The sequence below is a fragment of the Primorskyibacter aestuariivivens genome (assembly GCF_028023675.1).
Taxonomy (GTDB): Bacteria; Pseudomonadota; Alphaproteobacteria; order Rhodobacterales; family Rhodobacteraceae; genus Marinovum; species Marinovum aestuariivivens.
In genome coordinates this window covers 1-57,671 of record NZ_JAQIOZ010000016.1, presented here as the reverse complement: position 1 = coordinate 57,671, position 57,671 = coordinate 1, and the positions used below count along the sequence as shown (strand labels likewise).

Sequence of the window (57,671 nt, the reverse complement as noted above, 5' to 3'; positions counted from 1 at the left end):
GCGGCTGGCGCGTGGCCCTGCCGGGCTACGCGCTCTGCCCGGATGTCCGCATCCGCGACATTACCCGCCAGACCGCCGAAGCCATCACCGCCGTGGCGCAGGCGACCGATGGCCCCATCACGCTCACCGGGCATTCGGCCGGCGGGCATCTGGTGGCGCGGATGCTGGCACCGGGGATGCTTGCGCCAGAGGTTCTGGCGCGGATCACGCGGGTTGCCCCGATCTCCATGCTCAGCGATCTGCGCCCGCTGTTGCAGACCGCGATGAACGCCGATCTGCGGCTGGACGCGGAGGAGGCGGCAGAGGAAAGCCCGCTGCTGCAATCCAAGCCCGCAACCGAGGTGGCGCTTTGGGTCGGCGCGGAAGAGCGTCCCACCTTTCTCGACCAGACTCGCTGGCTTTCGGAAGCGTGGCGCGCGCCACAACATATCCTGCCCGGGCGGCACCATTTCGACGTGATCGAACCGCTGGAGGATGCGCAAAGCGGATTGGTGCGGTTTTTGACCGGGCACGCCGCGTAACCGGCGGTTTGCCCTGTTCCCACGGGTGAATTTGCGTATTTTCAAAGAGAAGAAGCATCAGGGAGCGCTGAAATGTCCACGCTGATCCTCACCCACGAGGCCTGTCTCAATCACGTCACGCCCGAGGGCCATCCCGAACGGGTGGCGCGGCTGGAACATGTGCTGCACGCGCTCCGGCAAGAGGGGATCGGCTTTGAAACCGCACCCATGGGCGCGCGCGAGGATGTGCTGCTCTGCCATCCCGAAAGCTATGTTGAAAGGTTGGAAACCGCCCTGCCGGATGAGGGATTCTTTCAGCTGGATGGCGACACATGGATGTCGCCCGGATCGCTCGGCGCGGCATGGCGCGGCGTTGGCGCGGTGCGCGAAGCGGTGGACCGGGTGATCGCGGGGGATGCGGGCAACGCGTTCTGCGCGACGCGGCCCCCGGGGCACCACGCGGAACAGGAAACGCCAATGGGGTTTTGCCTGTTCGGCAATGTGGCGATTGGTGCGAAACACGCGCTGGAACGCCACGGGCTGTCCCGCGTGGCGGTGGTGGATTTCGACGTGCATCACGGCAATGGCACGCAGGCGCTTTTGTGGGACGAGCCGCGCGCGCTGTTCTGCACCTCGCAACAGATGCCGCTCTGGCCCGGCAGCGGCCACCCGTCGGAAACCGGCGCGCATGACAATATCCTCAACGTGCCTCTGGACCCCGGCTCGCCGGGCGTTGAGATGCGCACGGCCTATGAGGCACAGATCTTCCCCCGCCTGCACGCGTTCAAACCCGAGATGCTGTTCATCTCCGCAGGTTTTGACGCCCACCGCGCCGATCCGCTGGCGCAGCTTAAATGGGTCGAGGATGATTTCGCCTGGCTCACCCAGGAGCTTTGCGCAATTGCGTCCGAGCATTGCGGCGGACGGGTGGTCTCGGTCATGGAAGGGGGTTATGATCTGGGCGCATTGGCGGCCTCGGTGGTCGTCCATGTCAAGGCACTTCAGGAGGCAGCAGCGTGAGCGACACACCCGTCGAGGAAATGACATTCGAACAGGCCATGGCCGAACTGGAACAGGTGGTCGGCCAGCTGGAGCGTGGCGACGTGGCGCTGGACGATTCGATCAAGCTTTATGAGCGCGGCGCGGCGCTGAAGAAGCGCTGCGAGAAAAAGCTGAAAGAGGCCGAGGAAAAGGTCGCCGCCATCACCACCGATGGGGATGGCAATGCCACGGGGACCAAGCCGGTTGAGGGGATGTGAGCCGCGCATTGACGACGCGCGCGGGGGCGATCCTGCATTGGAGTTAGGCATTTTATGTCTGCCACATCCGCATGAACCCAGAGCAATGCGCAAACGGAAACCAAATCGCCGCCGCGTAGGGGCGCGTCGGCGATGCGCGGCGGCTTCGCCTTGATTCCGCGCAGTCAAATCCCCGGTTTAAGGTGTATGTTCCAGACCACCCTGAAATCCGACGCCACCCGCGTCATCGCCCATCTCGACACGCAGATCGCCAGTATGGACGACCTGCCCGTGACCCGCGCCATGCGCTACGCCATCGCGGGCGGCAAGGGGCTGCGCGGTTTCCTCGTGATGGAAAGCGCCCGGTTGCATGACGTGAGTGAGGCGCAGGCGCTCTGGCCCGCCGCCGCGATCGAGGCGGTGCATGCCTATTCGCTCATCCATGACGACCTGCCCTGCATGGATGACGATGACCTGCGCCGGGGCCAGCCCACCGTGCATGTCAAATGGGATCAGGCCACCGCTGTTCTGGCGGGGGACGCGCTGCAGGCGCTGGCATTCGAGCTGGTCTCCGACCCGCGTTGCCATCCGGACGCCAGCCGCCGCGCCGACCTGACGCTATCGCTGGCCCGGGCCGCAGGCGCACGCGGCATGGTGCTGGGGCAGGCGCTGGATATCGCCGCTGAAACCGCCGACACGCCGCTCACGCTCACTGAAATCACCGCTCTGCAAAACGGCAAAACCGGGGCGTTGATCGGGTGGTCCGCCGAGGCGGGCGCGCGGCTGGCGGGCGCGGATATCACGCCCTTGCGGCACTATGCGCAGGCGCTTGGCCTTGCCTTCCAGATCGCCGACGACATCTTGGATGTGGAAGGGGACGCGCAAAAGGCGGGCAAACGTCTGCAAAAGGATGCCGAGGCAGGCAAAGCGACCTTTGTGTCGCTTCTGGGCTTGGATGGCGCAAAATCCCGCGCGGATGAGCTGGTCATGACCGCCTGCGACGCGCTTTCCCCCTTCGGCCCCCGGGCCGACACCTTGCGGGACGCGGCCCGGTTCGTTATCTCGCGCGACAGCTAAGCCATTGGAGGCGCGCATGTCCGACCGCCCAAAGACCCCGCTTCTGGACCGTGTCCAGTCCCCCGCCGACCTGAAACAGTTTTCTGATGCGGAACTGGTGCGCGTGGCCCATGAGCTGCGCGAAGAAACCATCAGCGCGGTGTCCGAGACCGGCGGCCATCTTGGCGCGGGGCTGGGCGTGGTGGAACTGACCGTGGCGCTGCATGCGGTCTTTGACGCGCCGCGCGACAAGATCATCTGGGATGTCTCGCACCAATGCTATCCGCACAAGATCCTCACCGGGCGGCGGGACCGCATCCGCACCTTGCGCATGAAAGACGGGCTGTCAGGTTTCACCAAACGCTCGGAGAGCCCCTATGACCCGTTTGGCGCGGCCCATAGCTCCACCTCAATCTCTGCCGCGCTGGGCTTTGCCGTGGCGCGTGATCTGGGCGGGGCCTGTGACACGGGGCATGGCGATGCAATCGCGGTGATCGGCGACGGCGCGATGAGTGCGGGCATGGCCTTTGAGGCGATGAACAACGCGGGTCATCTGAACAAGCGGCTGATCGTGATCCTGAATGACAACGAGATGTCGATTGCCCCGCCCGTGGGCGCGTTTTCGTCCTATCTGAGCCGGCTTTATGCCGAGGCCCCGTTTCAGGATTTCAAAGCCGCCGCCAAGGGCGCGGTCAGCCTTCTGCCCGAACCGTTCCGCGAAGGGGCCAAACGTGCCAAGGAGATGCTCAAGGGCATGGCGGTGGGCGGCACGCTGTTCGAGGAACTGGGCTTTTCCTATGTGGGCCCCATTGACGGCCATGATCTTGACCAGCTTCTGCCAGTGCTGCGCACCGTGCAGCAGCGCGCCACCGGCCCGATCCTGATCCATGTTCTGACCAAGAAGGGCAAAGGTTATCACCCGGCGGAAACCGCGGATGACAAGGGCCACGCCACCGCGAAATTCGACGTAGTCACCGGTAAGCAAAAGAAAGCCCCCTCCAATGCGCCGAGCTATACAAAGGTGTTCGGACAGGAGCTGATCAAGGCGGCGGAGAAAGACAGCCGCATCTGCGCCGTAACCGCCGCCATGCCGGACGGCACCGGTCTGGACCTGTTCCACGCGCGCTATCCCAGCCGCTGCTTCGATGTGGGCATCGCCGAGCAACATGGCGTGACGTTTTCAGCAGGGCTGGCCGCCGGGGGCATGCGCCCCTTCTGCGCGATTTACTCGACCTTCCTGCAGCGCGGCTATGACCAGGTGGTGCATGACGTGGCAATTCAGCGCCTGCCCGTGCGTTTCGCCATCGACCGCGCGGGCCTGGTGGGGGCCGATGGTGCGACCCATGCGGGATCGTTTGACATCGCCTTCATGGCCAACCTGCCCGGCATGGTGGTCATGGCCGCCGCGGATGAGGCAGAGCTGGTCCACATGGTCGCCACCGCCGCCGCGCATGACGAGGGACCCATCGCCTTCCGCTATCCGCGCGGCGAAGGTGTGGGCGTCGAGATGCCCGAGCGAGGTGAGGTGCTGGAGATCGGCAAGGGCCGGCTGATCCAACAGGGCAAGGGCGTGGCACTCTTGTCCTTTGGCGCGCGGCTCAAGGAAGTGATGGAGGCCGCCGAAGCGCTTCAGGCGCGCGGCATCACGCCCACGATTGCCGATGCGCGCTTTGCCAAACCGCTGGACCGTGACCTGATCCTGAAACTGGCCGCAGAGCATGACGCGCTGATCACCATCGAAGAGGGCGCGGTGGGCGGTTTCGGCAGTCACGTTGCGCAGCTTCTGGCGGATGAGGGCGTGTTTGACCACGGGCTGAAATACCGTTCCATGGTGCTGCCCGATACCTTCATAGATCAGGCCAGCCCGGCCGATATGTACGCCACCGCAGGTCTCAACGCCTCGGATATCGAAGCGAAAGTGCTGGACGTGCTGGGGATCGAGGTTCTGTCCAGCGCACGCTGAGGTGAGCCGCCGTAAACCATTTCACGGCATAACCGGTCCTGCGCGCACCGGTCCCCAGATGGGACCGAACAGCAATAGAGCCAGAGACAGCCCCCGCTGCCGGGTGGCCCAATGGGCCGAGGTTCGACTGCCTTTGACGGCGCCGTCATATCCTCTTCTCCCCTGACATGAGCGACAGACCCCGATTGCAAGCGCCACCGGGGCCAGAGCCATGCGCGAAATCTTGTAAAGATTTCGGACCGATTGCATTGAATGAAATCGTTACTGCCCCTCGCGCTGACGCAGCGCGCCCAACATCTGCCCGGGCAGGATCGCCATGCATTTCACATAGCGCAGTCCTAACCGCCTTGGGTTGCTCAACATCCGCCACAACCATTCCAGCGCCAGTTTGCGAAAGATCATCGGCGCGCGGGTTTGTGTGCCTGCCAGAAAATCCAGACCCGCACCGATGGAGGCAAATCCAATCTCGGGCGTGCCCACCCGTCCACGCGCGGCAAGGATTTCCTGTTTCGGGGAGCCCAGGGCCAGAAACACCATGCGCGCCCCGCTTTCGCGCAACTCTATCAGAACATCCTCGCCCCCCGGCCCTTCGGGATCGAACCCCATCGGCGGTGCGATCCGTGCAGCGACGCGGACCGGTCCGATCTTTTCGACAAGAGCGGCCTCGGCCCCCTTCAGCGCGGCGTCTGTACTGCCCACCAACGCCACCGGGACATCACACTCCGCCGCCAGACGGGCCAGCGGCACCACAAGGTCCGAACCGGGGATCAACTCGACCGGTTGAGCGGCCAGGCGCGACATCCAGACCAGCGGATTGCCATCCACCACCACGAGGTCCTGCGCATCATAAGCGGCGCGCAGCGGGCCGGGCTGGCGAAGCTTGACCAGATGATCGAGGTTCACGGTGGCCAGCGCAAAGCCCTCGCCACGCCGGAACCGTTGGGTGATCTCTTCCATCAAAGCGGCCCGCGTGGGCATGTTCACCGTGACGGTATGTCCGCCGGTATCGAATTTCACCTGAACGACTCCTTCAGATTGGCGGCAGTTTGCCCATCCGAATGCGGCGAAGATAAGGGGAAAGGCGGGAAATGCATTTGCAGGGATACCGCAGCGCGGCGTTTTCTGCTGCAATGCCGAAAATTTGCCACGTTTTCGTGGTGTCTCACGCGCACAAGAAGGATGAGCCGCCCATGCCTTTGACCCGGATGTTGCCACATCTCCGGCCCTGCCTCTTTGCGGAGTGCGGGGTATGAGGGCTGTGGGCATCATCGGTTGCGGTTTTGTGGCCGATCTCTACATGCGTTCGCTGGCGCTTTACCCAAACGTAAAGGTGGCCTGCGTCTTTGATCGCGATGCCGCGCGGCTTGCGGCTTTTGCCCGGCACTGGGGCGTGCCGACGGCGGAAAGCTTTGACGCCTGTCTCGCCGCACTGCCCGAGGGCGCGATCGTGCTCAACCTCACCAATCCGCATGCGCATTACGAGGTGAACAAGGCCTGCCTGGAGGCCGGGCGTCATGTCTGGTGCGAGAAACCTCTGGCCATGACAATGGATGAGGCGCGGGCATTGTACGCTTTGGCGCAAGAACACGAGTTAATGCTCATATCTGCTCCCTGTTCCGTTCTGGGCGAAGCCGCGCAAACGCTCCTGCGCGAGATTCGGCGCGGCACGGCAGGCGATATCCGCCTGGTCTATGCCGAACTGGACGACGGGTTCATCCCGCAGGCGGCCTATGACAAGTGGATCAGTGAAAGCGGCGCGCCATGGCCCGCCGAGGATGAGTTTCGCGTCGGCTGTACACTGGAACATGCGGGCTACTACCTGACATGGTTGATCGCGGCCTTTGGCCCTGTGCGTCGGGTCGTGGCCGCTTCAGCCGACGTGATCCCGGGCAAACCGGGGGGGGCCGCGACACCCGATTTCGCCACCGCGACTCTGTTGTTCCATTCCGGCGTTGTTGCGCGGTTGACCTGTTCCATCGCCGCGCCGCATGACCATCGCATCCGCGTGATCGGGGACAAGGGCGTGTTGCAGGTCAAGCAGGCCTGGGACAATGGCGCGCCGGTGCGGTATCATCGCCGTATGACCTTGCGTCGGCGGTTGATGGAATTGCCGTTCGGCAAACGCTGCCGCATCGGCGGTGACACACATCCCAAGGTGGGCCGCTTTGGTGCGGCGGCGATGAATTTCGCGCTGGGTCCGGTTGAGATGCTGGACGCGCTGTCAGAGGGGCGCAAACCCCGGCTGGACAATGATTTTGCCCTGCACATGACCGAGGTGACGCTGGCCATGCAGAACGCGGGCGACGACACGGGACCGCAGGATATGACAACCACATGCCAGAGACCGGAGCCGATGCCATGGGCGCGCTGACCCTCCTGATCACCGGGGCGGGCGGCTATATCGGCCGTCATGCGGTGGATGAGGCGCTGCACCAGGGGCATCGCGTGATAGCCGTTCTGCGACGGCCTGCGGATATGCCCGATGGAGTCGATGTGCTGCACTGCGATCTGGCAGAGGGGGGCGATGCGTTGGCCGCCGCCTGCGCGCGGGCCGATGTGGTGATCCATTGCGCGGCGTCGATGAGTGGCGATGCCGGGGAGCATGCGCGTGACACGCTGAAAGCGACCGAGACGCTCATGTCGTCGATGCCGCGGGGCGGCAGGATCGTTCTTTTGGGGTCCATCGCGGTCTATGATTATGAGGTGCTTGAGCCGGATGCGATGCTGACCGAGGCGGCTCCGCTGGAGGATCGCCCGGAACGCCGGGACGGATATGCCGCCGGAAAGCTTGGGCAGGAACATTTGGCTCTGCGGTTGGCTGCGGACCATGAGCATAAGCTCACAATTTTGCGGGCCGGGGCGGTGTTTGGCCCCGGACGATTGTGGAATGCCCATTTCGGCCCGATGATCGGCCCTCTCCTGATCCGTATGGAGAGCCGCGGGGAATTGCCGCTTTGCCACATCTCTACCTGCGTTCAGGCGTTGACTAATGCCGCCGAGCGGCCCGCGACCGGCCCGATCAATGTGCTGGACGAGGACCTTCCGCATCGCGACCGGTATCTGAATTGCCTGGCTAAGGGACCGAATCTGGTGCTGCCGCTGAACTGGCGCTGGCTGGTGCCGCTGGCGCATCTGCTGCGGCCCTTGGGACCACGCCGCCCGGGATTGCTGCGGCCAGCCGTTTTGCGTGCGCGGTTCCTGCCGCTCCGCTATGACAATTCCCGTATGCGAGAGGTGCTGGGCGTGCGGCAGGCGCATGGGTTTGAGCTTCTGATGCATGAGGCGCAGCAATGAGCCGCAAAATCGCCTATCTGACCGGTGAATACCCCCGCGCCACGGACACGTTCATCCAGCGCGAGGTTGCCGCGCTGCGCGATCTGGGCTGGGAGATCGAGACCTGCTCGATCCGCCGCACCGGGGCGGAGCATCTGGTGGGCGAGGAGCAACGCAGCGAACAGGCGCGAACTTTTCCCGTGCTCGACGCCGCGAAGAACCCACTACGCCTGACCCGTGCGAAACTGCGCGCCTTTCGCCATCCGGCGCGCTATTTTCGCGCCTTTGCGCTGGCGTGGCGGACTGCTCCAAAGGGGATCAAGGGGTGGCTCTGGCAGATGTTCTATTTCGCCGAGGCGCTGATGCTGGCCGAACATCTGGAGCGCCACGGCGTCACCCATCTGCACAACCATATCGCCAAGGCCAGTTGCACGGTTGCGATGCTGACCTCGGAACTCACGGGCATTCCTTATAGTTTCACGCTGCACGGGCCGGATATCTTCTTTGAGCCGCTGCATTGGCGGCTGGACGAGAAAATCGCCCGGGCGCGGTTTGTCGCCTGTATCTCGGAGTTCTGCCGCTCGCAGGCCATGGTGTTTTCCGACCGAGCGCATTGGGACAAGCTGCATATCGTGCATTGCGGGGTGGAGCCCACGCGCTATGACCCGGCCCCGCGCAGTGGCGCGCCGCATCTGCTCTTTGTCGGGCGGCTGGCGGCGGTCAAGGGCGTGCCGGTGCTGTTCGAGGCGCTGGAACGGCTGGATGTGCCCGGGCTGCGTGTGACCTTGATCGGCGACGGCCCGGAGCGTGCAGATCTAGAGCGCGAGGCGGCGGAGCGGGGCCTTGCGGATGTGGTGGAATTTGCGGGCTATCGCAGTCAGAGCGAGGTGGCCGAAGCGCTGCGCGAGACCGATGCGCTGGTCCTGCCCAGCTTTGCCGAAGGCGTGCCGGTGGTGCTGATGGAGGCCATGGCGGCCGCGCGGCCGGTGGTGACGACACGGATCGCCGGGGTGCCGGAATTGGTCGAGGACGGGGTGAGCGGACGGCTGGTGCCGCCGGGGGATGTGGACGCCTTGGTCGAGGCGTTGCGCGAGATTCTGAGTGATGCGGATCTGCGCGCACGTTTGGGCGCGGCTGGGCGTGAAAAGGTTTGCGCGGAGTTTGACATTGGCAAGGAAGCGGCGTGGCTGTCGCGCTTGCTTGAAAGCTATGTGAGTGAAAACTCATATTTGGGTAAACGCCCATGAGCGCGGTGGACCTGATCCTGATCGGGCGCAATGAGGGCGCGCGGTTGGAGCGCTGTCTGGCCTCGGCCAAGGGGGTGCGCCGGGTGATCTATGTTGACAGCGGGTCCAGTGATGGCAGCGTCGCGGCGGCAGAAGCGGCGGGGGCCGAGGTGGTGCATCTCGACCCATCATTGCCCTTCACGGCGGCCCGCGCGCGGCATGAGGGGGTCTTGCATCTGGAGGCCACGGGCGGCGCGGCGGAGATCGTGCAATTCATCGATGGCGATTGCGGGATTGTGCCGGGCTGGATCGACGCCGGACAGGTGGCGCTGGCTGAGGACGAGACGCTGGGCATGGTGACCGGATGGCGGGCCGAGATTGCGCCAGAAGCCAGCGTTTATAACGCGTTGGCGCATGTGGAATGGCGGCGCCCTGAGGGCGAGATCATGGCCTGTGGCGGCGATATGATGCTGCGCAAGGCGGCCTATCTGGCGGCGGGTGGGTTTGATCCAACGGTGATCGCCGCCGAGGATGACGAGCTGTGCTGCCGCTTGCGCAAGTCGGGGTGGCGGTTGAAGCGGCTGCCGGTGGAGATGACCCGGCATGACGCGGCGATGACGCGGTTTGGCCAGTGGTGGCGGCGCGCGGAACGCTCGGGCCATGGCTTTGCGCAGATCGGCTGGCTACATCCCGACTATTTCACCCGCGAACGCAAGCGCGTCTGGGTCTGGGGGCTTGTGATGCCGCTCATCGCATTGACCGGGCTTTTCACAACGCTCTGGCTGACGGCGTTTGTGGCTCTGGCATATCTGGCCTCCTGGCTGCGTTCGGCGCTGGGGCTGGTGCGGAATGACGGGCTGCCATGGGGACAGGCGCTGCATCATGGCGTGTTTCTGACAGTGTCCAAATTCCCCAACCTGATCGGTATGCTGCGGTTTCACCTGCGGCGGCTGCGCGGGCGGGATATGCGGATTATCGAGTATAAGTGAGGGTTTATGACACTTCGGACAGGGATCATCGGCGCGGGGTATATCGCCACATGGCATGGGGATGCGGTCCGCAATACCGGCGCGGCACGGGTCACGGCGGTCTGCGATGTGTCGCGCGGGGCGGCCGAGGGGCTGGCTGCCGCCCATGGCGCGCAGGTCTTCACGGATGTGCAGGAGATGATGGACGCGAAAGTGGTGGATGCGGTGCATATCACCACGCCGCCCCAGCTGCATTGCGACCTCGCCGTGCAATGCCTGAAGGCCGGGCTGCATGTGCTGGTGGAAAAGCCGGTTGCAGTGACTGTTGATGAGACCCGCGCGATGGCCGAGGCGGCGCAGGCCTCGGGCAAGGTGCTGGCAGCCGGGCATAATTTCATGGGCACGCCGGGGTATCGGCGGTTCAAGCGGCTGGTGGAGGAGGGGCGTCTGGGCCGTATCGCGCAGGCCGAGATCAACTGGCATTTCCCGCTGGCCCCTTTGCGCTCGGGGCCTTATGGGCTTTGGCTTTTGCGGGATACCCGCAACCTTTTGCTTGAGCTTGGCCCGCATCTTTATGCCTTTGCGGTGGACCTGTTCGGCCCGCTGGAGGTGGTGCATCTGGATGTGTCCAAGCCGGTGGAACTGCCCGGGATGGGCGCGCGTCCACAGGTCTGGCGCGTGCTGGCGCGGGCCGGAGAGGTTGAGATCGCGTTCAATATCTCACTTGTCGAGATCATGGATGACCGGTCGGTCACGCTGCGCGGCTCCACCGGGATGGCGCGGTTTGACTACGCCAATGACACGCTGATCACCCATGCCGAGAATGCCTCGGACATCGTGATGAACCCGTTCCGGCATCAGTTGGGGCTGGCGGCGCAGCACCTGCGTGAAGGGGTGGTGAATGGCGTTCGTCAGTTCACGTCGCTCAATCGGAAATCCGCCTATGGTCTGTCTTTTCAGGGCATGGTGCGGGCGTTTTATGACGCGGCAGAGCATGGTAAACCGCTGGACAAGCCGTTCAGCTTCGACACCGCCCTGCCGGTGATGGAGGCGCTGGAGGCGACGCTGGAGAAACTGCCGCCGCTGGCCGCGCCGGAGATCCTCGCGCAATCGCGGGAGCCAAAGCCCAAGGCGCTGGTCATTGGCGGCACGGGCTTCATCGGGCGGCATCTGACACGCGCGCTGGTGGCGCGCGGGACAGATGTGCGGGTTCTGTCGCGCGGCCGGACCGGGCCATTCGCCGACCTGCCCGATCAGGTGGAAACGGTGGGTGCATCCCTGCAAGACAAAGACGCGCTGATCGCCGCGATGGACGGCGTCGAGGTGGTTTATAACCTCGCCAAATCGCTCGATGACACCTGGGAGGCGGCGCTGCAGAACGATGTGGGCGTGGCCCTGCGCGTGGCCGAGGCCTGTCAGGCGGCGGGGGTGAAACGGCTGGTCTATACCGGGACAATAGCGTCCTATGACATGTCCGACCCGAATGTCACGATCACCGAGGACACCGGATTTGCCGGGGATATGAGCGACCGCAACCTCTATGCCCGGTCCAAGGCGGAATGTGAGCGAAAGCTCATGAATATGCATCGCGACACCAGCCTGCCGGTGACGATTGCCCGGCCCGGGATCGTGGTGGGCCAGGGCGGGCCGCTGCAGCATTGGGGGATCGGGCGCTGGCACGGGGCGGGCGCGGTCCGCATCTGGGGCAAGGGGCGCAATGTGCTGCCTTTCGTGCTGATCGACGATGTCTGTGACGGGCTGATCGCGATGGCGGAACACCCGGAGGCGGTGGGCGAAAGCTTCAACCTTGTCGGCCCGCCGATGATGTCTGCGCGGGATTATTTCGATGCGATCCATGCGGCGATGGGCGCGCGTATCCGCGTGAGCCCCGGCAATCTGCATCTATTCTGGATGATGGATGCGGTGAAATACCAGCTCAAGAAACACGCCTTGCGCCGCAAGGGCGCGGTGCGTGCCTCGCTCCGGGACTGGAAAAGCCGGGCGCACCTGTCGCCCTTTGATAATCGCAAGCCGCGGGAGGTGCTGGGCTGGGCCCCGGAAACGGATCGTGGGGTGTTTGTCGAAAAGGCAATCACCAAGGCCAATCTCTTTGGGTTCTAGGACGCGGTCCGCGCGTACCTAGCGCAATCCGGCATCCGAAAGCGATTGGATCAGCGCATCGCGCTGGTGTGCGTCCGGATAGGGGAACATGCGTCTGGCATGGGCGAGACTGTATTTGGGGGCGATCTCCCTGAGCCTTGCAACCGTCTGCTGCGCGCCGTGGTCATCTCCGGTTTCGGACAGCGCCCGCACCAGTTGGACACGCGCCGGAACAAAGCGCTCGACACGGTCCAGAACCGAGAGGAAATGCGCGATGGCGGTGTCCTGCTGGCCAAGCAGAAGCTGGCGGTGGCCTTGGGGGAATTCCCAGCTTGGCGGCAGGAAACTGTCTTTTGCAAACACGGTGTCCAGAAGCGGACCGGCCGCGTCGGGGCGCGCCAGACGATTGAGAGTTTCGCCATAAGCCAGAAAGGCTTCGGCGTTCTCGGGATCGCGGACCAGCGCGGCATCGAAAGCGGCGATGGTTTCCTCGGGCCGCCCGAGATAGCCCAGAACCCAACCCAGCCGCGCATATCCAAGTGCCGCGCGGTCGTCCCGCCGGATCGCCTCGCGCGCCAGCGCCTCGGCAGCTTCAAGCGTTACGTCGCTCCCTGGCAGGCCAAAGACATAGAGCGTCGTGCGGCAATAGGCCTGCTGCGCATAGGCATTGGCGAAACCCGGGTCCAGTTCGGTGGCTCTGGTGAAATGCGCAAGCGCGTGGACAAAGGCCTTTGGTTCATATCGAAAATAGGCATAGCGCCCCTTTTGATAGGCGTCATAGGCCTGCGACACCGATGTGCCGCGCCGGACTTGCGTGGGCGTGGACCGGTCCGGGGCAAGCACGCCAAGCAGACGCTCTGCGATCAGGTCATGACCTGCCAAAAGGCTGTCAGACGACAATTCGAAGCGTTCGGCCCATATCTGCCGCTGCCCGCTGTGATCCAGAATGTTTGCAGTGATCCGGGTGCGTGAGCCGTCGGTCCGAATGCTGCCATCGATAATATGGGTCACCCCATAGAGGTCGGGCGGCACCGCGTCGCCCATGGCCCGCGTGGTATTATAGGACAGAACCATGACCGCGCCGCTGCGCGACAGGGTGCTGATCAGATCATCAGCAAGACCGTCCGCGAGATAGGCGAGCTGCGCGTCATCACCACCGGATCGAAAAATACGCACCAGAACGGTGGGTTTCGACGCGGAAGCGGTTTCGGGCGTTTGCGAAATCACATCGGCGACAAAACGAAATCCGCGCCCGTGTATCGTCCTGATGAACCGCTTGTCCCGATCCGTGTCGCCAAGCGCGGCGCGAACCGCCTTGATCGCGCCGGAAATCGCCCAGTCACTGATGGCCCGCCCCTGCCAGATTGCGTCAACCAGATCGTCCTTGGTCACGACGCGGCTCCGGTGCCGGATGAGCAGGATCAGGAGGCGCAGGCTTTGCGGCTCGATCGCGACGGGTTTGTCGGACTGTCTGAGCTCACAGGCCGCTTCATCAAGCGTGAAGCTGTCAAATGTCCAGAGCTGCGAGCCAATTTCAGCCAGCGGCCAATCCTCCAATAATCCTCCAGAATCCGGCGCGCACGGCGTCTAGACATCGCATGTCCCACCACAGATCGGGATGTCGAACACAAGGAGACAACCATGAAAACGATGATCACACTAGCCTTTATCGCAGCAACAACCGCCGGGACCGCCATGGCAGAACGTATCAACGTGGCAAGCAACGCCAGTGTCGCACAATCGGTTCAGCGTCTGGTCGACGCGGTGGAAGGTGCCGGGGCGCGGGTCTTTACAACGGTGGATTTTGCCAAGGGATCAGCCTCGGTCGGCGAAACGCTTCGCCCGACAACCGTGGTGATTTTCGGCAGCCCGAAGATCGGGGCCAAGGCCTTGCAGCAGGGACAGACGATGGCGCTGAACCTGCCGCTGCGCATCTTGTTCTTTGAAGATGCAAATGGGCAGACATGGGCGATCTATGATGACCCGACCGCCATTGCGCCGTCGCATGGGCTGGCCGCGGATCATCCGGCGGTTCTGGCCATGAAAGGCGCGTTGGAGCGGTTCTCGGCCGTGGCGACCGGAAAATGAGAAACTACTGATGAAGATGCATCGCAAACCGGGCCCGACGATGAACCTCGCGGTGCCCGGTTTCGCGACTCCGGCCGCCTCAAGTCTAAAGGCTGCCGCCTTGCCGGACCGCGACGGCACGAAGATCGTTAGGCACAAAATGGCAGCTGTGTTACGCTCGGGCTTTTCACACAGGGAGATTTGCTATGTGCCATATTTGTGTAATGGAGAGCGTCAAGGCGCGCATGTTGTCACGCCGTCAATTCCTCAGCACCGCACCGGCGGCGGTTGTCACAGGGGCCGGGATTGTCGGTGCCAAACAGGCGTTGGCAGAGGGGACCCCGCGCATTGTGGACCTTACCTATGTCGTGGACGAGGCATTTCCGACATGGTCGGGCCCTCCGGGCATCGGCCTTGAGCAATTGGCCAAATTCGAAGAAAGCGGCTTCAATGCCTTTAACGTGAATGTTTTCGAACATACCGGAACACATGTCGATGCGCCCCTTCACTTCTCTGCGGACGGGCGATCGGTCGAAGAGATCCCGGTGGAAAGCCTCGTTTGCCCGCTTTGTGTCATCGACATTCGCGAAAAAGCCGATGCCGATATCGAAGCCCAGGTCACCCCGGATGATTTGTCCGCATGGATCAGTCGCAATGGCGACATTCCGGATGGCGCAATGGTCGCGATGAATTCGGGCTGGCAGAAACATGTCTCGACACCCAAATTCATCGGTTTCGATGATGACAATGTCCGTCACTATCCCGGGTTCCATGTGGAAGCGGCGCAAATGCTGCTTGAGGGCACCGGCGCTGCTGCTCTGGCAACGGATTCCGCGTCGTTGGATATCGGGTCCACGCAAACTTTTGACACGCATTACGCATGGTTGCCGACGAACCGATATGGCGTTGAAAACATTGCCAATCTCGATCAGGTCCCCGAGGCGGGCGCGACTGTTTTTGTTGGTGCACCCACGCATCGCGGCGGATCAGGCGGACCTGCGCGGATCATCGCGATGATCTGATCCAATACGAGCCGGTGCTGATGGCCGTTTCCGGCGCGGTCTCAGCCTGATCTATCCGGGTGTAACGAAACCCGTTCGGCTCGTGTGACCTGTTTCCTGCTGCCCTCATGGCGCTTATGCCTGTGAGACAGCGAACATGACTGCAGTCTCCCATGGAACGGGCATAATTCTGCCTGATTTTTACGGGACAACCGCACCATGAATGCGCATCAAAAAACCCCCAAACCGGGCGGGACAATGGAAAGACGCTGGAGCAGAAAGAAACGGGCAGGCCGCGCAGAGGCCGAGGAAAGCCGGGCACCGCAGGTGCAGTCGGTGCAGGAGGGTGTGCAAGCATCGTCCGAGCCATCGGGTGATGGCGCTGATCTTCGCCGGGCCGCGCTGGATATCCTGAGAGAGCCTCCGCAGACGGTTGAGCCACAGGTGGATGACAGGCCGGACGCACCACCCGCCATTGCACCAAAAGAAACGGCCAAAGCCGTTCCGGATGCCGCGCCAATGCGGGCAGAGGCGCAGACCGAGATTGCGCCGACACCGATTCCGGCGGTGCAGGGCGGCAGCGGACAGCATCGCAGCGCCCCGGACCTGTGGGGCCGCGTTCCAAGCTTTCCGCTTGACCTGAAACATCTGGAAAAGAACCGGATCATCACGGCGGAACGCACGGATCCGGCGCATTCCGCATTCGACGTTCTGCGCACGAAACTCTTGCGCCTGCTCAGCGAAAACGGCTGGTCGCGGATTGCGGTGACATCGCCGACCGAAGGCTGCGGCAAGACGTTCATGTCGGTCAACCTCGCACTGTCGCTGTCGCGGCAGGCCAATTGCCGGACGGTTCTGATGGATCTCGACATGCGCCGCCCGTCGGTCGCCAAGGTTCTGGGGATGAAAGACCCGGGCAGCATGGGCGATTTCCTGCGCGGCGATCTGTCCATCGAAGGGCTGTTCCGCCGGGCCGGGCCGAATGACGTGAAAATCGGTGACAATGTCATGGTGGCCGCCAATGGGCGGCGCGAGGATTATGCGTCAGAACTCATGCAACTGCCGGAAGCGGCCGAAGTAATGGATCGGATGGAAGAGGCGCTTGCGCCGGATGTCATCCTGTTCGACATGCCGCCCGCGCTGGTCAATGACGATGTGCTGGCCGCGCGGCCGCTGTTTGACGGGGTGCTGTTGATCATCGGTGGCGGGATTACCAAGCCGCAACAGGTGCGCGACGTGGAGAGGCGGCTGGGTAAGGAAACGCCGCTTTTGGGCGTGGTGCTGAACCGGTCCGAGGGCGAGAATGCGCAGGCCTACAGTTATTGACGGGATGAAGGTTGCGTTTCGTCTGGTTTGCGGGACAAAACGGACCTCCGAAATCACAGGCGCACGGGGGTCTGTGGCGTTGGCACAACTGGTACGTGTGGCTTTTCGCCGGCATGAGAAGGCCTTTTCATCTACGTGGTAACGCCGGAGCGTCAATCGGTTTTAGGTTCACCGCCTGCGACCATCGTATGTACGGGATATACCCGAGGTTCCTCGGTGGCTTTTCCAAATGAATGTGCGTGGCCCTTGTAGACGCGATAGCCAGCCGGAAAGACCGTGCAATTGGGTGCTTCTTCGGCGTATATGTAGACGGAGTTCTCTGCTGTCCTCTTGAACCAGTTGGGATCATCGAGCGAACCACAGAAAACTCCAACGCCCTTGGAGAAATTTTCCCACGTCATGAACATAGTGCTGTGGCAGACCGGGCAGGCATTGAGCCACATCTTTCCGCCACTGCCCTTGGAGCGGTGCTCATAGACGTCCGGCTTTCCGGAGAGCAGTTCGAAGTCTTCCTTGAAAAATGGCGCCATTGCGTTGCCCGCAGCCGCCGTGACTTTCTGACAGAACCGGCAACTGCAATTGTAGAGCGTCAACGGTTCCCCTCTAACGGCGAACCTGATGCGTCCGCACAGGCATCCCCCTTCGTGTCGGTCTTTCATGTCGAACCCCCTGCCTAAAATTCAATTCTACACAGGCAACTGGCAGAAACAATTAGCGTCCACCTTTCCAGAATAACTTCGCAGTCTCTTCAAAGGCAAAGATGGGCTCCCAGCAGCCATAATGCGGCACTGAGCAGACCTCAGGTTTCAATCGGTTGTAAAACAGTCTCCAGCCCTGTGTTGCGCGCAACCGCGCGGAGCGCCCGAAACACAATGACATGCCGAAAGACACAGCCCGCCCCGGTCTTGATCTGGCCAATTTCCATCCAATCTCTACCCTATGCCAAAATTCTGCCATTCCGGCAGGGCATGCATGCGCGCGCAGACGCGTAACAGAGGGTATGGTGACTGGTATGAAGCTCTTGCAAATCTGGATTTGGATCACGGTTCTGGTCATCGGCACGGTCGCCCGCGCCGACACCGTGCAGGAGCTGCGCGCCTATGTCTGGGGCAATTCGCTGATCCACCACCTGACCAATGACGATGACACGACGATGCCCCATTGGCTCAACCGGCTGGCGCGCGCCGATGGGCGGTCGCTGGAACTGTCGGGGCAATGGGTGTTCGGCAACCAGTTTCCCGACAAGATCCCGCCCGAGCCGCAATGGTCCTTCAAGGAAGTCACCCATCTGTGGCATTCCGACCGCGAGGCCTTTGATGCCACCGACGTCAACACGGTGCTGATCAACCCCGAGAATTTCATCCAGTATCGCGCCCCGGACCTGCCCTATGAAGGGGCCAACCCCGACGGGCGTTCCCCGCTCAGCGGCACCGTGGACCTGATCAACTGGGTCACCGCGCAAGGGGTGAGGCCCACAGTTTTCCTCTATGAAGGCTGGGCCGAGATGGACAGCTTTCCACCCACCCGCCGCAAATACCGCCGCTACCTGCGCTACACGCTGGGCGAGTATCACGACTGGTATCAGGACTATCACAACGCGGTCGCCGCCGCCGTTCCGGGCATGGATGTGCGGCTGATCCCGGTGGGCTCGATTCTGACCAAGCTGATCACCGAAGGCCCGCTGACCGAGCTGCGGCCCACCGACTTGTACCTCGACAATTCCCCGCATGGTACGGCGACGACCTATCTGATCGCCGCCATGATCACCTATGCCGGGGTCTATAACGCACCGCCCCCCGCCGGGTTTGACCAATTCAGCCCCTCCATCAGTGACAAGCTGATCGACAATTACCCCGCCACCGCTGACTTCATCTGGCAAGAGATGCAGGGCTATGCCGCGCCCCGCGCCGAACAGCGCGCCGAGGCACCCGCCCCCGACGCCCCCGTGAGCACTCCGGAAGAGGACGTGGCCGCCGCACCGCAGCCGTCCGCGCCAACCCCGGTCCAACCTGCCCCCGTCCAGCCCGCGACCGACCTGCCCGACGCCTCGCAGGCCAATGCCGAAGGGCTGGCCAACCCCTCGATGGCGATGGGGCTGAACGGCATTGCCGACTGGTCCACCCAGCACCCGTTTGTCGACATCATGAAAACCGCCCGCCCCTGGCTGGGCCATCTGCGCGGGCAATGGGGCGGGTACGAGTTTGAAAAACTGGCCGAAGACGGGTTTCTAGACGCGCAAGGCTGGCTCAGGCGCATCCCGGACGGGGTGGACCGGGTCGAAACCTATTTCCTGACCGAACAGCCGCCCGAGGCCACGGCGCTGGCCGCGCGCTACCGCGTGACATGGGAGGGCACGGGCAAGGTCGATATCGTCGGGCTGGGCCGCACCACGCAACGGGACGAAAACGGGTTGTGGTTCGTCTACGAGCCCGCTGACGGGCTGGTGGCGCTGTCGATCCGCGAAACCGACCCGCAGCGCACCGGCGATTACATCCGCAATATCCGCATTGTGCGCGAAGACCACCTTCCGCTTTTCGAGGCCGGGGTGGTCTATAACCCCGAATTCACCACCCTGATCAAGGATTTGCGTTCGATCCGGTACATGGACTGGATGTTCACCAATGGCTCGCCCAAACGCAACTGGGACGACCGCGCGCGGGTGGATGATTTCACCTATGTGCGGCGCGGCGTTCCGGTCGAGCATATGGTGCGGCTGGCCAACCTGATCGGGGCGGACCCGTGGTTCAACATGCCCCATATGGCCGATGACACCTATGTCCGGAATTTTGCCCAGCAGGTGCGCGCCACGCTGGACCCGCGCCTGCGACCCATCGCGGAATATTCCAACGAGCTGTGGAACCGCGTCTTTCCGCAAACCACCTGGGCCGTGGAACAGGCGCGCGAGCGGTGGGGCGCGGGTGCACCCGATGATGCCTGGATGCAGTTTGCCGGCATGCGCGGTGCGCAGGTGATGCAGATATGGGAAGAGGTTTACGGCAACGACACCGATTTCCTGCCCACCCTGGGCGTGCAGACTGGCTGGCCCGGGCTGGAAGAACCGATGCTTGACGCCCCGCTTTACGTGGCCGAGGGCGGCACCCCGCCGCGCGACCATTACCGGGGCTACGCGGTCTCGGGCTATTTCGGCCATTACCTTGGCATGGATGAAGAGGCCCCGGCGGTGATGGAAATCGTCCAGGGCGGCATTGACCGCGCGACCAAGTCCGGTCAGGCCGAGGGGCTGCGCCGCGTGGCGCTGCGGGAGTATGTGCTCAAACACCGGTTCAAAGGCACCTTTGCCCCCGTCGCCCAACGCTTGCGCGATGGCTCGGTCCGCGAACTTGTAGGCGAGCTTTGGGCCTATCACGCGCGGGTCGCGCAAAACCTTGGCATGGAAATGCTGATGTATGAGGGCGGCACCCATGTGGCCGGTGTCGGCGACTGGCGCGAGGATGAAACGCTCACCGCCTATTACACCGCCCTGAACTACAGCCCCGAAATGGGCGCGATCTATGCCGATCTCTTGCAGGCGTGGAAGGACGCGGGCGGTACCATGTTCAACGCCTTTGTAGATGTGGCTCCGGCCAGCAAATTCGGCTCTTGGGGCAATCTGCGCCATCTTCAGGACAGCACCCCGCGCTGGGACGCGCTCACCGCCTTCAACCGCGACAGCCCCGCCTGGTGGGAAAGCCGCAGGCCCGATACCTTCCTGCATGGCGTGGTGCTTTACGGCAGCGACCGCTCTGAGCGGTTCGAAGGCACCACCGAGGAAGACATCCTGATCGCGGGCGGCGGCAATGACGAGCTGATCAGCCATGGCCGCTCGGATCACCTGAATGGCGGGCCCGGGACGGATACGGCGGTGCTCCCGGGGATTGCCGAGGACTATGTCTTCACCCGTGACGGCGCGCGTATCATCGCAACCTATCCGCTGGGCCAAATCACCCTCAGGGATATCGAAATCATCCGGTTTTCCGACGATGTCGAACTGCCTTTGGACGCACTGCTCTGACGGCTCAGGTCGCGGCGCGGCGCGCCTCGGCCAGAATGGTTTCCGCCCCCAGACTGGCGCGATACTCCCGCTCGATCCGCGCGCGCCCCGTTGCGCTGAGCCGTTGCGCAAGCTCCGGGTTGCGGGCAATGCGCATGATCGCGCCCGCCAGCGCCGCCGGGTCCTTGGGCGGCACCAACAGCCCCTCGACCCCGTCGGTGATCAGCTCGGGCACGCCGCCTGCATCGGTGCCGATGGTCGGCACGCCACAGGCGATCGCCTCCATATAGGCCACGCCCAGCGGCTCATGCCACGAGGCCAGCACAAAGACATGCGCGTCCAGAAGCCTGTCCCGCACCGCCCCCGCATCAATCGCACCCAGAAGCGTGACATGCTCCTGCAATCCAAGATCACGGACAAGCTGCTCCAGCACCAACCGGTACCCGCCCCCGCCATCATCATCCTGACCGGCGATCTCAAGCGTCACGTCATGACCCGCATCGCGCAACTGCCGCACCGCTTCGATCAGGTCCTGATGCCCCTTGACCACGTTCAACCGCCCGCAGGCAAACAGCCGCAGCGCCTCGCCCGGCCGGACCGGCGCATAGGGCGCATCGCGGCGCAGCACTTCGGTATCCACCCCCATGGGGCGCAGGATCATCCGGGGCAGGTCACCGGGCAGTTCGGCCTGCATCTCGGCCATGAGCTTGCGGGTGATCACCGTGGCAAAGGCCGTATGCCGCCATTTGAACCGCTGCCCGCGCCCATAATCGCTCAGCGGCCCATGCAGGGTCAGCGAATAGCGCGGCCCGCCCATGGCCTGCGCCAGCGCCGCCACCATCGCGGCCCGTCCGCAGGAATGCACATGGACATGCGAAATGCCCCGGTCCCGGCACAGCCGAACAAGCCGCAGCGCCGCGGGCGCGCAGATCAATGCGTCTTTCAACACTGACCGCCCGTCACGCCGGATCTCGCGCAGCAATTCGCGCCACGGCATCCGGGGCAGCGCGCGCAGAAGCGCCAGGGGCGAGGCATCGGCCAGATAGGTGGTGCGCGCCATCGCCGTGTCAGACCAGTCATGGGCAATCAGCCCGGCGGGGGGCTTGCGGGTGGACAACAGCACCGGTTCCACGCCCTGCGCCTCTAGCGCCGCGATCTCGCGCCAGAAAAAGATATGCGTCTGGCCCGGAAACTGCGGAACGAGATACCCGATCTTGTCCACGCGGGTCATGAAACCCCTCGATCCGGCATTTTTCTGCGCTGCATCATGGTTTGGCCATTTTTATCTATATAGTCTTCGGCTCCGGGCGGGCCCGATTCAACACGCAATTGCGCCCTTTTCATGACGCGAGGCAAGGCTGCTTTGTCCGACGCATTCGATCTGGCCGTGGTGATCCCGGCCAATAACGAAGAGGAATGGATCGCGCGCTGCCTGCGCGCGTTGCTGGCCTCGCACTGCCCGGACCATGCGCAAATCATCGTCGTGGCCAATGGCTGCACGGACAATACGGCAGAGATCGCGCGCGGCCTGACCCGCGACTTCGCGGCGCGCGGCTGGGCGCTGGTGGTGCTGGAACTGATGCAGGGCAGCAAGATCGCCGCGCTGAATGCAGGGGATGGCTGGGTCACGGCGCCTGTCACGGCCTATCTGGATGCGGATGTGGTCGTCGGCCCCGAAGTTTTGGGGCAACTGGCCGAAACCTTGCACCGTGACACCGCCGCCTATGGCAGCGGCACATTGCATATCCCCGAGCCGCAATCCCCCCTGTCCCAAGCCTATCTGCGCATCTACAGACAGGTGCCCTTCATCACCACGGGCGTTCCCGGTTGCGGGCTTTTCGCGGTGAACACAGCGGGGCGCGCACGCTGGGACCAATGGCCCGATATCATCTCGGATGACACATTTGCGCGCTTGCAGTTCACGCCGCAGGAGCGGCACAAGGTGCCCGGTATGTACGAGTGGCCGATCGTCGAGGGCTGGACCGCGCTGGTCCGGGTGCGGCGGCGGCAGAATGTTGGAGTGACCGAGGTGCATGAGCGTTATCCGACCCTTGCCCGCAATGATGACAAACCTGGCCTGAGCCGGGGCGCGATGGCCGCCATGGCGCTGCGCGATCCGCTGGGCTTTGCCACCTATGCAGGCGTTGCGCTGGCCACGAAGCTGGGCGGAGACAGCGGATGGAGCCGGGGACGATGAACAGCATTGTCGCTCGTTTTCGGGGGGGATCGCTCTCTGCCCGCGCGCTGCGCTCGACCATGTTCACCGTGGGCGGGTTTGGCACGTCACAGGTCATCCGCCTTGCCTCGAACCTGATCCTGACCCGGCTTCTGTTCCCCGAGGCGTTCGGGATGATGGCGCTCACCATGGTGTTCATGCAAGGTCTGCAGATGTTTTCGGATGTGGGCGTGGCCCCCGCCATCCAGCAAAGCAAACGCGGCGACGACCCGGAATTTCTCAACACCGCCTGGACTATTCAGGTCATTCGCGGTGTCTGCCTCTGGCTCGCCGCTTGTGCGCTGGCCTGGCCGGTGTCGCAGGTCTATGGCGAGCCGATGCTTTTGCTGCTGATGCCCGTCATGGGGCTGACGCTGGTCATTCAGGGCTTCAACCCGACCAAGATGGAAACCGCCAACCGCCACCTGATGCTGGGCCGGGTCACGGCGCTGGACATCGTCACACAGCTGGCGGGGATCATCACGGCGGTGCTTTTCGCGTGGATGTTCCATTCGGTCTGGGCGCTGGTGATGTCCGGTCTGGTCTCGTCACTGGTGCAGTTCTGGGTCAACACCGCTTTTCTGCCCGGGCCGCGCAACCGCTTCCGCTGGGAGAAACAGGCGGCGCATGAGCTGATCAATTTCGGCAAATGGATTTTCCTGTCGACGCTGGTGGGGTTCCTCTACCATCAGGGGGACAAGCTCATCCTTGGCCGGTTCCTCGATATCGACGTGTTTGGCGTCTACAATATCGGCTTCTTCCTCGCGTCTTTCCCGTTGCTTTTGGGGCTGATGATCCTGCGCAAGCTGCTGATCCCGATCTACCGCGAAACCCCGCCCAAGGAGAGCGCTGAAAACTATGCCAAGCTGCGCAAGATGCGGCTTCTGGTGTCTGTTGCGCTGATGGGGCTGCAGGCGTTCTTTGCCCTCACGGGCGTGTTCCTTGTCGAGCTGCTCTATGACCCGCGCTACGAGATGGCAGGCGCCGTCGCGGTGATGATCGCCATCGCGCAGCTGCCGGTGATCGTCGGGCTGACCTATGATCAGGCTGCCGTGGCCGCAGGTGACAGCCGCGATTTCTTTGTCCTGCAAAGCGCGCGCGCGGTGCTTATGGTGGCCGGTTTGGCCACCGGGGTGATGCTGGGCGGGCTGCTTGGGGCGCTCATCGGTCAAGGGATTGCCATGATTTTGGCATATCCTGTGGTTGTGTGGCTGGCACGCCGCGCCGGGGCCTGGGACCCGCTTCATGACGTGGTTTTTGCCGGGGTTGCGGTGCTGATCGCGCTGGCCGCTTTTGCCGTGAATGGTCAGGAAATACTGACCCTTGGCGCATCCGTGATGCGGTGATGCATGCATTCCCCTTGGTTCCACATGCGGGAATGCGCATCTGTGCTATGGTGGAAGCGGGAATGCGGAATGAGGCGAATTCGTCGCGAGTTTGCCCCATTTTTACCTCAATTTGTCATTACCCCTCGTGACCGGGGGCAAACGGGAAATCCGGATGTCTGTTGCTGTACCGTCCTCGCAGGTGAGCGAGACTGATATCGCCATTATCGGCATGGCGGCGCGTCTGCCGGGCGCGTCCTGTGTTGATGCGTTCTGGGGCAACCTGCGCAATGGGCGCTCCTCGATCCGGAAACTGTCCGAAGACGCCCTGAAAGAGGCCGGCGAAAGTCCCGGTCTGATCCATCACCGCAACTACGTCCCCTTTGCCGCGCCGCTTGACCGGTTTGCCCATTTCGACGCTGAGTTCTTTGGCCTCTCGCCCAAGGAAGCGGCCATCATGGACCCCCAGCATCGCCAGTTCCTCGAATGCGCGTGGGAAGCGATGGAAAGCGCGGGGCGCGTGCCCGAACACGCAACCGGCCCCATCGGCGTTTTCGCGGGCTGCGGTATGGGCAGCTATTTCTATTTCAACGTCTGCTCCAACCCCGATCTGGTGGACAGCACCGGCATGTTCCTGTTGCGCCATACCGGCAATGACAAGGATTTCATGGCCACACGGCTGAGCCATATCCTTGACCTCAAGGGCCCGTCGATCAACCTGCAGACCGCCTGTTCCACCTCGCTTGTCGCCACGCATTATGCGGCTCAATCGCTGATCAATGGTGAATGCGACATGGCGCTTGCGGGCGGCGTGACCATCGAGCTGCCGCAGGGGCGGGGGTATATCTACAATGAGGGTGAAATCCTGTCGCCTGACGGGCAATGCCACGCCTTTGACCACCGCGCCGAGGGCACGGTGTTTGGCTCGGGCGTGGGCGTTGTGGTGCTCAAGCGGCTCTCGGATGCCATGGCCGATGGCGATATCATCCGCGCCGTGATCAAGGGGTCGGCGGTGAACAATGACGGCGCGGCCAAGGCCGGATACCTCGCCCCTTCGGTCGAGGGGCAGGCGGCGGCGGTGGCCGAAGCGCAGGCCATGGCGGGCGTAAGCGCCGACACGATTGATTACATCGAATGCCACGGTACCGGCACCTATCTGGGTGACCCGATCGAAGTGGCCGCGCTCACCCAAGCCTTCGAGGAAACAACAGACGAGACCGGCTTTTGCCGCATCGGCTCGGTCAAGACCAATATCGGCCATCTGGACACCGCCGCAGGGGTGGCAAGCCTGATCAAGGCGTCGCTGGCGCTGGAACATCGCGAGATGCCGCCCTCGCTGGGATACGAGGCCCCGAACCCTGCGATTGATTTCGAACACTCGCCCTTCCGCGTGAATGACCGGCTCACCAAATGGGAGCCGCGCAATGGCCCCCGCCGCGCCGGCGTGAACTCATTGGGTGTCGGCGGCACCAACGCGCATGTGGTGCTCGAAGAAGCCCCTGCGCGCAGCCCGTCGGAAGTCAGCGACTGGCCGTTCCAGATCCTCACCGTGACAGGCCGCAGCAAGGCCGCTGTCGAGGCCAACGCCAAACGCCTCGCCACCCATCTGCGCGCGCATCCCGAACAAAGCCTCGCCGATGTGGCATGGACCCTGCAAAGCGGTCGCCGCCATTTTGAACATCGTCGCGTGCTGGTGGCGGGCAGTCATGACGAGGCCGCAGACCTGCTCGACGCGATGGACCCGCGCCGCGTCTTTGCCCATACCGCGCTGGATACCACGCCGGACGTGGTTTTCATGTTTCCCGGCGGCGGTGCGCAATATGCCGGGATGGCGCGCGATCTCTACGAAACAGAGCCTGTTTTCGCCGACTGGATCGACCGGGGGCTGGATGTTCTCCAGCCCAAGCTGGACTACGACATACGAGCGCTCTGGCTGCCCGAAGACAATAACCGGGCTGAGGCGGATGAACGCCTGAAACAACCCTCGGTCCAGCTTCCGCTGATCATGTTCGTGGAATACGCGCTGGCGCAGCTCTGGATGTCCTGGGGTGTGACGCCCAAAGCGCTGGTGGGCCATTCCATGGGCGAAAACACCGCCGCGTGTCTTGCCGGGGTGATGAGTTTCGAGGATTGCATCGGCCTTGTGCATCTGCGCGGCACGTTTTTCGACACCGTGCCCAAGGGCGGCATGCTGTCCGTGTCCCTACCCGCCGAGGCGCTCAAGGCCCGGCTCGGCGATGACCTTGACCTCGCCGCCGTGAACGCACCTGAGCTGTCTGTTGCCTCCGGTCCGCAAGCCGCGCTTGACCGCTTGCAGGCGGAACTGGACGCCGAAGGCATCGACTGCCAACGCATCGCCATCGACATCGCGGCCCATTCCGCCATGTTAGAGCCTATTCTGGACGATTTCCGCGCCTATCTGCGGTCCATCCCGCTACACGCCCCGCAAATCCCGATCCAGTCCAATCGCACGGGGCAACTGCTCACCGACGCGGAGGCCACAGACCCCGATTACTGGACCGCCCATCTGCGTGGCACCGTGCAGTTCGCCGATTGCATCACCGCGCTCAATGCCAGCGGCACACATGTCTTCCTTGAGGTCGGCCCGGGCCGCGCGCTCTCTTCGCTTGCCAGTCTCAACCCCGACCTGCCCGCCAATCAGGTACTCTCCAGCCTGCGCCACCCCGATGACGCCATCGAGGATGACGCCTATTTCCTCGCCGCGCTGGGACGTCTGTCCGCGCTGGAAGTGGAGATCGACTGGGACCAGATCTGGGGCGAGGCGCGGCGCAACCGGGTGATCCTGCCCTCCTACGCCTTCCAGCAGCAGGAATATTTCATCGAACCGGGCACCGCCCGGACCGAGACCACCGACAGTTTTCTCACCCGCAGCGATGACCTGTCTGAATGGGCCACACGCATCGCCTGGCGGCCCCAGCTTGCCGCCTGTGACGTGGATGTTGAAACCGAACTGCACCTGACCACGCCCGAGACATGGGCCATGTTCATGGATGATGCCGGTCTTGCCACCCGTATCGCCGCCCAATTGCGCGGCGCGGGCCATACGGTGATTGAGGTCTGGCCCGGCGATGCCTTTGCCCGCACGGGCGAGGAAAGCTACATCCTCGCCCCCGAACGTGGCCGCGAAGGCTATGACCTGCTGATCCGCGATCTCATGGCGCGTGGCGTGGTGCCCACCCGCATCGCGCATTTCTGGCTGGTCACCAGGGATCAGAGCCACCGCCCCGGCTCCACCTTCTTCCACCGGGTGCAGGAGCATGGCTTCTATTCGCTGCTCTTCCTTGCCCAGGCCATCGAGGATGAAGGCCTGCCCAAACCGCTGCACATCACCGCGCTCACCAATGGCGCGGCGCGGGTGCGCGATGAGGGGTTCAGCGACCCGGCCAAATCCACGCTGGCCGGTCCCCTGCGGGTGATCCCCCGCGAATTGCCCGGTGTGACAGCGGCGATGCTGGACGTAGTGCTGCCCGACGCACCAAAACAGAGCCTTTTTGCCCGTGTCAGAGACACATCCGGCCTCGACACACTGACCCAACAAGTCCTCGAAGACTTGCTTGCCCCGCCTGCCTCTTACGAGGCCGCCTTGCGTGGCGCAAAACGCTTTGAAAAGACCCTGCGCTCGCTGCCTCTGACCGAGACCGAAACACCTGCCGTCCGCGACGGCGGCACATACCTGATCACCGGCGGATTCGGGGGCATCGGCCTGACCATTGCCGAACGGCTCATCGCCGAGGGCGCAGGCACCATCGCGCTCCTGTCCCGCAGCCCATTGCCCCCGCACGCCGACTGGGACCGCCATCTCGCCACCCATGGCCCGCAGGACCCCACCACCCGCCGGATCGAGGCGATCCGCGCGCTGGAAGCCAAAGGCGCAAAGGTCACCGTGGCTCGGGCCGATGTCTGCGACCTGCAGGGCATGCAGGGTGCAATCGAGACGATTACAGGCGAAAACGGCCCAATTCATGGCGCCATCCACGCCGCCGGTGTGATCGACGATGGCCCGCTTTTGACCAAGACGCAAAGCGGTATCGAGGATGTTCTGACGCCGAAAATCCACGGCACGCAGGTGCTGGATCAGCTCTTCCCCGATGGCACGCTGGATTGGCTGGTGCTGTTTTCCTCCTCCTCCACCGTCACCGCCCCCGCCGGTCAGGTCGATTACGTCGCCGCCAATGAATTCCTCAACGCCTATGCAAGCGCGCGGCAGGGCGGCAAGACCCGCGTGCTGGCGCTCAACTGGGGCATCTGGGCCGAGGTCGGTATGGCCGCCGATGCCGTCGCCGCCCGCACCGGCGATCTGCCCGAGCCGCCGCGCGAGGATTGCGCCGCGCCGCTTCTGGATGTGGCCACCTTTGACGCGACAGGCCACCGCCTCTTTGAAACCACCCTCACCCCCGGGGCGCATTGGGTGTTGGACGAACACCGCACCCGCGATGGCGGCGCGCTTTTGCCCGGCACCGGCTATCTGGAACTGGCCGCCGAGGCGCTGAGCGCGCAGGGTGAAACCGGCCCCTTCGAGATCCGCGATCTGACTTTCCTGCGCCCGCTGCAGACCCCGGATGGCGAAGAGACAGAGATGCGCGTGACGCTCGCCCGGTCGGAGGCGGGCTATGACATGCAGGTCCAGAGCGCCGTGCTGCATGAGCGCCGTCGCGGCTGGCAAACCCATGCCGAGGCGACGCTGGCGCTATCTGCGCTCACCACACCGCCCCAGATCGATCTCCCCACCCTGCGCGCCCGGATCGGCACGGCCACGCTCAGCGATCTGCCCCTGCGCAGCGCGCAAGAGGCGCATCTGACTTTCGGGCCCCGCTGGCGCGTACTGCGCGCCACCGCTTTGAGCGATGGCGAAGGCGTGGCTGATCTGATGCTCCCGCGCGAGGCCGCCGGAGACCGCGATGCGGGCTACCTCTTGCATCCCGGCCTTATGGACATTGCCACGGGATGGGCCATGGAGCTGATCAACGGCTATGACGCCGCTGCGCTCTGGGTGCCCATGTCCTACGGATCTGTCCGGGTGCACGCCCCCCTGACCGACCATGTGGTCAGTTGGGTGCTCAACGCGGGTGACAATGACACGACCAACCCCGTGGCCCGCTTCGACATCACCCTCACCGACCCCGAGGGCACGGTTCTGGTCGACATCACCGGCTTCACGATCAAGCGTCTCGACGTGGGCGGCGGCTTTGGCGCGGTGGCCGCGACCCGCGCGGAGCTTGCTTTCGACGATGGTGATGACGTGGCCCCGCTGTCGCCTGCCGAGGAACGCCTGCACCACAACCTGACCCAGGGCATTCGCCCTGACGAGGGGGCCGAGGCTTTTCTGCGCGCGCTGGGCACGGATGTGTCGCAACTGGTCGTCTCGTCGCTCGACCTGCCCGCCCTCGTGGCACAGGCCGAGACAAGTGTTGCGCAAAGCAACGCCGGGGCCAGTTTCGAACGCCCCGAGCTGGACAGTGATTTCGTCGCGCCGGAAACCGATATCGAACGCACGCTTGCGGGCTTCTGGCAGGAGCTTCTGGGCGTCTCCCAAGTGGGCGTCGAAGACAGTTTCTTCGACCTTGGCGGTCACAGCCTCATTGCCGTGCGGCTGTTCGCGCAGATCAAGAAAACCTACCGCGTCGATTTCCCCATCTCGGTCCTGTTCGAGGCCCCCACCATCCGCGCCTGCGCCGCGTTGATCGAGGACCGGATAGGCCCACAAGACGCGGGCGACGCCGCGAAAGCCGACACGCCCAGCCGCCGTTTCACCCATATCGTGCCCATGCATGAGGGCGAGGGCGGGGCCAAAGCGCCCTTCTTCCTGGTCGCGGGGATGTTCGGCAATGTGCTGAACCTGCGCCATCTGGCCAATCTTCTGGGCAATGACCGGCCGTTTTATGGGCTGCAGGCGCGGGGCCTTTACGGCGATGACGCGCCCCATGATGACATTACCGAGGCCGCGCGCGACTACATCTCCGAGTTGCGCCAAGTGCAGCCGCATGGCCCCTATTACCTTGGCGGCTTTTCGGGCGGTGGCATCACCGCCTATGAAATGGCGCGTCAACTGGAAGCGGCGGGTGAAGAGGTGGCGCTGGTCGTCATGCTCGACACGCCCTTGCCGCAACGCCGCCCGCTGGAACGCCGTGACCGGCTGCTGATCCAGTGGCAGGAGCTGCGCAAGGGCGGTCCCGCCTATCTGGCGCGCTGGGCCATCAATCGTGTGCGCTGGGAGATTGCCAAACGCCGCGCGCCCGTGGTTGATCCCGCGCCCGAGCATCAGTTCCACAACGCCGCCATCGAGGCCGCGTTTTATGAGAGCATCGGCAAATACCGGATGCGCGCCTGGACCGGCAATCTGGTGCTGTTCCGCCCTCCGATGCGCGGCAAATGGCAGGTCTCGAACGGGCGTCTGGTGGATGCGGACCGCGCCTATGTGCTGCCCGACAATGGCTGGACCGGGTATGTGCCCGGCGTGAAGGTCGAGGAAGTGCCGGGCGACCACGATTCCATGGTGCTGGAGCCGCATGTGCGCGTGCTCGCCGCCCGGATGCGCGCCGCGATCGAAGCCGCCGAAGCTGCCCATGCGCCCGCGCCCGAGCACCGCCCGGCCAAGGCAGCGGAGTAGCCCATGACTGAAGCCCGCCTGCTCACTGTTCTCTTGAACTACCGCACCGCCGACATGACGATGAAGGCAGCGCGCTCTGCCGTCGCTGCAATGCAGGGTCTCGATGCCGAGATGGTCATTGTCGATAATGACAGCGGCGATGGCTCGTTCGAGGCACTTACCGCTTTTGTAGAGGGGCAGAGCTGGCCACATGTCCGCGTTGTCGCGTCCGCCCACAATGGCGGCTTCGGCGCGGGGAACAATTTCGGCGTGCAGGCGGGCCGTGCAGATGGGCAGCGCCCCGATTACGTCTATTTCCTCAATTCCGATGCTTTCCCGGCGCGTGACGCCATCCGCCTGCTGGTGGACACGCTGGAGGCCAAACCCATGGCCGGTATCGCAGGCAGCCATATCCACGGCCCTGAGGGGGACGCGCATATCACCGCCTTCCGCTTCCCGTCGATTGCCAGCGAGTTCGAACATGCCATGCGCTTCGGCCCGGTGAGCAAGCTTCTCGCCAACAAACGCGTGCCCATGGACCTGCCCATCCGCACCTTCCCCGTCGATTGGCTGGCCGGCGCGTCGATGATGATCCGGCAGGATGTGATTGACGAGATCGGCCTCTTTGACGAGGCCTTCTTTCTCTATTTCGAGGAAACCGACCTCTGCCTGCGCGCCCATCGCGCCGGGTGGGAAACGCTTTATGTCCCCGCCAGCCGCGTCGCGCATATCGGTTCGGTCTCGACCGGTATGAAGACATGGGACCGCATCCCCGGCTTCTGGCTCGACAGCCGCTGGCATTACTTCACCAAGAACCATGGCACGCTTTATGCCGTTGCCGCCACGGCTGTGCATGGCTTGGGCGGCGCGCTCTACCGGCTGCGCGCGCGGGTCCAGCGCAAGCCGCGCGTCGATCCCGCGTATTTCCTGCGCGACCTGATCACCCATGACCTGCGCGCGCTCATTGCCCGCAAATCGTCTGCCCACCCCGTTTCGCAACCGCATCGGAGGCCCTCATGACCCGGCTCAGCGCTCTCATCATCGGCAATGAATCCCTTGCCCGCGAATGCGCGCAGCAATGGCTGGACCGGGGGCATGGGATTGCCGCTTTTGTCACCCGCAACCCGGTGCTGGCCGATTGGGCGCGCGAGGCAGGGCTGCGGGTTGAGGCACCGGGCGCGGACCTGTCCGGCCTGCCCTGCGACTGGCTGCTCTCCATCGCCAATCTCGACATTCTGCACGATGATCTGCTGTCCCTGCCGACCAAGGGCGCGGTGAATTTCCATGACGGCCCTCTGCCGCGTTACGCCGGGCTGAACGCGCCGGTCTGGGCGCTGATGGCGGGTGAGACCCAACACGGCATCACCTGGCACCTGATCGAGGGCGGGGTGGATGAGGGCGATATCCTCATCCAGCACCCGGTTGCGATCACCCCGGAAGACACGGCATTTTCGCTCAACGCCAAATGCTACGCCGCCGGGATCGAAAGCTTCCCGGCGCTGATGGACGAGTTGGAGGCTGTCCTGCCCGGTCGCCGCGCGCAGGACCTGCGCCAGCGCAGCTATTTCGACCTCACCAAACGCCCCGAGGCGGGCGGCGTGTTGCGGCTTGATCGCCCCGCCGAGGCACTGGCCCGCATGGTTCGCGCGCTGGATCATGGCGACTATGCCAACCCGCTCTGCCTGCCGAAGCTGCTGACCGACCGGATGGTTGTGATTGGCGCGGCGGAGCTTGCAGAAGATCAGGGCACGCCGGGGCAGGTTATCGCGGGCGATGCCTCCACCCTGACCGTCGCCTGTGGTGCAGGCGCCTTGCGGCTCTCTAACCTGCAAGAGATGGACGGCACCCCGGTCGATATCTCCGCCATAACGGAAAACGCGTCACTGCCCCTTCTGTCCGACACCGAAGCGCAGGCGCTTCAGGACCACGCCCAAACCCTCGCCAGGTCCGAGACCCGCTGGCGCGCCCGGTTGAATGACATGCAGCCGCTCTCCGCCCCCTCCGCCCAGACCGGCGAGACCGGGCAGGGACGTGTCACGCTCACATGGCCCGACCGGCTGGACCAACAGGCGCGCGCCGATCTGGTGGCGCATTGGGCGGCGCAGGCCGTGGGCGAAGAGACCGGCGATATCGCGCTGGCGCAGGGCAGCGATGCGCTGGCCAGCACGTGGACCCCGCACCGCGCGGGCGCCCCGCTGCCAAAGACATCTTTTGCCGCCGACCTGCCGCACCGCCTTGGCCAGCCTATACAACGCCCCGCGATCAGCTTTGGTGACATGCCGGGCGCGGCGATCTGCGTGAATGATGACAGCCTCACCTATGACCGCGCGCTGGTCCCTGACGCCATGGCGCAGATCCTTGCCGCGCGGCTCGAAGCTATGGCAGAGGCGCAGGCCAAAGGCGATGAACCGCCCCGCATGCCCGAGGCCGAACGCGATCTGGTGCTGCATGGCTGGAACGACACCGCCCGCGATTATGACCGCAGCGCCACGCTACAGAGCCTGTTCGAGGCGCAAGTCGCCGCAACCCCCGACGCAACCGCGCTGGTCGTGGGCCATGACACGCTCAGCTATGCCGATCTCAACGCCCGCGCCAATCAGACCGCGCATGTGCTGCGTACCATGGGCGTCGGCCGCGGCACGCTGGTTGGCCTTTGCACCCATCGCAACGCCAACCTCATCATCGGCGCGCTGGCGATCCTCAAGGCGGGCGGGGCCTATGTCCCGATGGACCCGGCCTATCCCGCCGAACGCCTTGCGCTCTTTGCCCGCGACAGCGGCGCGGCGGTGGTGCTGACCGAGGCGGCATTGGCCGAGACCCTGCCACAATCCCAGGCCCGCACGCTGGTCATCGACCGCGAAGCGGTGATCGAGGCGGCGGACACCGCCAACCCCGCACCGCAGGCCACGCCAGAAGACCTCGCCTATCTCATCTACACCTCCGGCTCCACCGGGCGGCCCAAGGGCGTCATGGTGGAACATCGCAACGTGGTGAATTTCTTTGCCGGGATGGACGACCGTATCGGACGCGACATTCCCGGCACATGGCTGGCCGTGACCTCGCTCAGCTTTGACATCTCGGTGCTGGAGCTGTTCTACAGTCTCGCACGCGGCTACAAGCTGGTGCTGGTCAATGAAGAGGACAAGCTGGAAGCCGCCGCCGCGCCGGTGGGGGGCGAGATGGAGTTCAGCCTCTATTACTGGGGCAATGACGATGGGGTGGGGCGCGACAAATACCTGACGCTGATCGAAGGCGCGAAATTTGCCGATGAGCACGGCTTCTGCGCCATCTGGACGCCCGAACGGCATTTCCACGCCTTTGGCGGGCCCTATCCAAACCCCTCGGTCACCGGTGCCGCCGTCGCGGGTGTGACCCGCAATATCGGCGTGCGCGCGGGCTCTTGCGTGGCCCCCCTGCACCATACCGCGCGGATTGCCGAGGAATGGGCGGTGATCGACAATCTCACCAATGGGCGCGCGGGGCTGGCCATCGCGTCGGGCTGGCAGCCCGATGATTTCGTGCTGCGCCCCGAAAACACGCCGCCTGAGAACAAACCCGCCATGCTGCGCCAGATCGAAGAGCTGCGCCGCCTCTGGGCCGGGGAAACCGTGGACTATGCCAAGGCCGACGGCACCAGGCATGGCGTCGTGACCCAGCCGCGCCCGGTGTCCAAAAAACTGCCCATTTGGGTCACGACAGCGGGCAACCCCGCCACGTGGAAAGAGGCGGGCAAGATCGGGGCCAATGTGCTCACCCACCTGCTGGGCCAGTCGATTGACGAGGTGAAGGACAAGATCGCACTCTATCACGACGCGCTGCGCGCGGCGGGCCATGCCCCGGATGACTTCACCGTCACGCTGATGCTGCATACCTGCGTCGCCGCCACCCGCGACGAGGCGCGCGAGATTGCCCGCGAGCCGATGAAATCCTACCTGCGCTCCGCCGCCGGGCTGATCAAGCAATATGCCTGGGCCTTCCCGGCCTTCAAACGGCCCGAAGGCGTGAACAACGCCTTTGATCTGTCGCTGGACGGGCTGAGCGATGACGAACTGGACGCCATTCTCGACTTTGCCTTCCAACGCTATTTCGACGATTCCGGCCTCTTTGGCACGGTTGAAGATTGCATCGCCCGCGTTGAAGAGGTCCGCGCCATCGGCGTGACCGAGGTCGCCTGCCTGATCGACTATGGCATCCCGGCGGCGCAGGTGCTCGACGGCTTGTGCCCGCTGGCCGAAGTGGTGGCGCATTTCGGCGGGCAGGACAGCGGCGACACATCCATCGCCGCTCAGATCAAGCGCCACAAGGTCACCCATCTGCAATGCACCCCCTCCATGGCGCGTCTGTTGATGATGTCCGAGGACACCGCAAAGGCGCTGAAACCCGTGGAACAACTCATGCTGGGCGGTGAGCCTCTGTCGGGCGCGCTGGTGGATGAATTGCGCGCGCTGACCGATGCGAAGATCGAGACCATGTATGGCCCGACCGAGACGACGATCTGGTCCTCCACCGGGCCCAGAACCGGCGGCGGCGCGATTTGCGATATCGGCACGCCCATCTCCAATACCCAGATGTATGTGCTGGACGATGCGATGCAGCCCGTGCCCGTGGGTGTGGCGGGTGAGTTGTATATCGGAGGCGACGGTGTAACCCGTGGCTATTGGCAGCGCGATGACCTGACGTCTGAACGCTTCCTGCCCAACCCCTTTGCCCCCGGCCGCATCTACCGCACCGGCGATCTTGTACGCTGGCGCGGCGATGGGCGGATCGACTTTATCGGGCGCGCCGACAGCCAGGTCAAATTGCGCGGCTACCGCATCGAGCTGGGCGAGATCGAGGCCCGGCTTGAGGCGATGGAGGGCGTCGATCAGGCCGTCGTCGTGGTGCAGAACGATGCGCTGAGCGCCTTTGTCAAAGGCCGCGCAACCGCTGCCACCCTGCGCGCCGCGCTTGCCCGCGATGTGCCGGAGTTCATGGTGCCATCGCGCTTTGACACCGTGACGGAATTCCCACTGACCCCGAACAAGAAAGTGGATCGCAAGGCACTGGCAGAACGACCCGTCGCGGCGCCGAAACCCGTGGTGGCACCGGTCGCAGCGCCCACAGGGCATTCGGTCGACACATCCGAGCTGCGCACTCAGATCGCGGCGATCTGGACCCGGATTCTTGGTGTCGCCGACATCACGCCCACTTCGAATTTCTTTGACCTTGGCGGGCATTCGCTGCTCGCGGTGCAGGCCCATCGTGAAATGCGCAAGGCGCTGGGGCTGACAAAGCTGAGCATCACGGATGTGTTTGGATACCCCACACTGGACGGGCTCGCCAAGCGCATTGCCGAAATCGGCGGACCGCGCAAGGCACCGCAAAAACGGCGGGACGAACCAGTGACCGTCGCGGCTCCGGCCCCCGCCAACAGCATCACACCGCCGCAAAGCGCGCCCGCGAATCCCCGCGCCGAGGCGCGGCGCGATGCCATGGCCCGGCGACGGGAAATGCGCGCAAGACGCAAGATCTAGGCCTCACGCCACCTGATCTGGCCCTACCGAACGACGCGAATCGTAAGATTATGGAATAATTGTGAAAATCTTCGTCAGGAAACAATGTGTTTCCAGCGAAACCTACCGCAAAACTGGCGAAAATGTGGCGAAAACCCTATACTGTAACGGAGATTTGCGTCGAATTTTCGGGGGCTTTGCGCGCAAGATTAACGGCCACATCTGCCCATTCCGGTCACCCGATCGGGCCGGGCAGGGAAATCGCCCCGCATAGGCGGGCAAAGGACACACAGATATGAACCAGATGGGATCTTTCAGCGATATGAAGACCGTGCTGATGCGACGGCTCCCCCTGATCGTGTTTGTCGCGGCGGTGGGCTGCGCGCTGTCGGTCTGGTTCGCTTTGCAACAGCCCAAGGTCTATCAGGCCATCGCGGTCGTGCAGATCGAAGATGCCAAGATCATCGACACGCGCACCGGGCGCACCGATGCGGCGCAGCGCTTGCAGCTCATGGAACAGCGCATGATGGCGCGGGACAATGTGATCGAGATCATCGAGGATTACGATCTTTTCGCCGCAGAGGAGTCCATGGCGCAAAAGGTCGGCCTGTTCCGCGACTCCGCGCGCATCGGCCAGATCAGCAGCGCGGCGGAGCCATGGATGCCCAACAACAACCCTACCGGGCTGACCATCACCGTGTCGATGGGCGAGGCCCAGCAGGCCGCCGATGTGGCCAATGAGCTGCTGGCCCGGATCGTCGAGGCCGGGCGCTCGCGCGCGGCGGAGCAAACCGAACAGACGCTGGCCTTTTTCGCGGGCGAAGAGGCGCGGCTGATCCGCGATATCGAACAGCGCGAGGCCGCGCTGGCCGAGTTCAAATCTATCAACGCCGACAGCCTGCCCACCGCGCTGACCTCGCAGCGCAGCCGACTGGTGTCGCTGCGCCAGACCGAGCTTGAGATCGAGCGTGACATTGTCGAATTGCAGACCAACACCCGTCGCCAGCGCGAGGGCGTGACCGAGGCCCAGGTCGCCCAGCTTGAGGAACAGCAGCGTCTTGTTCAGCAACGCATCACCGAGGTCGAGTCCGCCATTCGCGCCGCCCCCGAGGTGGAACAACAGCTCAACGCGCTGGAACGTGAGCTGACGCAGCTGCAGGATCAATTGACGGTCGTCACCACCCGCAAGGTCGAGGCCGAAACCGAACGCACCCTGCAACAGCAACAGCAAACGGAACGCTTTGAGGTGCTGGAAACCGCATTGGTGCCGGAATACCCGGTGTCGCGCAGCCGCAAGAAAACCGCCATTATGGGCGGCGTGGCCAGCGTGATCGCAGCCGTAGGGCTGGCCATGCTTCTGGAAATGATCAACCCGGTGATCCGCAACTCGACCCAGATCGAACGCGCGCTGGGGTTGCAGACCATCATTTCCGTACCCACAATCCAGACGAGACGCGAACGCCGATTGCGCCGCATCCTGTTTCTGGGATCCATTGTCGGGTTTTTCGCCGTGATCGGCACGCTGCTCAGGATGTTTTGGGAAAGGGTGTCGCCATTCCTCCCTTTTAGGGCGGGCCATCGCCAGGCAGCCCGGCTTTGAACCAGTCTCAACCCCGGATTAACCGTGTTCCAGGGTCGTCTTGGGGCCTTGGATGACTGTGGGCATGACGACCTGCAAAGCAGAGTCCGAGTGTCGCGGCGACGAGATTGCGGCTGCCTTTCCACCCAAGCAGGGAATGACCACTTAGAGCCCATTTTGCCCAAGTTTTCTGGTCCGACTTTTTAGAGGAACTCACAAAGCAGCCCCTTAAAGCAGCCCCTTACAGAAAAGATCATTCGATAAACGATGCCGGAGTTTGCTGAGTGCCCGCCCGCCAAGCGCTTGGCGTGATAGGGTCGTTGGATGTCTCTGACTGCGTGAGATTATCAGACATACGCGCAACAATTAGTTTGGTCAGGAACAATCCAAACGCTGGATCTTGAAGGCAGAGCTTCACTAAATCGTCATCACTGATCTCGAATATTTCACAGTCTTCGGAGCAAGTTGCCGACGCAGTCCGAGTCCTTTCCGGTGTGAACAGTCCTATTTCTCCGAAAAGCGTTCCGGGCTGAAGGTATTTTCCAATCTCCGGTACCAAAACCTGTCCCTTGTGCAGAAAGTACATTTTCAGAGCCACGTCTCCTTTGCGAAAAAGCAGTGTGTCCTTTGGATAGGTCTTGATCGTCATAAAGGGTACGAGTGCTTCAATCTTGGCGCTGCCGATTGAGGCACGTCGAACCCGCCGGAAAAGGCTTATCTGCTGCATGGTACGCAATATATTCAGAGGCAGCAGGGCAGCATGCAACAGCAATACGGGCATCAGACCGGCAGCCGCAGCATAGACGATAAAAGCAATATTCGAAGATATGGCAAGCACGCGCAGCGGTTCGATAGTTTTCATGCAAAAGGTAAGAAAAACAAGGACAGACGCCAGATAGCCTGCCAATTCGCTCCAATGCCCAATATATTGGGCAAATTGCGCCATAACCCAGTCCAGTGACATATTTCACCAATCTCTTTTGATCCTGATTGGTAGAGCAATCAGCTGAACCTGCAAAGACTTTTGGCACATTTGTTGCCTGTCACCTGCCATAGTTGCTCTACCAACGTGAAACTGAACGGCTGCGATAGAGAAAGGCTTGCAAGCCTTGGCTTTTTTTGCGAACGGCAGCAAAGTCCGCATTGCTGACCTTGATCATATTGGTGATCGGGCCGATGTAGCGAATGATCGGAGGGGAAAACCATCACAGGCAGCCCCATGCCCAGGACCGGCTAGCGTTTTTTCATTGCGTCCATCAGCGCCGCGCCTAGGGCGCTCTGGTCCTGTTTGCGGGCGGGAGCCTGTTTGCCCTGTTTGGGCGGCGCATTGCGTCGGCCTTTCTGCGTGTTCTGCGGTGCGGGTTTGCTGCCGCCTGTGCCGCCTTCCTTGCGCATGCTCAACCCGATGCGTTTGCGGGGCACATCCACCTCGGTTACGCGGACGCGGACCACGTCACCCGCCTTGACCACCTCATGCGGGTCTTTCACGAAACGGTCGGCCAATTGGCTGACATGGACCAGCCCATCCTGATGCACGCCGATATCGACAAAGGCACCGAAGGCCGCGACGTTGGTCACCGTGCCTTCGAGCGACATGCCGGGTTTGAGGTCGGTGATGGTTTCGACTCCCTCGGCGAAACTCGCCGTCTTGAAGCTGGGACGCGGGTCGCGGCCGGGTTTCTGCAATTCCTCGACAATGTCGCGCACCGTGGGCAGGCCGAAACGGTCATCGACGAACTGCTCTGCCCGGATGCCGCGCAGCGCCTCGGGTTGGCCCATGATCTGGCGGATATCGCGGCCACAGGCCTGTACGATGCGGCGGGCCACGTCATAGGCCTCGGGGTGGACGGCAGAGGCATCGAGCGGCTCCGCGCCGTCAAGGATTCGCAGGAAGCCGGCGGATTGTTCAAACGCCTTGGGGCCGATGCCCGCCACTTTCATCAGCACCTTGCGTGAGGGGAAGGCACCGGTGGCATCGCGATGGGCGACAATCGCCTCGGCCAGTGAAGGGCCGAGCCCCGCCACATGGGACAGAAGCGGTGCGGAAGCGGTGTTGAGATCCACGCCCACCGCGTTCACCGCATCCTCGATCACCGCCTCCAGCGCGCGGCGCAATTGTCGTTGGTCCACGTCATGCTGGTACTGGCCGACGCCGATGCTTTCGGGAGTGATCTTGACCAGCTCGGCCAGCGGGTCCTGCAGGCGTCGCGCGATAGAGACCGCACCGCGCAAGCTGACGTCGAGACCGGGGAATTCGCGGGCCGCCAGTTCCGAGGCGGAATAGACCGATGCGCCCGCCTCGGACACAACCACCTTGGTCGGTTTGGGGCCAGAGGGCAGAAGCTTGATCGTGTCCGCCACAAAGCGTTCGGTTTCGCGGCTGGCCGTGCCGTTGCCGATGGCAATCAGCGTGACACCATGTTTGCGGATCAGATGGAGCAGCGTTTCTTCCGACCCGCGCAGATCGCGCTTTGGCGGGAAAGGGTAGAGCGTGGCGGTGTCCAGCAGCTTGCCGGTGGCGTCCACCACCGCGGCCTTGACGCCGGTGCGGATGCCCGGGTCCAGCCCCAGCGTCACCTTGCTGCCCGCAGGGGCGGCCAGAAGCAGATCTTTGAGATTGCGGGAAAACACCTGAATCGCGGCCTCATGCGCGCGGCGGCGCAGTTCGGTCAACAGATCCATATACATCGACAGGCTCAGCTTGATCCGCCAGGTCCAACCCGCCGCGTCGCGCAGCCACTGGTCGCCGGGGCCGTCGCCGTCGATACGGATGGCCTGCGCCACGATCCCAACGGCCCGCTCCGCCCCGCCGTCGGCGGGCGGTTCGATGCCCAGCGACACGATCTCTTCCTTTGAGGCGCGCAGGATGGCGAGCGCCCGGTGCGCGGGGATGTCCGCCCATTTCTCGGAATGGTCGAAATAATCGGAAAACTTGGCGCCTGCCTCTTCCTTGCCCTTCTGCACCTTGGCGGTGATCACCGCGTTTTCCGACATGAAGGCGCGCAGCCGCCCGAGCAGGTCGGCGTTTTCGCTCAGTTCCTCGGCCAGAATGTCGCGCGCGCCGTCAAGCGCCGCTTTCACGGTCTCGACACTGTCGCCCAGATAGGTTTGCGCCAGCGCTTCGGGATCGGCCCGCCGGTCGTCCAGAATGGCGCGCAAGAGCGGTTCCAGCCCGTTTTCCCGCGCGATCATCGCCTTGGTGCGACGCTTGGGGCGATAGGGCAGGTAGATGTCCTCAAGCGCGGCCTTGCTGTCGGCCCGCGCGATGGCGCGGGCCAGATCGTCGGTCAGCTTGTCCTGAGATTTGATCGACTCGAGGATCGTGGCGCGCCGCGCCTCCATCTCGCGCAGATAGGACAGGCGCTCATCCAGAAGGCGCAACTGCGTGTCGTCCAGCCCGCCGGTGACCTCTTTGCGATAGCGCGCGATAAAGGGCACGGTGGCCCCGCCATCGAGCAGTTCGGTCGCGGCAGACACCTGTTTCGGGGTGGCGGAGATTTCGGTGGCGATGGTGCGCGCAATGCGCTCGGCGGTCTGGTCCAAGGCGGGCTCCTGATCGGTCTGGACCCTTGTGATACCCATCGCGCAACCGCTGCGCCAGAGGGGAAATGTGACGCCCGGACGGGGGCCGTATTCCGGCCGTGAAGGGCCCGTTTCCCGACGACAGAGTCACCCCTGGCCCAGACATTCTCCATAAAAACAGTCAGGATTTTCAGCCGGTGGCCAAGCCCTGAATCACCGGAAAAACCCGCAAAAACAGGCCCTAAATACGACTATGGTGTAGGGGATTCCGACAAGTATGGGTTTGGAGATTGAAAGCACATCGCTTAACGTTTGGTCATCTGACGGCTGCGCCTTGTCGTTGCCGAATTTACGCGATGGGAGGACAGTCCATGCTGAAAGCGCTACAAATTGATCCGGGCAAGTGTACCGGATGCAAGCAATGCGAAATGGCTTGCAGTTACGTCAACGAAGGGGAGTTCAACGTTTCGAAATCCCGTATCCGGGTGTTCGACTTCCACGAAGACGCGCGCTTTGTACCTTATACCTGCACGCAATGTGACGAAGCCTGGTGTCAGCAGGCCTGCCCGGTGAATGCGATCACCACCAACGAGATGGGCGTCAAGGTTGTGCATGACAATCTGTGCGTGGGGTGCAAGGTCTGCACCATCGCCTGCCCGTTCGGCACGGTGAACTACAACGCCTCGACCGGCAAGGTCATCAAATGTGACCTCTGCGGCGGCGACCCGGCCTGTGCCTCGGCCTGCCCGACCGATGCGATCACCTTCCGTGATGCCGAGCAAAGCGGCTTTGACAAGATGAAGGAATGGGCCACCAAGACGACCGCCGGCACCGAGCCGACCGGCCCGAACGCACCTGCGTAAACTTCGCCCGAGCCTGCGCCCTGCGGGGCGCGCATGGAACAGATACGTTTAGGAGATTCCCAGATGGGATGGACAGGAAAAATACTCAGGATTGACCTGACAAACGGCACCGTGAACACGGAAGCCCTGAACATGGAATGGGCCGACAAATACCTTGGTCAGCGGGGGCTTGCCTCCAAGTACCTGGTGGAAGAGGTTGACCCCAAGGCCGACCCGCTTGGCCCGGAGAACAAGCTGATCATGGCGACCGGTCCGCTGACCGGCACCTGCGCGTCGACCGGGGGCCGCTATTCGGTCATCACCAAGGGTCCGCTGACCGGCGCGATTGCCTGCTCGAACTCGGGCGGTTATTTCGGCGCGGAGCTGAAGTTTGCCGGTTGGGACATGGTGATCTTTGAAGGCCAGTCGCCCAAGCCGGTTTACGTGACCATCTTTGACGATGACGTGCAGATCCGCGATGCGGGCGGACTGTGGGGCAAATCGGTCTGGGAGGCTGACAAGAAGATCAAGTCAGACCACCAGGACCAGATGATCCACGTCGCCGCGATTGGCGTCGCCGGTGAGAACGAGGTGCTTTATTCCTGTATCGTGAACGACCTGCACCGCGCGGCGGGCCGCTCGGGCGTGGGGGCCGTGATGGGCAACAAGAACCTCAAGGCCGTGGCCGTGCGCGGCACCGGTGGCGTGAAAGTGAAGGATTTCAAAACCTTCATGGATGCCACCAATGCGGGCAAAAAGGTTCTGAAAGATAACGCCGTGACCGGTCAGGGCCTGCCGGCCTTTGGCACACAGGTTCTGATGAACGTCATCAACGAAGCGGGCGCGATGCCGACCCGGAACGGCAAGGACGTTCAGTTTGAAAGCGCCAATGACATCTCGGCCGAAGCGATGGCAGAGCCACGCCGCTCGGATGGCAAGCCGAACCTCTTGACCAACCAGGCCTGTTTTGGCTGTACCATTGCCTGTGGCCGGATCTCCAAGATCGACGAGACGCATTACACCGTGCAGAACAAGCCGGAATATTGGCACGCCTCGGGTGGTCTGGAATACGAGGCCGCCTGGGCGCTGGGCAGCGCGACGGGCATCAAGGATCTCGAGGGGCTGACATATGTCAACTTCATCTGCAACGAGCAGGGGCTTGATCCGATCACCTTTGGTGCCACCGTCGGCGCGGCGATGGAGCTGTATGAAACCGGCGTGATCGATGACAAGATCACCGGCGGGATCGAGCTCAAGTTCGGTTCCTCCGAGGCGCTGGTCAAATGTGTTGAGTTGACGGGCAAGGCCGAAGGCTTTGGCAAGGAGCTGGGCCTTGGCTCCAAGCGTCTGACCGAGAAATACGGCAAGCCGGAACTGTCCATGACGGTCAAGGGCCAGGAGTTCCCGGCCTATGACCCGCGCGGCATTCAGGGTATGGGCCTGACCTATGCCACGTCGAACCGGGGTGCCTGTCACCTGCGGGGCTATACCGTGGCGTCGGAGATCCTGGGTATTCCGGAAAAGACCGACCCGCTGGAAACCGATGGCAAGCCCGGTCTGGTCAAGGCGTTCCAGGACGCGACCGCCGCGGTCGACAGCTCGGGCCTGTGCGTCTTCACCACCTTTGCATGGACGCTTGAGGACATCGCACCTCAGGTCGACGCAGCTGTCGAAGGCAACTGGACCGTCGACAAGATGCTCGAAGTGGGCGAGCGCATCTGGAACATGGAGCGTATCTTCAACAACAAGGCGGGCTTTACCGCGGCAGATGACAACCTGCCCGAACGCCTTTTGAAGGATGCAGCCAAGACCGGTCCCGCAAAGGGTCTCGTGGCGGGCCTCGACAAGATGTTGCCCGAATATTACGACCTGCGCGGCTGGACCCAGGAAGGTGTGCCGACCAACGAAACGCTGGAGCGTCTGGCCGTCTAGGCCCGTATCCACATCTCACAAGCCGGGGCGGCAGGCGTTGCCCCGGCTTTTCAGACTCAAATTCCCCGGGGGGACCGTCTCGTGCATCATGTCATTCTTGGAGCAGGGCCTGCGGGCGTCACTGCCGCCGAAACCATCCGCAAACACGCACCCGATGCCAGGATCACGCTGATCAGCGGCGAGCCGGAGCCACCCTATTCGCGCATGGCCATTCCCTATCTGCTGGAAGGCAAGATCGAGGAACAGGGCACGTTCCTGCGTCAGACCGATGGCCATTACGACGACAAGGGCATCACGTATCAACAGGGCCCGGTGACAAAGGTGGATTCCGCCGCCAAGTCGCTGACGCTGGCCGATGGCAGCACGGTCACCTATGACCGGATGCTGATTGCCACGGGGGCCACCCCGGTCCGCCCGCCGATCGAAGGGCTGGACAATCCCGGCGTGCATACCTGCTGGACGTTGGAGGATGCGCGCCACATCGTCAAACATGCCAAGCCCGGCGTGCCGGTTGTGCTGGTGGGTGCGGGCTTTATCGGCTGCATCATCCTTGAAGCGCTGCACAAGATGGGCGTGAACCTCACCGTTGTGGAAATGGGCGACCGGATGGTGCCGCGCATGCTGGATGAGACCGCCGGCAACATGCTGCGCCACTGGTGCGAGGACAAGGGCGTGCGGGTCGAGACCGGCGCGCTGGTCGATGCGATCCGCAGCTCCGGCGAAGCGGCTCCCGCCCCGGCGGCTGTCGAACCGGCGAAGAAACCCGGCCTTCTGTCGCGGCTCTTTGGCGGTGGCGGGTCACCGGAGCAGGTCCCGGAACCTGCCGCTGCGGCGCCGTCGCATGATCACCCGCTGACCGTGCATCTCAAGGATGGGCAGGAGCTGCCTGCCGCTTTGGTGGTGATTGCCGCCGGTGTGAAATCCAATATCGAGTTTCTTGAAGGCAGCGGCGTCGAAACCGGCCATGGCGTCAAGGTCGACCCCTATCACGCCACCAGCGCCGAGGGCATCTACGCCGCCGGTGACGTGGCCGAGGGCATCAACCTGTCCACCGGTCACAATGACATGCTGGCCATTCAGCCGGTTGCTGTGGAGCATGGCTATATCGCGGCGCTGAACATGTGCGGGATCGAGACCGCGCATCGCGGTGCGCTGAACATGAACGTGCTGGACACGCTTGGGCTGATCTCGTCCTCTTTTGGCACATGGGAAGGCATCGAAGGCGGAGACCGCGCCACCATGGTCGACAAGGAGGCCAACCGCTACATCCGGCTGGAATTCGATGGCGACATGCTGATCGGGGCGCAATGCGTGGGGCTGACCGAAAATGTCGGGATGCTGCGTGGGTTGATACAAAGTCATTTGCATCTTGGCCCATGGAAAGACAAACTCATGGAAAGCCCCGGCCGCATCGCAGAAGCCTATGTCGGGGTTGTTCAGCAACCGCCCAAAACGGGCTATACCGGCCCCAAAGTGGCGCTTCCCGCCTGATGCAGGCGGCAGAGTGAGGGAGTATTGAAGTGCAGGTCACGCTGAAGCTTTTTGCGTCTCTCACCCCGTTTTTGCCTGCGGGGGCCGAACGCAATGCCGCGCAGATCGAGGTCGCGGATGGGACCACCATCCTCAGTCTTCTGGACTCGTATAATGTCCCGCGCGAACATTGCCATCTGGTGATGCTGAACGGTGTGTATCATGCGCCCGAGGCGCGTGGGTCCGTGCCTGTGAGCGACGGCGATCATCTTGCGGTCTGGCCTCCGGTGGCGGGCGGCTGAGGCGTGTACACGACCAAAACACCCGGTGCCCGCGTGGAAAAGCTCATGTCCTTTACCCGGACCGAGTTCGAGCACGGGCTTGAGCGTATGCTTGGCGCAAAGCCCGTGTTGGGCGAAAAGGGTTATGATCTGAGCGCCGCCGCTTTTGACATCCCGGTTACGTGCAGCTTTGATCCGCAGCCCGATGCCGTGCTTGGCGGGCGGGTGCGGTTGCCCCGCGTTAAGGTGGTGCTGGATTTCTCCCGGCTGAATACCGAAGAGCGGCTAGTGGTGCTCGACCGGTTTGAAAAGGTGTTCCAGCGCGGCGGCGGCTGAGGCTGAGATCAGACGACAGGCGCGCCGTAGCCGTAGCTGTAGGGCACCGGCCCGGAAAAGGCGACGACATCACCATCGTCCAGCATCCGGTCCGCGTTGATCCCGGCCCCGACCAGCCCGGGTGTCACATCGCGCCCGTTGCAGAGGCAGAGGAAAACCTCGTTTATCGGCAGGCCCCAGGCCTTGAGCACATCGCGCACGGTCGATCCGGCTGGCAGGGTGAAAGTCTCCTGCGTGGTTCGATGACCGCGATACTTGGTCAGGCTGTTGAACAGGCGCGACTCGATGGTCACGGTTGCGCTTTTTGAGTTGTGGCCACTGCCATCCGCAATGTTTGTCATAATACCCTCTGCTTTTGCTAAGGTATCTTGCCATGTCGGCTGGCACCCGGCTTTGACCTAGGTCAGACCAGCGATACTTTCCCGGCCCTTTCGTTCAACCCGACATAATCGAGGATGAAATCGGCGATATTGTCGGTATCGTTGAGGTCAAAGACCGGAATGCTCAGCCCCTCCAGCGGAGCATCGCTGGCCACGCCTTCGACGCGGTTGTCCGTGGCCGCGATCAGCGCTTTTTTGTTCTCGCCCCGAAAGGCTTCGATCTTGGGGTGGCTCTCCATCTTGTAGCCTTCGACAATGACCAGATCGACCGGATCGAGACGGGCGACCATGTCCTGCAACAGATCCTCTTCGTCATCAGGCCGTTCGCGCACGATCGACCAGCGGGCCGCAGAGGTGAAGACCACCTCATGCGCCCCCTCAAAACGCAGGTCGCGCCCTTGTTCATCGGTGGTCGAAAAGTCAAAGGAATGGTGGGCGTGTTTGATGGTGGAAACGGAAATACCGCGCGAGGTGATATTGGACACCAGACGCTCAACCAAGTGGGTCTTGCCCGAGTTTTTCCACCCGATGACACCGAAAATTTCCATACCTGCCCCCTTTGCCGACGTGAAAACTAGCCGCGGTGGCGGGGCTGCGCAAGGACACAAGGGGCGGCGAAAGTATGGGTTTTGTGCCATGCGCGATGCGTTAGACTGAGCGCAGACTACGGTGGGGGATACCAGCGATGAATGACAAGGACCTACAGCGCTACTCGCGGCATCTTCTGCTGGATGAGATCGGGTTTGACGGGCAGGACCGTATCCTGGAGGGTCATGTGCTGATCATCGGGGCCGGGGGGCTGGGCTGTCCGGTGGCGATCTATCTGGCCAGCGCGGGCGTCGGGCGGCTGACCATTTGTGACGGGGACGCGGTGGACCTGACCAACCTGCAACGGCAGATCCTGCATCGCGAAGACCGTATTGGCGTGAACAAGGCGGCATCAGCGCAGGCCGAACTGGCCGGGATCAACCCCGGTTGCAGGGTCGAGATCGTCGAGCGGAACGTGACCGAAGACGACCTTGGCCCGCTTGTGGCGGCGGCGGATATCGTGGTGGAAGCCAGCGACAATTTTGCCACCCGCTTTGCGGTGAACCGCGCCTGCGTGGCGCATGGCAAACCGCTGGTCAGCGGCAGCGCGATCCGCGTGGTCGGACAAATCTCGGTTTTTGACCTGCGCGAGGCAACCTCGCCCTGTTACGCCTGCTTCCTGCCCGAATCCGCCTCGGTGGCGGAAGAGCGCTGTGTGTCCATGGGGGTATTGGCACCGCTGACCGGAACCATCGGGTCGATGCAGGCGACCGAGGTGTTGACCCTTCTGGCCACGGGCAAGAGCGCGTTGACCGGGCGGGTGCTGCTCTATGATGCCATGTCGGCGGACTGGCAATCCATTGATATTCCGCGCAATCCGGCCTGTCCGGTCTGTTCCGGGCGGGCATCCGCGTAGCGGCCTAGCCCGAGGCGAGTTTCAGGAAGTGTCGTGTCGCCTGGCCTGCGCGCCTGGCGCAGAACGCTGCATCCGGTGCGGCCATCTGGCCAATCACGCGCCGGATCTGCAGGTCACCGATCAGAAGCGCGACGAAGGTTTCTGCCGCCTCCTCTTCTGTGTCAAACCCGGTAAGCCCGCCCAGCTCTGCCGCGAGCACCGGCATGACCGCGTCGCGCCCGTGTCGGGCCAGCGCGGCCCCCAGTTCACCGCTTGAATCGGCGGCGGCAGCCCGGTTGAGCGCGATGGCCTGGTCCGACAGAATGCCCCCGAGCAACGCCGCGCCGAAGGCGTGAAGCCGCGGCTCCAGCTCCGCGTGCGTGTCCAGCGTGCCGGACAGGGCGCGCAGCCCCTTTTCGGCATTGCTGCGGATCATCGCGGCAAACAGCCCGGGCTTGTCCCCGTACCAGCGATAGAGCGTTTCGTTCGAGGCCCTAGCGCGTTTGGCGATCTCCAGCATCGACGTTCCCGCATAGCCGCGCTCGATCAGCAAGGCATAGGCGGCGCTTTCAATCTGTTCACGGCGCTCGGCGCGGCGGCTCTCTTTCATCAGGCGTCCTTTCGTCCATGCAAAAGGATCACAGATGCGGTCGCGCGGTCCAGTGCCTTCAGAGCAACCCTTCTGACCGGAAGCTCAACTCACGCGATTTCCCGATGATGATATGGTCATGCAGCGTCAGTCCCAGCGCGCGGGCCGCCGCCTCGATCATGACGGTCATGTCGATATCGTCCTGGCTTGGGGTTGGGTCGCCCGATGGGTGATTATGCACCAGTATCAGGGCGGATGCGTTCAGCTCCAGCGCGCGTTTGACCACCTCACGCGGATAGACCGGCACGTGATCGACCGTGCCCTGGGCCTGTGCCTCGTCAGCGATCAGGATGTTCTTGCGATCAAGATAGAGCACGCGGAATAGTTCGGTTTCGCGATGGGCCATCGTAGTGTGGCAATAATCGATCAGTTGCTGCCAGCTTGACACGACATGCCGTTCCATCACGCGTGACCGCGCAAGGCGCTGCGCGGCGGCCTCGACGATCTTCAACTCGGTGATCACCGCCTCGCCCACGCCGTTGATATCGGCGAGCCGCTGCGGCGGGGCAGAGATGACCCGGTTGAAATCGCCGAATGTCTCCAGAAGCAGCCGCGCCAGCGGTTTCACATCGCGGCGCGGGATGGCGCGGAACAGGACCAGTTCCAGCATTTCGTAATCCGGCAGCGCCTCGGCCCCGCCGCGCATGAACCGGTCGCGCAGGCGTTTGCGGTGGTCGCGGATATAGGAGGGCTGACGGGTGGCTGTGGGGACCGGCGCGGTATCCAGCGCTTCATCCCCGCTGAACAGGGGCAGGGGTGCTTCTGAAAAGGAATCGAGCCGGGCCATGGGGAAAGCATGGTCCCGCTCGGTGAATCATTGGTTAACACGTCTGGGCAAACGCCGGGGCTCCGCCCGTGATACCCGGGGCCCCGCCCGTGATTTTCCCAATCGCTCCCCCGGAGCGATTGCCGCGCAAAGCGCGGTTCGGAAAATCACCCCTTCATCGAATCCCAGAACCCCTTCACGGAGGAAAAGAAGCTCTTGCTCTCGGGGTTGTTGTCCTCGCTCAGCGCTTCGAACTCCTTGAGCAGCTCTTTCTGCTTCGAGGTCAGGTTTACGGGCGTCTCCACCGCCAGTTCGATGAACATGTCACCGGTGCCAGCCCCGCGCAGGGCGGGCATGCCCTTGCCGCGCAGGCGCATCTGGCGGCCCGATTGCGACCCGGCCGGGATCTTGACGCGCGAACGCCCGCCATCAATCGTCGGCACCTCGATATCACCGCCCAGAGCAGCCGAGGCCATCGACACGGGCACACGGCAGAAGAGGTCCGAGCCTTCACGCTCGAAAATCTTGTGCTTGGCCACCTCGATGAAGATATAGAGATCGCCCGGCGGTCCGCCCCGCATCCCGGCCTCGCCCTCGCCTGCCAGACGAATGCGCGTCCCGGTTTCCACCCCCTTTGGGATGTTGACCGACAGCGCCCGGTCCTTTTCGACCCGGCCCGCCCCCTGACAGGATTTGCAGGGGTTCTTGATGATCTGGCCCAGACCCGAACAGGTGGGACATGTGCGTTCAACGGTAAAGAAGCCCTGTTGCGCGCGCACCTTGCCCATGCCGGAACAGGTGGGGCAGGTGGTGGGTTCTACCCCGCCCTCGGCGCCCGAGCCATTGCAGCTGTCGCAGGCAACGGAGGTGGGCACGTTGATGGTCTTTTGAAGGCCCTGATGGGCCTCTTCCAGCGTTACGCGAAGATTGTAGCGCAGGTCCGAGCCGCGCGCCGCGCGTTGCCGTCCGCCGCCCTGACGCCCGCCCATGAAATCGCCGAACAGATCGTCGAACACATCGGAAAAGGCACTGGCGAAATCGCCCTGACCCTGGCCGCCGCCAAAGCCGCCACCGGGACGGCCACCGCCGCCCATGCCGCCTTCGAATGCCGCATGACCGAACCGGTCATACGCGGCCTTTTTCTCCGCATCCTTGAGAACTTCGTAAGCCTCGTTGGCTTCCTTGAACTGCGCTTCCGCCTCGGGGTTGTCGGCGTTCCGGTCCGGGTGCAGCTCCTTTGCCTTCTTGCGATAGGCTTTCTTGATCTCGTCGGCGGAGGCGCCCCGGGCGACGCCCAGAACATCGTAGAAATCACGTTTGGACATGTTTCTGCCCTCCTTTATGGAACGTGCGAAGGCCGGCCCGGTGTCCGGACCGGCCCCCGCATTGGTTCCGTGGCGTGCCTGTCACGTCGGATCAGGCGCGCTTGTCGTCGTCAAGATCCTCGAAATCGGCATCGACGATGTCGTCATCCGCCGGGCCGGCGTCGGCCTCGGGGGCCTCTTCGCCCGCCTCTTCCTGGCTGGCCTTGTAGATCGCTTCACCCAGCTTCATCGAGGCTTCCATCACGTTCTGGATGCCGGATTTGATCTTGTCGGCATTGTCGGTTTCCAGCTCGTCCTTGAGCGCGGCAACCGCCAGTTCGATGGCTTCCACGGTGGTCGGGTCGACCTTGTCGCCATGTTCTTCGAGCGATTTCTCGGTCGAATGGATGAGGCTCTCGGCCTGGTTCTTGGCATCGACGAGCTCGCGGCGGGCCTTGTCGGCCTCGGCGTTCTCTTCGGCCTCTTTGACCATCTTTTCGATATCCTCGTCCGACAGACCGCCCGACGCCTGAATGGTGATCGACTGTTCCTTGCCGGTGCCCTTGTCCTTGGCGCCGACCGACACGATGCCGTTGGCGTCGATGTCAAAGGTCACTTCGATCTGCGGCATGCCGCGCGGTGCGGGCGGGATGTCTTCGAGGTTGAACTGGCCCAGCATCTTGTTGTCGGCAGCCATCTCACGTTCGCCCTGGAACACGCGGAGCGTCACGGCGTTCTGGTTGTCCTCGGCGGTCGAGAAGATCTGGCTCTTCTTGGTCGGGATCGTCGTGTTGCGGTCGATCAGGCGGGTGAACACGCCACCCAGCGTCTCGATGCCCAGCGACAGCGGCGTCACGTCGAGCAGAACCACGTCCTTGACGTCACCTTGCAGAACACCGGCCTGAATGGCGGCGCCCATGGCCACCACTTCGTCCGGGTTCACACCCTTGTGCGGCTCCTTGCCGAAGAACTTGGTCACCTCTTCGATAACCTTCGGCATCCGGGTCATACCACCGACCAGCACCACCTCGTCCACGTCCGAAGTGGACATGCCCGCGTCTTTCAGAGCGGCCTGGCAGGGTTTGATCGAGGCCTTGATCAGATCACCGACAAGGCTTTCCAGCTTGGCGCGGGTCAGCTTCATGACCATGTGCAGCGGCTGACCGTCCTTGCCCATCGAGATGAAGGGCTGGTTGATTTCGGTCTGGCTGGCCGAAGACAGTTCGATCTTGGCCTTTTCAGCGGCTTCCTTGAGCCGTTGCAGGGCCATCTTGTCCTTGGTCAGGTCGGTGCCGTGCTCTTTCTTGAACTCGTCCGCAAGGTAGTTGACGATCCGCATGTCGAAATCTTCACCACCCAGGAACGTGTCGCCGTTGGTGGATTTCACTTCGAACAGACCATCGTCGATCTCAAGGATGGTCACGTCGAACGTACCACCGCCAAGGTCATAGACCGCGATGGTGTGGGTGTCTTCCTTGTCCAGACCATAGGCCAGCGCGGCGGCTGTCGGCTCGTTGATGATCCGCAGCACTTCGAGACCAGCGATTTTGCCCGCGTCCTTGGTGGCCTGACGCTGGGCGTCGTTGAAATAGGCCGGAACGGTGATCACGGCCTGCGTGACCTCTTCGCCAAGATAGCTCTCGGCGGTTTCTTTCATTTTCCCGAGGATGAACGCGCTGATCTGGCTGGGCGAATATTTCTCGCCGCGCGCCTCGACCCATGCGTCGCCCTGACCGCCGTCAATCACGTTGAACGGCAGGTTCTTTTTGTCCTTGGCAAGGTCCGCGTCATCAAACCGGCGGCCGATGAGACGCTTGACGCCAAAGATGGTGTTGTCGGGGTTGGTGACGGCCTGACGCTTGGCGGGCTGACCGACAAGACGCTCGTCTTCGGTGAAGGCGACGATGGACGGAGTCGTCCGCGCGCCTTCGGAATTTTCGATTACCCGGGGCTGGCTGCCGTCCATGATGGCGATGCAGCTGTTGGTTGTCCCAAGGTCAATACCAATGACTTTTCCCATTGTTTCGATCCCTCTTTTCTTCAAGGCGATGACACGAGGCAGAGACCCGTTACGGCATCCCGACCCCGAATGATGACGGCGGGCCAGACCGGCCCTTTCCGCGCTTCAGCGGGTATATAAGGAGGCACTTTGTGTGCTGCAAGCGCTCCTGACCGCGCTATTGTGAATTAGACGCGAATTCTTACCCAATGTTGAAGGGGGCACGTATGACGCCGCTCACAATCCGGGGCGTTCAGGTGTTCAAGGGGTTTTTGGACACGGAGGCCCAGTCGGACATGGTTGATGCCCTGCGCGGGGTGATCCGCGCTGCGCCGTTTTATCAGCCGGTCACGCCGGGAGGGCGCAAGATGTCGGTGCAAATGTCGGCGGCGGGGCAATATGGCTGGGTCACGGACAGGCGCGGCTATCGCTATGAGCCACGTCACCCCGATGGCATGAAATGGCCGCCGATCCCGGAGACGGTGATGGAGGTTTGGCACACGGTTGCGCCCAAGGCCCGCGATCCGGAATGCTGCCTGATCAATTATTATGACGAAAATGCCCGCATGGGGCTGCATCAGGACCGGGATGAGGCGGATTTTTCGCAACCGGTTGTGTCGATCTCACTGGGTGATTCCGCACGGTTCCGCATCGGCAATGTGGAGAAAGGCGGGTCTAGCGAATCTGTCTGGCTTGAGTCCGGCGATGTTCTGGTCATGGGCGGGGAGGCGCGCTTGATCCATCACGGGGTGGACCGCATCCGGTTCGGCTCTTCATCGCTGCTGAAGGATGGCGGGCGGATCAACCTGACGCTGCGGGTGGTGACGTGACACGGGGTCTACGCCCGTGCCGTCACAACATGCGACACATGCGGAAAGGTCATGGCCTGACCGTCGAAACATGCGCCGAGTCCCGTCAGGAAATCATCCATGCACGCCTCGCGCTGATCCCGGTCCAATCCCGCCAGCTTGTCGCCGGTATGCATGCCGCCCATCGCGCCCTCGGCATAGGCGCGGGCATCAGGGTGATGCAGCGTCAGAGTGACCTTTTCGATGTCGATGGAGTTGAACCCGGCTTGCTCGAACAATGCGCGAATGGTTTGCCCATCTGACAGGCTGCAAATCGCGCGCACCGCGTCACCGGCCTTCTGGCCGACATGCCGGTCCATTGCCGCGGATTGGGCCTGAAGCAATGGATTTTCCTCAAGCTCCGTTGTCATGCAGAAAGCCACCGGGGCGCCACCCGCCATGACCCGCCGCAATTCGGCCAGCGCCCGCACCTTATCGGGAAAGAACTGAAGCGCCTGCTGGCAATAGGCGAGATCGAAGCGATCATCCTCGAAAGGTAGGTCGTCCGCCGTTGCCTTGATCAATTCGACATCCAGTCCAGCCTCCCGCGCTCGCTGCCGTGCCACCTCAAGCATGCCTGCGGTCATATCCACGCCGGTGAGCGCGGTCGCTTTGATCCCGGTGGCCGCGACTTCGCGGGTGACGGCGCCCGTGCCACAGGCGAGATCCAGAAAATGGACACCGTCCCAGGGCGTGGCCTTGCGGATCAATTCCCGCGCCCAAGGTTGAAAAATGACCGGGACCAGCACCGCGTCATAGTTTTCGGCAAAACTGTGCATGATGCGCCCCCTGACCTGTGAATGGTGCGTGGTCAGTGTAGCACGAAAATCATTCGCTCGCACGAAGCGCGCCCAATTGGACTTGGAGCGGCCCGGGCAAGAGAGGTTATTGCCCGGGCCGCTCCCCGGCCTTCCAGCGTTCCACCCCGGCTTTTAACCGTGCCATGTAGTCCCGCAGCATCGGCACCCGCCGAGGCCGGAAACTCGCCTCCAACACCTCAAGATCCGCCATCCGATCCAAGCGAAACGCCCGGAAATCCGCGCGCAGAAGGCAATGCGCAAGAAGGCAATGGGACCGGTCGAAATAGGCAATCGAGAGCGGTTCCACCTCCCGCATGGTTTCTTGCCCGTCCTTGTCGCGATAGTCGAAACGCACGCGCCGTTCCTCCCAACACGCTTTGCGCAGCGCGGCCACATCCACCCCCGGTGCCGGGATTTCCGCGAAATGCCGTACATTCAGCGCCGCGTGCTTCAGCCTGTGCGCCTGCGCCTCGGGCAGCCGCGCCTGTAGTTTCGTCATGGCTTGGCCTGCTGCTTTCGCGAGCGCCGGATCACCGATTTCCTGCACCTCGCGCAGGCCCAGCACCAGCGCTTCCAATTCGTCCGGCTCAAACCCCAGCGGCGGCATCGCCGGGTCTTCGATCATCGTGTAGCCATAACCCGCCGCCCCGTCGATCACCGCGCCCAATTCACGCAAGCAGTTGATGTCGCGGTAGATCGTGCGCGTATCGACGCCGGTTTCCCGGGCAAGGGCCCCTGCCGTCACCGGCGCGGGCAAGCTTCGCAGGGCCTGCATCAACTGAAATAGGCGGCGGGTGCGGGACATGGGGCGCAGGGTAGGGTGAAGAGTGGGGAGATGGAAGGCGAGGCAGAACCCTGACAAAATGGTAGGGTTTTGCCGGGGGGTATTGTCATGGCTAAGGTTCTGAACCCATTTGAGGCATGTGCGAGCGGCGAAAACAACCGATTTTGACCGGGAGGTTTTGTCAGGGGTTTATGTCCGGTTTGCGGCGGCGCAGCAGGTGGGCGGACGTTGCAGTCGATTTGCCGATGGCTGGTCTGGCGCAGAGACGGGAAGGTCGTCTTGCCCAAGCTTCGGTGCGCTAACCGTTGAACCACCGCTCCCTTCGTGTGTCGTCGAAGCCATCCTTGAAGGTCTTTCCGGCAATCGAGGGAGGGTGGTAGACAGCTTTGAGTGAAGCACCTGTCAAGAAGTCCAGTTCGGCATAGCTCACGCGGCCATCGCCGTACTCGACAATGCAGGTGCCAGTCCCTGTATTCCGTTCCGCGTCGCCGCGCTCGAGCTTTGCAAGTATGGCCGTTGACACGCATCGCGCGGCGCTTTCCGCGAACGTCCCGGATTTCGGTAGTCCCGTCGCCGCTATGTCGCCGATCGCATAGACATTTGGAAATCGGGTTTCCAAGGTCGCCAGATCGATTGGCACCCATCCGTCCTCGGTCAGGCCGCTGTCAATGACAACCTGCGGCGGCGTGTGTTTGGGCACGCCAAGAAAGAGATCGAACGGCAATTCGGTGCCGTCGTCCAGTACGGCATGTTTTTCGTCAAGCCGCACGACCGTGCGCTGGCGCAGTAGCCGGATGTTGAATTCTTCGAACGAGTCCATCAACGCCTGCGCCATCTCTGCCGAGGCGGGCATCGGGGTGGACAAGGGAGAGACGAAGGTGATGTCGCACTTGTCGCGGATGCCCTGTTCTGTGAGGTAATGGTGCAGCGTCAGGGCACATTCGCTAGGTCCGGGCGGACATTTGTACGGGAATCCGCAGATGCCCACGATCACTGAACCGCCTGTAAAATCGGGAAGGACGCCGCGCAGCCGGTCCGCACCGGCGTTTGAGTAGAATTCGTTGCCGTGCTCGGCAAGGCCGGGCGTGGCTCCCATGTCGTAATCGGCCCCCAAAGCGATCACGAGATAATCCGCTTCGTATACGCCGCCATTCGTCGTCACGCGCCGCGCATCGGCGTCAATGTAGGAAATCGTTTCCCGGACAAGCCGGATGCCGGGCTTGCCGAAGGTGTCGTATGGCAGGCAAACGGTATCGAGCGTCGTTTTGCCAAACATCACGTCAATTCGGCTGTATCCAAATGTGAAGCGGTCATTCTTGTCGATGATTGTGACGTCGGCGTCCTTGTCCAGCGCCTCCGACAGAAGGGTGGCCAATTCCAACCCGCCGAATCCAGCGCCCAGAATGAGAACTTTCGATTTCATGGTATTCTCCTCGAGTTCGACCGTTCTCCGAGGCACCCGAAAATCCGCTCGGTCAACTGAGGAAAAGCCTTTTCAATATTCGGTGTGACGCTAATCGCGTCGAGCCGCGCACTAGTTAACGCATGGTTCATCCCGCCAAGTCAATCAAGCGTACCCGGCTGCGCCCATATGGAAGCGAAGGGAGTCATCTACTGCTGTGAACGCCAATACTTACTTTCGGCATCAGTATCCTTCAGCAAAGGCTCCAAATTTTTTTTGTTCCGTCGCGCCACAACAAGACGTTCACCGCAGCGCAGGATGTGCCAAAACTCATCCGTTTCTGACACGGGCAATAACGTCCGTTTTTGCCGCTCCACTTAGGACGCAGAGTGCTACCCCTCGCTCCCGACAAAAACTGTCAGCATCGGATGCTACCCAAGGGCAACCCTAACTCAAAGGATGCCCGTGATGATTACCCTTCTGACCTTTCCCGCCAGCTTCACCTGTCCCAGCCACTCGCCCTATTGCGTCACGGCGATGTGCCTGTTGCAGATGGCGGGCGAGGCGTGGGAGCCGGAATTCCACGATGACCCGCGCAAGATGCCCTATGGCAAGCTGCCGGTGGCGCGGATTGACGGGCGGGTGATCCCCGACAGCGGCAATATCCAGCGCGCGCTGGAGGCACGAGGCGCGGAGTTCTATCCCGGTCTTTCGCCGCTGCAAAAGGCCCATGCCCATGCGGTGCAGCGCATGGCCGAGGAAAGCCTGAGCTTTGGGCTGATCCATGAGCGCTGGATGCGGGATGAAAACTGGGCCGTGGTGCGGGATGTGTTCTTTGCTGCCATGCCTCGCCCGATCCGTGTGTTTGTCACCGGGCGCATCCGCAACTGAGCTACCCCCTGAAATTCGGACACTGACGTAAGCTACGATTTGTTGTCTGCTGGTCTTCGACGATAAGGAGATTAGAGATGTCGAAACGGAAGAACCATTCGCCGGAGTTCAAGGC

43 protein-coding genes (1 of these 43 running past the window's edge) are annotated in these 57,671 nt (G+C 63.0%); 28 read left to right on the top strand and 15 right to left on the bottom strand.

Annotated elements, in window-relative coordinates:
* The 5 genes from PGB28_RS15740 to dxs all read left to right on the top strand — a co-directional run.
* A protein-coding gene (locus PGB28_RS15740) for an alpha/beta hydrolase (protein ID WP_271422479.1) crosses the window boundary here: on the top strand, window positions 1–521 show its 3' portion. It extends 268 nt beyond the left edge of the window; the window shows 521 of its 789 coding nt (coding positions 269–789); its start codon lies off the left edge, out of view; it ends in the stop codon at window positions 519–521.
* A 72-nt stretch (window positions 522–593) separates the two neighbouring features.
* Complete coding sequence (locus PGB28_RS15735; protein WP_271422478.1) at window positions 594–1,520, top strand: histone deacetylase family protein; 927 nt, start codon at window positions 594–596, stop codon at window positions 1,518–1,520.
* The gene (locus tag PGB28_RS15730; RefSeq protein WP_271422477.1) at window positions 1,517–1,759 is read left to right on the top strand and encodes an exodeoxyribonuclease VII small subunit; all 243 of its coding nucleotides are present in this window, start codon (window positions 1,517–1,519) and stop codon (window positions 1,757–1,759) included. The genes PGB28_RS15735 and PGB28_RS15730 overlap by 4 nt, the downstream gene beginning before the upstream one ends.
* A gap of 186 nt (window positions 1,760–1,945) precedes the next feature.
* Window positions 1,946–2,815, top strand: coding sequence for a polyprenyl synthetase family protein (locus tag PGB28_RS15725; protein WP_271422476.1), 870 nt, complete (start codon window positions 1,946–1,948; stop codon window positions 2,813–2,815).
* A gap of 16 nt (window positions 2,816–2,831) precedes the next feature.
* The gene (gene dxs, locus PGB28_RS15720) at window positions 2,832–4,757 is read left to right on the top strand and encodes a 1-deoxy-D-xylulose-5-phosphate synthase (protein WP_271422475.1); all 1,926 of its coding nucleotides are present in this window, start codon (window positions 2,832–2,834) and stop codon (window positions 4,755–4,757) included.
* 261 nt (window positions 4,758–5,018) lie between these two features.
* On the opposite strand, the gene PGB28_RS15715 is transcribed toward dxs, so the two are convergent.
* The gene (locus tag PGB28_RS15715; protein ID WP_271422474.1) at window positions 5,019–5,774 is read right to left on the bottom strand and encodes a WecB/TagA/CpsF family glycosyltransferase; all 756 of its coding nucleotides are present in this window, start codon (window positions 5,772–5,774) and stop codon (window positions 5,019–5,021) included.
* Between the two features lie 232 nt (window positions 5,775–6,006).
* Here PGB28_RS15715 and PGB28_RS15710 point away from each other — a divergent pair, with 232 nt between their 5' ends.
* The 5 genes from PGB28_RS15710 to PGB28_RS15690 are packed head-to-tail and all read left to right on the top strand — an operon-like array spanning window position 6,007 to window position 12,345.
* Window positions 6,007–7,128 carry a Gfo/Idh/MocA family protein gene (locus tag PGB28_RS15710; RefSeq protein WP_271422473.1) on the top strand — a complete coding sequence of 374 codons (1,122 nt, stop codon included), beginning with the start codon at window positions 6,007–6,009 and terminating at the stop codon, window positions 7,126–7,128.
* Window positions 7,092–8,051 (top strand): NAD-dependent epimerase/dehydratase family protein, encoded by a 960-nt coding sequence (locus PGB28_RS15705; protein ID WP_271422472.1) that lies wholly within the window; start codon window positions 7,092–7,094, stop codon window positions 8,049–8,051. Before PGB28_RS15710 ends, PGB28_RS15705 begins: the two co-directional genes overlap by 37 nt.
* Entirely contained in the window at window positions 8,048–9,277 is a 1,230-nt protein-coding gene (locus PGB28_RS15700) for a glycosyltransferase family 4 protein (RefSeq protein WP_271422471.1), read from the top strand. Before PGB28_RS15705 ends, PGB28_RS15700 begins: the two co-directional genes overlap by 4 nt.
* Window positions 9,274–10,245, top strand: coding sequence for a glycosyltransferase (locus PGB28_RS15695; protein ID WP_271422470.1), 972 nt, complete (start codon window positions 9,274–9,276; stop codon window positions 10,243–10,245). The genes PGB28_RS15700 and PGB28_RS15695 overlap by 4 nt, the downstream gene beginning before the upstream one ends.
* 6 nt (window positions 10,246–10,251) lie before the next feature.
* Window positions 10,252–12,345, top strand: coding sequence for an NAD-dependent epimerase/dehydratase family protein (locus PGB28_RS15690; RefSeq protein WP_271422469.1), 2,094 nt, complete (start codon window positions 10,252–10,254; stop codon window positions 12,343–12,345).
* A gap of 18 nt (window positions 12,346–12,363) precedes the next feature.
* On the opposite strand, the gene PGB28_RS15685 is transcribed toward PGB28_RS15690, so the two are convergent.
* Window positions 12,364–13,881: a winged helix-turn-helix domain-containing protein gene (locus tag PGB28_RS15685; RefSeq protein WP_271422468.1), complete on the bottom strand. Its 1,518-nt coding sequence runs from the start codon at window positions 13,879–13,881 to the stop codon at window positions 12,364–12,366.
* An 84-nt stretch (window positions 13,882–13,965) separates the two neighbouring features.
* Here PGB28_RS15685 and PGB28_RS15680 point away from each other — a divergent pair, with 84 nt between their 5' ends.
* The 3 genes from PGB28_RS15680 to PGB28_RS15670 all read left to right on the top strand — a co-directional run bounded on the left by PGB28_RS15680 (window position 13,966) and on the right by PGB28_RS15670 (window position 16,718).
* The gene (locus PGB28_RS15680; RefSeq protein WP_271422467.1) at window positions 13,966–14,412 is read left to right on the top strand and encodes a DUF302 domain-containing protein; all 447 of its coding nucleotides are present in this window, start codon (window positions 13,966–13,968) and stop codon (window positions 14,410–14,412) included.
* A 185-nt stretch (window positions 14,413–14,597) separates the two neighbouring features.
* Window positions 14,598–15,413, top strand: a complete 816-nt coding sequence (locus PGB28_RS15675) for a cyclase family protein (RefSeq protein ID WP_271422466.1) — start codon at window positions 14,598–14,600, stop codon at window positions 15,411–15,413.
* 237 nt (window positions 15,414–15,650) lie between these two features.
* Window positions 15,651–16,718, top strand: coding sequence for a nucleotide-binding protein (locus PGB28_RS15670; protein ID WP_271422465.1), 1,068 nt, complete (start codon window positions 15,651–15,653; stop codon window positions 16,716–16,718).
* A gap of 152 nt (window positions 16,719–16,870) precedes the next feature.
* Here the strand turns inward: PGB28_RS15670 and PGB28_RS15665 are convergent, their stop codons facing one another.
* Window positions 16,871–17,377, bottom strand: a complete 507-nt coding sequence (locus PGB28_RS15665) for a GFA family protein (protein ID WP_456300299.1) — start codon at window positions 17,375–17,377, stop codon at window positions 16,871–16,873.
* Between the two features lie 353 nt (window positions 17,378–17,730).
* Between PGB28_RS15665 and PGB28_RS15660 the strand changes: the two genes are divergently transcribed.
* The gene (locus PGB28_RS15660; RefSeq protein WP_271422463.1) at window positions 17,731–20,730 is read left to right on the top strand and encodes a calcium-binding protein; all 3,000 of its coding nucleotides are present in this window, start codon (window positions 17,731–17,733) and stop codon (window positions 20,728–20,730) included.
* A 4-nt stretch (window positions 20,731–20,734) separates the two neighbouring features.
* Here PGB28_RS15660 and epsE read toward each other — a convergent pair whose 3' ends face one another.
* Window positions 20,735–21,940, bottom strand: coding sequence for an exopolysaccharide biosynthesis GT4 family glycosyltransferase EpsE (gene epsE, locus PGB28_RS15655; protein ID WP_271422462.1), 1,206 nt, complete (start codon window positions 21,938–21,940; stop codon window positions 20,735–20,737).
* A 111-nt stretch (window positions 21,941–22,051) separates the two neighbouring features.
* Between epsE and PGB28_RS15650 the strand changes: the two genes are divergently transcribed.
* From PGB28_RS15650 to PGB28_RS15625, 6 genes are all read left to right on the top strand, one after another.
* Complete coding sequence (locus PGB28_RS15650; RefSeq protein ID WP_271422461.1) at window positions 22,052–22,906, top strand: glycosyltransferase; 855 nt, start codon at window positions 22,052–22,054, stop codon at window positions 22,904–22,906.
* Complete coding sequence (locus PGB28_RS15645) at window positions 22,903–24,270, top strand: oligosaccharide flippase family protein (protein ID WP_271422460.1); 1,368 nt, start codon at window positions 22,903–22,905, stop codon at window positions 24,268–24,270. The genes PGB28_RS15650 and PGB28_RS15645 overlap by 4 nt, the downstream gene beginning before the upstream one ends.
* A 154-nt stretch (window positions 24,271–24,424) precedes the next feature.
* A complete protein-coding gene (locus PGB28_RS15640; RefSeq protein WP_271422459.1) occupies window positions 24,425–30,877 on the top strand; it encodes a type I polyketide synthase in 6,453 nt (2,150 codons plus the stop codon).
* Between the two features lie 3 nt (window positions 30,878–30,880).
* Entirely contained in the window at window positions 30,881–31,876 is a 996-nt protein-coding gene (locus PGB28_RS15635; protein ID WP_271422458.1) for a glycosyltransferase, read from the top strand.
* A complete protein-coding gene (locus PGB28_RS15630) occupies window positions 31,873–36,369 on the top strand; it encodes a MupA/Atu3671 family FMN-dependent luciferase-like monooxygenase (RefSeq protein WP_271422457.1) in 4,497 nt (1,498 codons plus the stop codon). Before PGB28_RS15635 ends, PGB28_RS15630 begins: the two co-directional genes overlap by 4 nt.
* A gap of 274 nt (window positions 36,370–36,643) precedes the next feature.
* Window positions 36,644–37,948 carry a GumC family protein gene (locus PGB28_RS15625; RefSeq protein ID WP_271422456.1) on the top strand — a complete coding sequence of 435 codons (1,305 nt, stop codon included), beginning with the start codon at window positions 36,644–36,646 and terminating at the stop codon, window positions 37,946–37,948.
* Between the two features lie 232 nt (window positions 37,949–38,180).
* Here the strand turns inward: PGB28_RS15625 and PGB28_RS15620 are convergent, their stop codons facing one another.
* On the bottom strand, window positions 38,181–38,891 hold the full coding sequence (locus PGB28_RS15620; protein ID WP_271422455.1) for a Crp/Fnr family transcriptional regulator: 711 nt from the start codon (window positions 38,889–38,891) through the stop codon (window positions 38,181–38,183).
* 269 nt (window positions 38,892–39,160) lie between these two features.
* The gene (locus PGB28_RS15615) at window positions 39,161–41,470 is read right to left on the bottom strand and encodes a Tex family protein (RefSeq protein WP_271422529.1); all 2,310 of its coding nucleotides are present in this window, start codon (window positions 41,468–41,470) and stop codon (window positions 39,161–39,163) included.
* Between the two features lie 335 nt (window positions 41,471–41,805).
* On the opposite strand from PGB28_RS15615, the gene PGB28_RS15610 reads away from it, so the two are divergent.
* The 5 genes from PGB28_RS15610 to PGB28_RS15590 all read left to right on the top strand — a co-directional run bounded on the left by PGB28_RS15610 (window position 41,806) and on the right by PGB28_RS15590 (window position 46,310).
* On the top strand, window positions 41,806–42,312 hold the full coding sequence (locus PGB28_RS15610) for a 4Fe-4S dicluster domain-containing protein (RefSeq protein WP_333908244.1): 507 nt from the start codon (window positions 41,806–41,808) through the stop codon (window positions 42,310–42,312).
* Between the two features lie 63 nt (window positions 42,313–42,375).
* Complete coding sequence (locus tag PGB28_RS15605; protein ID WP_271422453.1) at window positions 42,376–44,223, top strand: aldehyde ferredoxin oxidoreductase family protein; 1,848 nt, start codon at window positions 42,376–42,378, stop codon at window positions 44,221–44,223.
* 81 nt (window positions 44,224–44,304) lie between these two features.
* Window positions 44,305–45,714 carry an NAD(P)/FAD-dependent oxidoreductase gene (locus PGB28_RS15600; RefSeq protein ID WP_271422452.1) on the top strand — a complete coding sequence of 470 codons (1,410 nt, stop codon included), beginning with the start codon at window positions 44,305–44,307 and terminating at the stop codon, window positions 45,712–45,714.
* Window positions 45,715–45,743: 29 nt separating this feature from the next.
* Window positions 45,744–45,995 carry a MoaD/ThiS family protein gene (locus tag PGB28_RS15595; RefSeq protein WP_271422451.1) on the top strand — a complete coding sequence of 84 codons (252 nt, stop codon included), beginning with the start codon at window positions 45,744–45,746 and terminating at the stop codon, window positions 45,993–45,995.
* 3 nt (window positions 45,996–45,998) lie between these two features.
* The gene (locus PGB28_RS15590; RefSeq protein ID WP_271422450.1) at window positions 45,999–46,310 is read left to right on the top strand and encodes a hypothetical protein; all 312 of its coding nucleotides are present in this window, start codon (window positions 45,999–46,001) and stop codon (window positions 46,308–46,310) included.
* An 8-nt stretch (window positions 46,311–46,318) separates the two neighbouring features.
* On the opposite strand, the gene PGB28_RS15585 is transcribed toward PGB28_RS15590, so the two are convergent.
* Together PGB28_RS15585 and mobB are read right to left on the bottom strand one after the other, a co-directional pair.
* A complete protein-coding gene (locus tag PGB28_RS15585) occupies window positions 46,319–46,651 on the bottom strand; it encodes a MoaD/ThiS family protein (protein ID WP_271422449.1) in 333 nt (110 codons plus the stop codon).
* A 62-nt stretch (window positions 46,652–46,713) separates the two neighbouring features.
* Window positions 46,714–47,238 carry a molybdopterin-guanine dinucleotide biosynthesis protein B gene (gene mobB / locus PGB28_RS15580; RefSeq protein WP_271422448.1) on the bottom strand — a complete coding sequence of 175 codons (525 nt, stop codon included), beginning with the start codon at window positions 47,236–47,238 and terminating at the stop codon, window positions 46,714–46,716.
* A gap of 137 nt (window positions 47,239–47,375) precedes the next feature.
* On the opposite strand from mobB, the gene PGB28_RS15575 reads away from it, so the two are divergent.
* Complete coding sequence (locus PGB28_RS15575) at window positions 47,376–48,134, top strand: HesA/MoeB/ThiF family protein (protein ID WP_271422447.1); 759 nt, start codon at window positions 47,376–47,378, stop codon at window positions 48,132–48,134.
* 4 nt (window positions 48,135–48,138) lie between these two features.
* On the opposite strand, the gene PGB28_RS15570 is transcribed toward PGB28_RS15575, so the two are convergent.
* The 4 genes from PGB28_RS15570 to dnaK all read right to left on the bottom strand — a co-directional run bounded on the left by PGB28_RS15570 (window position 48,139) and on the right by dnaK (window position 52,852).
* Window positions 48,139–48,723, bottom strand: coding sequence for a TetR/AcrR family transcriptional regulator (locus PGB28_RS15570; RefSeq protein WP_271422446.1), 585 nt, complete (start codon window positions 48,721–48,723; stop codon window positions 48,139–48,141).
* Window positions 48,724–48,781: 58 nt separating this feature from the next.
* Window positions 48,782–49,549 carry a RadC family protein gene (radC, locus tag PGB28_RS15565; RefSeq protein WP_271422445.1) on the bottom strand — a complete coding sequence of 256 codons (768 nt, stop codon included), beginning with the start codon at window positions 49,547–49,549 and terminating at the stop codon, window positions 48,782–48,784.
* Between the two features lie 146 nt (window positions 49,550–49,695).
* Entirely contained in the window at window positions 49,696–50,853 is a 1,158-nt protein-coding gene (gene dnaJ, locus PGB28_RS15560) for a molecular chaperone DnaJ (protein WP_271422444.1), read from the bottom strand.
* Between the two features lie 91 nt (window positions 50,854–50,944).
* Complete coding sequence (gene dnaK, locus PGB28_RS15555) at window positions 50,945–52,852, bottom strand: molecular chaperone DnaK (protein WP_271422443.1); 1,908 nt, start codon at window positions 52,850–52,852, stop codon at window positions 50,945–50,947.
* A gap of 206 nt (window positions 52,853–53,058) precedes the next feature.
* Between dnaK and PGB28_RS15550 the strand changes: the two genes are divergently transcribed.
* Entirely contained in the window at window positions 53,059–53,661 is a 603-nt protein-coding gene (locus PGB28_RS15550; RefSeq protein WP_271422442.1) for an alpha-ketoglutarate-dependent dioxygenase AlkB family protein, read from the top strand.
* A gap of 8 nt (window positions 53,662–53,669) precedes the next feature.
* On the opposite strand, the gene PGB28_RS15545 is transcribed toward PGB28_RS15550, so the two are convergent.
* The 3 genes from PGB28_RS15545 to PGB28_RS15535 all read right to left on the bottom strand — a co-directional run bounded on the left by PGB28_RS15545 (window position 53,670) and on the right by PGB28_RS15535 (window position 56,686).
* A complete protein-coding gene (locus PGB28_RS15545) occupies window positions 53,670–54,458 on the bottom strand; it encodes a class I SAM-dependent methyltransferase (RefSeq protein ID WP_271422441.1) in 789 nt (262 codons plus the stop codon).
* 106 nt (window positions 54,459–54,564) lie between these two features.
* Window positions 54,565–55,284 (bottom strand): helix-turn-helix transcriptional regulator, encoded by a 720-nt coding sequence (locus PGB28_RS15540; protein WP_271422440.1) that lies wholly within the window; start codon window positions 55,282–55,284, stop codon window positions 54,565–54,567.
* Window positions 55,285–55,561: 277 nt separating this feature from the next.
* Window positions 55,562–56,686 carry an NAD(P)/FAD-dependent oxidoreductase gene (locus tag PGB28_RS15535; RefSeq protein ID WP_271422439.1) on the bottom strand — a complete coding sequence of 375 codons (1,125 nt, stop codon included), beginning with the start codon at window positions 56,684–56,686 and terminating at the stop codon, window positions 55,562–55,564.
* 447 nt (window positions 56,687–57,133) lie between these two features.
* Here PGB28_RS15535 and PGB28_RS15530 point away from each other — a divergent pair, with 447 nt between their 5' ends.
* Window positions 57,134–57,556, top strand: a complete 423-nt coding sequence (locus PGB28_RS15530; protein WP_271422438.1) for a Tom37 metaxin N-terminal-like domain-containing protein — start codon at window positions 57,134–57,136, stop codon at window positions 57,554–57,556.
* Window positions 57,557–57,671: the final 115 nt, after the last annotated feature.

Excerpts from the sequence above, each read along its gene's own strand:
- PGB28_RS15660 (WP_271422463.1), top strand. The coding sequence starts at position 17,731 with ATGAAGCTCTTGCAAATCTGGATTTGGATCACGGTTCTGGTCATCGGC.
- PGB28_RS15610 (WP_333908244.1), top strand. The coding sequence starts at position 41,806 with ATGGGAGGACAGTCCATGCTGAAAGCGCTACAAATTGATCCGGGCAAG.
- PGB28_RS15710 (WP_271422473.1), top strand. The coding sequence starts at position 6,007 with ATGAGGGCTGTGGGCATCATCGGTTGCGGTTTTGTGGCCGATCTCTAC.
- PGB28_RS15650 (WP_271422461.1), top strand. The coding sequence starts at position 22,052 with ATGACGCGAGGCAAGGCTGCTTTGTCCGACGCATTCGATCTGGCCGTG.
- dnaK (WP_271422443.1), bottom strand. The coding sequence starts at position 52,852 with ATGGGAAAAGTCATTGGTATTGACCTTGGGACAACCAACAGCTGCATC.
- PGB28_RS15550 (WP_271422442.1), top strand. The coding sequence starts at position 53,059 with ATGACGCCGCTCACAATCCGGGGCGTTCAGGTGTTCAAGGGGTTTTTG.
- PGB28_RS15670 (WP_271422465.1), top strand. The coding sequence starts at position 15,651 with ATGGAAAGACGCTGGAGCAGAAAGAAACGGGCAGGCCGCGCAGAGGCC.
- PGB28_RS15585 (WP_271422449.1), bottom strand. The coding sequence starts at position 46,651 with ATGACAAACATTGCGGATGGCAGTGGCCACAACTCAAAAAGCGCAACC.
- PGB28_RS15570 (WP_271422446.1), bottom strand. The coding sequence starts at position 48,723 with ATGAAAGAGAGCCGCCGCGCCGAGCGCCGTGAACAGATTGAAAGCGCC.
- PGB28_RS15645 (WP_271422460.1), top strand. The coding sequence starts at position 22,903 with ATGAACAGCATTGTCGCTCGTTTTCGGGGGGGATCGCTCTCTGCCCGC.
- dxs (WP_271422475.1), top strand. The coding sequence starts at position 2,832 with ATGTCCGACCGCCCAAAGACCCCGCTTCTGGACCGTGTCCAGTCCCCC.
- PGB28_RS15675 (WP_271422466.1), top strand. The coding sequence starts at position 14,598 with ATGTGCCATATTTGTGTAATGGAGAGCGTCAAGGCGCGCATGTTGTCA.
- PGB28_RS15690 (WP_271422469.1), top strand. The coding sequence starts at position 10,252 with ATGACACTTCGGACAGGGATCATCGGCGCGGGGTATATCGCCACATGG.
- PGB28_RS15665 (WP_456300299.1), bottom strand. The coding sequence starts at position 17,377 with ATGAAAGACCGACACGAAGGGGGATGCCTGTGCGGACGCATCAGGTTC.
- PGB28_RS15635 (WP_271422458.1), top strand. The coding sequence starts at position 30,881 with ATGACTGAAGCCCGCCTGCTCACTGTTCTCTTGAACTACCGCACCGCC.
- PGB28_RS15640 (WP_271422459.1), top strand. The coding sequence starts at position 24,425 with ATGTCTGTTGCTGTACCGTCCTCGCAGGTGAGCGAGACTGATATCGCC.
- PGB28_RS15695 (WP_271422470.1), top strand. The coding sequence starts at position 9,274 with ATGAGCGCGGTGGACCTGATCCTGATCGGGCGCAATGAGGGCGCGCGG.
- PGB28_RS15540 (WP_271422440.1), bottom strand. The coding sequence starts at position 55,284 with ATGTCCCGCACCCGCCGCCTATTTCAGTTGATGCAGGCCCTGCGAAGC.
- PGB28_RS15700 (WP_271422471.1), top strand. The coding sequence starts at position 8,048 with ATGAGCCGCAAAATCGCCTATCTGACCGGTGAATACCCCCGCGCCACG.
- dnaJ (WP_271422444.1), bottom strand. The coding sequence starts at position 50,853 with ATGTCCAAACGTGATTTCTACGATGTTCTGGGCGTCGCCCGGGGCGCC.
- PGB28_RS15605 (WP_271422453.1), top strand. The coding sequence starts at position 42,376 with ATGGGATGGACAGGAAAAATACTCAGGATTGACCTGACAAACGGCACC.
- PGB28_RS15620 (WP_271422455.1), bottom strand. The coding sequence starts at position 38,891 with ATGTCACTGGACTGGGTTATGGCGCAATTTGCCCAATATATTGGGCAT.
- PGB28_RS15535 (WP_271422439.1), bottom strand. The coding sequence starts at position 56,686 with ATGAAATCGAAAGTTCTCATTCTGGGCGCTGGATTCGGCGGGTTGGAA.
- PGB28_RS15575 (WP_271422447.1), top strand. The coding sequence starts at position 47,376 with ATGAATGACAAGGACCTACAGCGCTACTCGCGGCATCTTCTGCTGGAT.
- PGB28_RS15725 (WP_271422476.1), top strand. The coding sequence starts at position 1,946 with ATGTTCCAGACCACCCTGAAATCCGACGCCACCCGCGTCATCGCCCAT.
- PGB28_RS15545 (WP_271422441.1), bottom strand. The coding sequence starts at position 54,458 with ATGCACAGTTTTGCCGAAAACTATGACGCGGTGCTGGTCCCGGTCATT.
- epsE (WP_271422462.1), bottom strand. The coding sequence starts at position 21,940 with ATGACCCGCGTGGACAAGATCGGGTATCTCGTTCCGCAGTTTCCGGGC.
- PGB28_RS15530 (WP_271422438.1), top strand. The coding sequence starts at position 57,134 with ATGATTACCCTTCTGACCTTTCCCGCCAGCTTCACCTGTCCCAGCCAC.
- PGB28_RS15625 (WP_271422456.1), top strand. The coding sequence starts at position 36,644 with ATGAACCAGATGGGATCTTTCAGCGATATGAAGACCGTGCTGATGCGA.
- PGB28_RS15680 (WP_271422467.1), top strand. The coding sequence starts at position 13,966 with ATGAAAACGATGATCACACTAGCCTTTATCGCAGCAACAACCGCCGGG.
- PGB28_RS15705 (WP_271422472.1), top strand. The coding sequence starts at position 7,092 with ATGCCAGAGACCGGAGCCGATGCCATGGGCGCGCTGACCCTCCTGATC.
- PGB28_RS15630 (WP_271422457.1), top strand. The coding sequence starts at position 31,873 with ATGACCCGGCTCAGCGCTCTCATCATCGGCAATGAATCCCTTGCCCGC.
- radC (WP_271422445.1), bottom strand. The coding sequence starts at position 49,549 with ATGGCCCGGCTCGATTCCTTTTCAGAAGCACCCCTGCCCCTGTTCAGC.
- mobB (WP_271422448.1), bottom strand. The coding sequence starts at position 47,238 with ATGGAAATTTTCGGTGTCATCGGGTGGAAAAACTCGGGCAAGACCCAC.
- PGB28_RS15735 (WP_271422478.1), top strand. The coding sequence starts at position 594 with ATGTCCACGCTGATCCTCACCCACGAGGCCTGTCTCAATCACGTCACG.